54 protein-coding genes (1 of these 54 running past the window's edge) are annotated in these 55,635 nt (G+C 67.5%); 25 read left to right on the top strand and 29 right to left on the bottom strand.

Features of this window, described 5'->3' with window-relative positions:
* The first annotated feature begins 26 nt into the window (after positions 1–26).
* The 5 genes from KIT25_06230 to KIT25_06210 all read left to right on the top strand — a co-directional run bounded on the left by KIT25_06230 (position 27) and on the right by KIT25_06210 (position 4,212).
* Complete coding sequence (locus tag KIT25_06230) at positions 27–941, top strand: DMT family transporter (GenBank protein ID UYN96526.1); 915 nt, start codon at positions 27–29, stop codon at positions 939–941.
* On the top strand, positions 938–1,708 hold the full coding sequence (locus KIT25_06225) for a glucose 1-dehydrogenase (GenBank protein ID UYN96525.1): 771 nt from the start codon (positions 938–940) through the stop codon (positions 1,706–1,708). The genes KIT25_06230 and KIT25_06225 overlap by 4 nt, the downstream gene beginning before the upstream one ends.
* A gap of 13 nt (positions 1,709–1,721) precedes the next feature.
* Entirely contained in the window at positions 1,722–2,516 is a 795-nt protein-coding gene (gene pcaD, locus KIT25_06220; GenBank protein ID UYN96524.1) for a 3-oxoadipate enol-lactonase, read from the top strand.
* Positions 2,517–2,519: 3 nt separating this feature from the next.
* A complete protein-coding gene (locus KIT25_06215; protein UYN96523.1) occupies positions 2,520–3,686 on the top strand; it encodes an acyl-CoA/acyl-ACP dehydrogenase in 1,167 nt (388 codons plus the stop codon).
* Positions 3,687–3,777: 91 nt separating this feature from the next.
* Positions 3,778–4,212, top strand: coding sequence for a hypothetical protein (locus KIT25_06210; GenBank protein UYN96522.1), 435 nt, complete (start codon positions 3,778–3,780; stop codon positions 4,210–4,212).
* A 16-nt stretch (positions 4,213–4,228) separates the two neighbouring features.
* Here the strand turns inward: KIT25_06210 and KIT25_06205 are convergent, their stop codons facing one another.
* Both KIT25_06205 and KIT25_06200 read right to left on the bottom strand, forming a co-directional pair.
* Positions 4,229–4,753, bottom strand: coding sequence for an SRPBCC family protein (locus tag KIT25_06205; GenBank protein ID UYN96521.1), 525 nt, complete (start codon positions 4,751–4,753; stop codon positions 4,229–4,231).
* The gene (locus KIT25_06200) at positions 4,750–5,088 is read right to left on the bottom strand and encodes a winged helix-turn-helix transcriptional regulator (protein UYN96520.1); all 339 of its coding nucleotides are present in this window, start codon (positions 5,086–5,088) and stop codon (positions 4,750–4,752) included. Before KIT25_06200 ends, KIT25_06205 begins: the two co-directional genes overlap by 4 nt.
* Before the next feature lie 93 nt (positions 5,089–5,181).
* Here KIT25_06200 and KIT25_06195 point away from each other — a divergent pair, with 93 nt between their 5' ends.
* Positions 5,182–5,493 carry a hypothetical protein gene (locus KIT25_06195; protein ID UYN96519.1) on the top strand — a complete coding sequence of 104 codons (312 nt, stop codon included), beginning with the start codon at positions 5,182–5,184 and terminating at the stop codon, positions 5,491–5,493.
* Positions 5,494–5,531: 38 nt separating this feature from the next.
* Complete coding sequence (locus KIT25_06190; GenBank protein UYN96518.1) at positions 5,532–6,653, top strand: alpha/beta hydrolase; 1,122 nt, start codon at positions 5,532–5,534, stop codon at positions 6,651–6,653.
* Here KIT25_06190 and KIT25_06185 read toward each other — a convergent pair.
* The 6 genes from KIT25_06185 to KIT25_06160 all read right to left on the bottom strand — a co-directional run bounded on the left by KIT25_06185 (position 6,650) and on the right by KIT25_06160 (position 12,340).
* Positions 6,650–7,873, bottom strand: a complete 1,224-nt coding sequence (locus KIT25_06185) for a Tm-1-like ATP-binding domain-containing protein (GenBank protein UYN96517.1) — start codon at positions 7,871–7,873, stop codon at positions 6,650–6,652. The two genes, KIT25_06190 and KIT25_06185, sit on opposite strands and share 4 nt — an antisense overlap.
* Before the next feature lie 13 nt (positions 7,874–7,886).
* Positions 7,887–8,333, bottom strand: a complete 447-nt coding sequence (locus KIT25_06180) for an SRPBCC family protein (protein UYN96516.1) — start codon at positions 8,331–8,333, stop codon at positions 7,887–7,889.
* The gene (locus KIT25_06175; protein ID UYN96515.1) at positions 8,333–9,187 is read right to left on the bottom strand and encodes a phosphoenolpyruvate hydrolase family protein; all 855 of its coding nucleotides are present in this window, start codon (positions 9,185–9,187) and stop codon (positions 8,333–8,335) included. Before KIT25_06175 ends, KIT25_06180 begins: the two co-directional genes overlap by 1 nt.
* Positions 9,174–10,055 (bottom strand): branched-chain amino acid ABC transporter permease, encoded by an 882-nt coding sequence (locus KIT25_06170; protein UYN97846.1) that lies wholly within the window; start codon positions 10,053–10,055, stop codon positions 9,174–9,176. The genes KIT25_06175 and KIT25_06170 overlap by 14 nt, the downstream gene beginning before the upstream one ends.
* A 98-nt stretch (positions 10,056–10,153) precedes the next feature.
* Positions 10,154–11,041, bottom strand: a complete 888-nt coding sequence (locus KIT25_06165; GenBank protein ID UYN96514.1) for a branched-chain amino acid ABC transporter permease — start codon at positions 11,039–11,041, stop codon at positions 10,154–10,156.
* Between the two features lie 84 nt (positions 11,042–11,125).
* Entirely contained in the window at positions 11,126–12,340 is a 1,215-nt protein-coding gene (locus KIT25_06160) for an ABC transporter substrate-binding protein (protein UYN97845.1), read from the bottom strand.
* Positions 12,341–12,503: 163 nt separating this feature from the next.
* Between KIT25_06160 and KIT25_06155 the strand changes: the two genes are divergently transcribed.
* Positions 12,504–13,262 (top strand): AraC family transcriptional regulator, encoded by a 759-nt coding sequence (locus KIT25_06155; protein ID UYN97844.1) that lies wholly within the window; start codon positions 12,504–12,506, stop codon positions 13,260–13,262.
* Here the strand turns inward: KIT25_06155 and KIT25_06150 are convergent, their stop codons facing one another.
* The 4 genes from KIT25_06150 to KIT25_06135 all read right to left on the bottom strand — a co-directional run bounded on the left by KIT25_06150 (position 13,263) and on the right by KIT25_06135 (position 16,537).
* A complete protein-coding gene (locus KIT25_06150; protein ID UYN96513.1) occupies positions 13,263–13,967 on the bottom strand; it encodes an ABC transporter ATP-binding protein in 705 nt (234 codons plus the stop codon).
* On the bottom strand, positions 13,960–14,715 hold the full coding sequence (locus tag KIT25_06145) for an ABC transporter ATP-binding protein (protein UYN96512.1): 756 nt from the start codon (positions 14,713–14,715) through the stop codon (positions 13,960–13,962). The genes KIT25_06150 and KIT25_06145 overlap by 8 nt, the downstream gene beginning before the upstream one ends.
* Before the next feature lie 136 nt (positions 14,716–14,851).
* Positions 14,852–15,649 carry a dienelactone hydrolase family protein gene (locus KIT25_06140; GenBank protein UYN96511.1) on the bottom strand — a complete coding sequence of 266 codons (798 nt, stop codon included), beginning with the start codon at positions 15,647–15,649 and terminating at the stop codon, positions 14,852–14,854.
* Positions 15,650–16,537 (bottom strand): LysR family transcriptional regulator, encoded by an 888-nt coding sequence (locus KIT25_06135; protein UYN96510.1) that lies wholly within the window; start codon positions 16,535–16,537, stop codon positions 15,650–15,652.
* A gap of 74 nt (positions 16,538–16,611) precedes the next feature.
* On the opposite strand from KIT25_06135, the gene KIT25_06130 reads away from it, so the two are divergent.
* Genes KIT25_06130 through KIT25_06120 form a run of 3 tightly spaced genes read left to right on the top strand, consistent with a single transcriptional unit; the run spans position 16,612 to position 20,056 of the window.
* Complete coding sequence (locus KIT25_06130) at positions 16,612–18,417, top strand: acyl-CoA dehydrogenase family protein (protein UYN96509.1); 1,806 nt, start codon at positions 16,612–16,614, stop codon at positions 18,415–18,417.
* Between the two features lie 43 nt (positions 18,418–18,460).
* On the top strand, positions 18,461–18,721 hold the full coding sequence (locus tag KIT25_06125; protein UYN96508.1) for a hypothetical protein: 261 nt from the start codon (positions 18,461–18,463) through the stop codon (positions 18,719–18,721).
* A 57-nt stretch (positions 18,722–18,778) separates the two neighbouring features.
* The gene (locus tag KIT25_06120) at positions 18,779–20,056 is read left to right on the top strand and encodes an amidohydrolase/deacetylase family metallohydrolase (GenBank protein ID UYN96507.1); all 1,278 of its coding nucleotides are present in this window, start codon (positions 18,779–18,781) and stop codon (positions 20,054–20,056) included.
* Positions 20,057–20,129: 73 nt separating this feature from the next.
* Here KIT25_06120 and KIT25_06115 read toward each other — a convergent pair whose 3' ends face one another.
* Complete coding sequence (locus KIT25_06115; GenBank protein UYN96506.1) at positions 20,130–21,077, bottom strand: dienelactone hydrolase family protein; 948 nt, start codon at positions 21,075–21,077, stop codon at positions 20,130–20,132.
* Positions 21,078–21,198: 121 nt separating this feature from the next.
* On the opposite strand from KIT25_06115, the gene KIT25_06110 reads away from it, so the two are divergent.
* On the top strand, positions 21,199–22,695 hold the full coding sequence (locus KIT25_06110) for a CoA-acylating methylmalonate-semialdehyde dehydrogenase (GenBank protein ID UYN96505.1): 1,497 nt from the start codon (positions 21,199–21,201) through the stop codon (positions 22,693–22,695).
* Here KIT25_06110 and KIT25_06105 read toward each other — a convergent pair.
* Genes KIT25_06105 through KIT25_06095 form a run of 3 tightly spaced genes read right to left on the bottom strand, consistent with a single transcriptional unit; the run spans position 22,692 to position 25,032 of the window.
* Positions 22,692–24,326 carry a GMC family oxidoreductase N-terminal domain-containing protein gene (locus tag KIT25_06105; GenBank protein UYN96504.1) on the bottom strand — a complete coding sequence of 545 codons (1,635 nt, stop codon included), beginning with the start codon at positions 24,324–24,326 and terminating at the stop codon, positions 22,692–22,694. The two genes, KIT25_06110 and KIT25_06105, sit on opposite strands and share 4 nt — an antisense overlap.
* A 32-nt stretch (positions 24,327–24,358) precedes the next feature.
* Complete coding sequence (locus KIT25_06100; GenBank protein UYN96503.1) at positions 24,359–24,736, bottom strand: helix-turn-helix domain-containing protein; 378 nt, start codon at positions 24,734–24,736, stop codon at positions 24,359–24,361.
* Positions 24,733–25,032: a type II toxin-antitoxin system HigB family toxin gene (locus KIT25_06095; GenBank protein UYN96502.1), complete on the bottom strand. Its 300-nt coding sequence runs from the start codon at positions 25,030–25,032 to the stop codon at positions 24,733–24,735. Before KIT25_06095 ends, KIT25_06100 begins: the two co-directional genes overlap by 4 nt.
* A gap of 119 nt (positions 25,033–25,151) precedes the next feature.
* Here KIT25_06095 and KIT25_06090 point away from each other — a divergent pair, with 119 nt between their 5' ends.
* Positions 25,152–26,294 (top strand): amidohydrolase, encoded by a 1,143-nt coding sequence (locus tag KIT25_06090; GenBank protein ID UYN96501.1) that lies wholly within the window; start codon positions 25,152–25,154, stop codon positions 26,292–26,294.
* Here the strand turns inward: KIT25_06090 and KIT25_06085 are convergent.
* The 4 genes from KIT25_06085 to KIT25_06070 all read right to left on the bottom strand — a co-directional run bounded on the left by KIT25_06085 (position 26,287) and on the right by KIT25_06070 (position 29,129).
* On the bottom strand, positions 26,287–26,610 hold the full coding sequence (locus tag KIT25_06085) for a hypothetical protein (protein ID UYN96500.1): 324 nt from the start codon (positions 26,608–26,610) through the stop codon (positions 26,287–26,289). The two genes, KIT25_06090 and KIT25_06085, sit on opposite strands and share 8 nt — an antisense overlap.
* 189 nt (positions 26,611–26,799) lie before the next feature.
* Positions 26,800–27,039: an Lrp/AsnC family transcriptional regulator gene (locus KIT25_06080; GenBank protein ID UYN96499.1), complete on the bottom strand. Its 240-nt coding sequence runs from the start codon at positions 27,037–27,039 to the stop codon at positions 26,800–26,802.
* Between the two features lie 27 nt (positions 27,040–27,066).
* A complete protein-coding gene (locus KIT25_06075; GenBank protein UYN96498.1) occupies positions 27,067–28,533 on the bottom strand; it encodes a DEAD/DEAH box helicase in 1,467 nt (488 codons plus the stop codon).
* 284 nt (positions 28,534–28,817) lie between these two features.
* Positions 28,818–29,129, bottom strand: a complete 312-nt coding sequence (locus KIT25_06070; GenBank protein UYN96497.1) for a cupin domain-containing protein — start codon at positions 29,127–29,129, stop codon at positions 28,818–28,820.
* A gap of 92 nt (positions 29,130–29,221) precedes the next feature.
* Between KIT25_06070 and KIT25_06065 the strand changes: the two genes are divergently transcribed.
* Both KIT25_06065 and KIT25_06060 read left to right on the top strand, forming a co-directional pair.
* Positions 29,222–30,637: an MATE family efflux transporter gene (locus KIT25_06065; GenBank protein UYN96496.1), complete on the top strand. Its 1,416-nt coding sequence runs from the start codon at positions 29,222–29,224 to the stop codon at positions 30,635–30,637.
* A complete protein-coding gene (locus tag KIT25_06060; GenBank protein ID UYN96495.1) occupies positions 30,591–31,274 on the top strand; it encodes a class I SAM-dependent methyltransferase in 684 nt (227 codons plus the stop codon). The genes KIT25_06065 and KIT25_06060 overlap by 47 nt, the downstream gene beginning before the upstream one ends.
* A gap of 4 nt (positions 31,275–31,278) precedes the next feature.
* Here the strand turns inward: KIT25_06060 and KIT25_06055 are convergent, their stop codons facing one another.
* Positions 31,279–32,943, bottom strand: a complete 1,665-nt coding sequence (locus tag KIT25_06055) for a porin family protein (protein ID UYN96494.1) — start codon at positions 32,941–32,943, stop codon at positions 31,279–31,281.
* 8 nt (positions 32,944–32,951) lie between these two features.
* Positions 32,952–36,455 (bottom strand): FAD-dependent oxidoreductase, encoded by a 3,504-nt coding sequence (locus tag KIT25_06050; GenBank protein UYN96493.1) that lies wholly within the window; start codon positions 36,453–36,455, stop codon positions 32,952–32,954.
* Between the two features lie 145 nt (positions 36,456–36,600).
* On the opposite strand from KIT25_06050, the gene KIT25_06045 reads away from it, so the two are divergent.
* Both KIT25_06045 and KIT25_06040 read left to right on the top strand, forming a co-directional pair.
* On the top strand, positions 36,601–37,626 hold the full coding sequence (locus tag KIT25_06045) for a COX15/CtaA family protein (protein UYN96492.1): 1,026 nt from the start codon (positions 36,601–36,603) through the stop codon (positions 37,624–37,626).
* Positions 37,623–39,089: an SEL1-like repeat protein gene (locus KIT25_06040; protein ID UYN96491.1), complete on the top strand. Its 1,467-nt coding sequence runs from the start codon at positions 37,623–37,625 to the stop codon at positions 39,087–39,089. The genes KIT25_06045 and KIT25_06040 overlap by 4 nt, the downstream gene beginning before the upstream one ends.
* Here the strand turns inward: KIT25_06040 and KIT25_06035 are convergent.
* From KIT25_06035 to KIT25_06025, 3 genes are read right to left on the bottom strand one after another with little or no spacing between them, the layout of a single operon-like run.
* Complete coding sequence (locus KIT25_06035) at positions 39,046–39,921, bottom strand: 4-(cytidine 5'-diphospho)-2-C-methyl-D-erythritol kinase (GenBank protein UYN96490.1); 876 nt, start codon at positions 39,919–39,921, stop codon at positions 39,046–39,048. The two genes, KIT25_06040 and KIT25_06035, sit on opposite strands and share 44 nt — an antisense overlap.
* A gap of 11 nt (positions 39,922–39,932) precedes the next feature.
* A complete protein-coding gene (locus tag KIT25_06030) occupies positions 39,933–41,672 on the bottom strand; it encodes a tetratricopeptide repeat protein (protein UYN96489.1) in 1,740 nt (579 codons plus the stop codon).
* 5 nt (positions 41,673–41,677) lie between these two features.
* A complete protein-coding gene (locus KIT25_06025) occupies positions 41,678–43,333 on the bottom strand; it encodes an electron transfer flavoprotein-ubiquinone oxidoreductase (protein UYN97843.1) in 1,656 nt (551 codons plus the stop codon).
* Between the two features lie 119 nt (positions 43,334–43,452).
* Between KIT25_06025 and KIT25_06020 the strand changes: the two genes are divergently transcribed.
* Both KIT25_06020 and KIT25_06015 read left to right on the top strand, forming a co-directional pair.
* Positions 43,453–44,475 (top strand): alpha/beta fold hydrolase, encoded by a 1,023-nt coding sequence (locus KIT25_06020; protein UYN96488.1) that lies wholly within the window; start codon positions 43,453–43,455, stop codon positions 44,473–44,475.
* Entirely contained in the window at positions 44,475–45,323 is an 849-nt protein-coding gene (locus KIT25_06015; GenBank protein ID UYN96487.1) for a uracil-DNA glycosylase, read from the top strand. The genes KIT25_06020 and KIT25_06015 overlap by 1 nt, the downstream gene beginning before the upstream one ends.
* Here the strand turns inward: KIT25_06015 and KIT25_06010 are convergent.
* The 4 genes from KIT25_06010 to aceB form a co-directional block, all read right to left on the bottom strand.
* Positions 45,307–45,738: a GNAT family N-acetyltransferase gene (locus tag KIT25_06010; GenBank protein ID UYN96486.1), complete on the bottom strand. Its 432-nt coding sequence runs from the start codon at positions 45,736–45,738 to the stop codon at positions 45,307–45,309. The genes KIT25_06015 and KIT25_06010 overlap by 17 nt on opposite strands.
* Positions 45,731–46,708 carry a 2-dehydropantoate 2-reductase gene (locus KIT25_06005; protein UYN96485.1) on the bottom strand — a complete coding sequence of 326 codons (978 nt, stop codon included), beginning with the start codon at positions 46,706–46,708 and terminating at the stop codon, positions 45,731–45,733. Before KIT25_06005 ends, KIT25_06010 begins: the two co-directional genes overlap by 8 nt.
* Before the next feature lie 88 nt (positions 46,709–46,796).
* A complete protein-coding gene (locus tag KIT25_06000; GenBank protein UYN96484.1) occupies positions 46,797–48,329 on the bottom strand; it encodes an AMP-binding protein in 1,533 nt (510 codons plus the stop codon).
* Positions 48,330–48,453: 124 nt separating this feature from the next.
* On the bottom strand, positions 48,454–50,076 hold the full coding sequence (gene aceB, locus KIT25_05995; GenBank protein UYN96483.1) for a malate synthase A: 1,623 nt from the start codon (positions 50,074–50,076) through the stop codon (positions 48,454–48,456).
* 322 nt (positions 50,077–50,398) lie between these two features.
* On the opposite strand from aceB, the gene KIT25_05990 reads away from it, so the two are divergent.
* The 6 genes from KIT25_05990 to KIT25_05965 form a co-directional block, all read left to right on the top strand.
* Positions 50,399–50,710, top strand: a complete 312-nt coding sequence (locus KIT25_05990) for a helix-turn-helix transcriptional regulator (protein UYN96482.1) — start codon at positions 50,399–50,401, stop codon at positions 50,708–50,710.
* Complete coding sequence (locus tag KIT25_05985) at positions 50,703–51,986, top strand: type II toxin-antitoxin system HipA family toxin (GenBank protein UYN96481.1); 1,284 nt, start codon at positions 50,703–50,705, stop codon at positions 51,984–51,986. Before KIT25_05990 ends, KIT25_05985 begins: the two co-directional genes overlap by 8 nt.
* Positions 51,987–52,375: 389 nt before the next feature.
* The gene (locus KIT25_05980; protein ID UYN96480.1) at positions 52,376–53,656 is read left to right on the top strand and encodes an acyl-CoA dehydrogenase family protein; all 1,281 of its coding nucleotides are present in this window, start codon (positions 52,376–52,378) and stop codon (positions 53,654–53,656) included.
* 139 nt (positions 53,657–53,795) lie between these two features.
* Entirely contained in the window at positions 53,796–54,980 is a 1,185-nt protein-coding gene (locus tag KIT25_05975; protein UYN96479.1) for a urate hydroxylase PuuD, read from the top strand.
* A gap of 5 nt (positions 54,981–54,985) precedes the next feature.
* On the top strand, positions 54,986–55,405 hold the full coding sequence (locus tag KIT25_05970) for a hypothetical protein (GenBank protein ID UYN96478.1): 420 nt from the start codon (positions 54,986–54,988) through the stop codon (positions 55,403–55,405).
* Positions 55,402–55,635, top strand: partial view of a hypothetical protein gene (locus tag KIT25_05965; protein UYN96477.1) — the 5' portion only. Its footprint extends 153 nt past the window's final position; the window shows 234 of its 387 coding nt (coding positions 1–234); the start codon lies at positions 55,402–55,404; its stop codon lies off the right edge, out of view. The genes KIT25_05970 and KIT25_05965 overlap by 4 nt, the downstream gene beginning before the upstream one ends.

Here is a 55,635-nt window from a genome sequence, read left to right as displayed (position 1 = left end):
GCCGCCCGTAGGCATGCCGGGCGGCCATGGCCGCGCCCGCCATCGATTCGCCCGATGCCCTCTCCCGGCTGATTCCGTCGCGCGTCGCCCGTGGCTTCGTGCTCGCCGTCATCTCCGGAGTCTTCTTCACTTTCCTGAACGGCTCGGTGAAGGAATTGGCGAGCGAGATGCCGCCGCTCTTCGTCGCCTGGGGCCGCTGGGTCGCCGGCATCGCGCTGATCGCACCCTACATGCTGTGGCGCGCCGGACTCGCCGGCATGGGCACGCGGGACCTGAAGCTGCATTGCTTCCGCGGCCTCTTCCACACGACGGGCTACGGTCTGTGGTACGAGGCGGTCGTCTGGCTGCCGCTCGCCACCATCGCCGCCCTCGGCTTCACGGGTCCGATCTTCGTCACGCTGGGCGCCGTGATCTTCCTGCGCGAAACGGTGCACGGCAGGCGCTGGGCCGCCGTCGCCGTCGGCTTCCTCGGCATGCTGGTCATCGTGCGGCCGGGCATGGTCGACGTGAATCCCGGCATGCTGATGATGCTGGCGGCGGTGCCGCTGATCGCCGGCTCCAACCTGGTGGCCAAGGTCGTCGCGGGCCGGGACAGGCCCGAGGTCGTCGTGCTTTGGCAGAGCATCGTCGGCGCCATCTGCTTCACGCCGCTCGGCATCTGGTTCTGGCAGACTCCGACCTGGGCGCAGCTCGGCCTGTTCGTCTCGGCCGGTTTCTTCGGCACCATGGGTTACTTCTTCATCACCTGGGCCTACCGGCTGCTCGACATTTCCGCCCTGCAGCCGATCACCTTCCTGGCCATCGTCTGGGCCGCCTTGATGGACGTCGCCGTCTGGGGCAAGACCTCGGACATCTGGACCTTCGTCGGCGCAGCGATCATCGTGGCCGCTACGAGCTACATCGCTCACCGAGAGGCGAGACTGGGAGGACGCAAGACATGACGGATCGCCTGCTGGGCAAGGTCGCCCTGATCACCGGCGGCGCGTCGGGGCTGGGCGCCAACGCCGCCATGCTGATGGCGCAGGAAGGCGCCAGGGTGATGGTCGCCGACATCGCCGAACCACGCGGCAAGGCCGTGGCCGACAAGCTGGGCGGTGCCGGCCACTTCGTGAAGCTCGATGTCACCAGCGAGGACAATTGGAAGGCCGCGATCGACGAGACCGTCACGAAGTTCGGCGCCCTGCACGTGCTGGTGAACTCGGCCGGCATCGGCCTCAGCAAGACCGTCGAGGAAATCCAGCTCGAGGAGTGGCGCAAGGTGCATGCCATCGACCTCGACGGCGTGTTCCTCGGCTGCAAGCACGGAGTCGCCGAGATCAAGAAGCACACCAGGCGGCTTGGCGGTTCCATCATCAACATCTCGTCGATCTCCGGCATCATCGCCGGCGCCAACATGGCGGCCTACAACTCGGCCAAGGCGGGCGTGCGGCTCTTGAGCAAGTCGGTGGCGCTGCATTGCGCCAAGTCGGGCTACAACATCCGCTGCAACTCGGTGCACCCGACCTTCATCGACACGCCGATCCTCGACAAATACCGCGATCGCTTCGGCAACGACGTGATGCAGCAGAAACTCGGGAAACAGGTACCGATCGGCCGCCTCGGCCGGCCGGAGGAAGTCGGCTGGGCGCTGGTCTTCCTCGCCTCGGACGAATCGAGCTTCATGACCGGCTCGGAAGTCGTGATCGACGGCGGCATCAGCGCCATGTGAAGAGGAGGAAGTCATGCTGCTTTCATTGAACGGCCGTCGCGTCTATTTCGATCTTGCCGGGCCGCAGAACGCGCCGACGGTGTGTTTCACCCATTCGCTGAATTCCGACGGCGGCATGTGGGTCGAGCAGATGGTCCCCTTGCTCGCCGCGGGCTATCGCGTGTTGCGGCTCGACATGCGCGGCCATGGCGGCAGCGCGCCGGTCGCGGGCGACTACACGATGGATCAGCTGGCGGCCGACGTGAAAGGCGCGCTCGACGTGCTCGGCATCCAGAAGGTGCACTTCATCGGGCTCAGCATCGGCGGCATGATCGGCCAGGGCTTCGCCCTCGCCCATCCCGGCTATCTCGCCTCTCTCTGTCTCTGCGATACGCAGCCCAGCACGCCGCCGGGTTCGGCCGGCACCTGGGACGAGCGCAAGAAGGTCGTGCGCGAGAAAGGTCTCGCCGCGCTCGCGGACTCGACCATGCAGCGCTGGTTCACCGACGAATTCAAGCAGGTCAATCCGGTGCGCTGGCGCGAGATCCGCGACACCATCAGCGGCACCACGCCCGAGGGTTCCGCCGGCTGCATGTCGGCGATCCAGAACTTCGACTTCATCGACCGCCTGCCCACCATCAAGGTCCCCACGCTGGTGATCTGCGGCGACCAGGACGAGGGCACCCCGCCGGACCGCAACAAGCTGATCGCTGCGAAGATTCCGGGCGGCCGCTACGAGGAGATCGCCCGCGCCCGCCATCTGCCCAATGTCGAGCGCCCGGATCAGTTCAACCGCATCATGATGCAGTGGCTGGGATCGAACAGGTAGACCATGGATTTCGCCTTTTCCGAGGATCAACTCGCCATCAAGGACAGCGTCGCCAAGCTCTGCGCGCAGTTCGGCGACAAGTACTGGCTGAAGAAGGACAAGGAGGGCGGCTTCCCGAACGACTTCTACAAGGCCATGGCCGACGCGGGGTGGCTCGGCATCGCCATGCCCGAGGAGTATGGCGGCGCGGGCCTCGGCATCACCGAGGCGGCCCTGCTGATGCAGACAGTCGCGGAATCGGGCGCCGCCCTGCAGGGCGCCTCGGCGATCCATCTCAACATCTTCGGCCCCAACCCGATCGTGGTGTTCGGCACCGAGGAGCAGAAGAAGCGCATCCTGCCCGACATCATCAAGGGCAAGATCAAGGGCTGCTTCGCCGTCACCGAGCCCGACGCGGGCCTCAACACCACGGCGCTCGACACCAAGGCCGAGCGCGACGGCAACGGCTACATCGTGCATGGCAAGAAGACCTTCACGACCACGGCCTCGGTCGCCGACAAGATGCTGCTGATCGCGCGCACCACGCCGAAGGAGCAGTGCAAACGGCCGACCGACGGCCTGTCGCTCTTCTACACCGACTTCGACCGCTCCAGGATCGAGGTCACCGAGATCGACAAGATGGGCCGCAAGGCGATCGACACCAACCAGGTCTTCATCGACGGGCTCAAGGTGCCGCTGGAGGACCGCATCGGCGAGGAGGGCAAGGGATTCCACTACCTGCTGCATGGCCTCAATCCCGAGCGTGTCCTGATCGCCGCCGAGGCGATCGGTATCGGCCGCGCCGCGCTCGCCCGCGCCACGCAGTACGCCAAGGAGCGTATCGTGTTCGGACGGCCGATCGGCAAGAACCAGGCGATCCAGCATCCTCTGGCCGAGAGCTGGATGCAGCTCGAGGCGGCCAACCTGCTCGCCTTCAAGGCGGCCTGGCTCTACGACAATGGCAAGGAGTGCGGTGCCGAGGCAAACTCGGCCAAGTACCTCGGCGCCCGCGCCGCCTACGACGCCTGCGAGCGCGCCATCCTGACCCACGGCGGCTACGGCTACGCCAAGGAGTTCCACGTCGAGCGCTTCCTGCGCGAAGTCATGATCGCCAGGATCGCGCCGGTCAGCGAGCAGTTGATCCTCTGCTACGTCGCCGAACGGGTACTGGGCCTGCCCAAGAGCTACTAGCGGGATCGGCGATTCACGGTGCCTGCGGAAAGCACGGCAGATCCCGGAATGTAGGCAACCGTAACGACCGGCAGGGCGTTCCCTTGGCATCATGGGCACGTTCTCGCTCCGCTCCGCCATCAATCCCCATCGCCTGCTGGTGGCGGCGGCGTTGTGCTGCGGCTTCACGCTGGCGATGACGGCGGTCGCGCTTTCCTATTCGCCCGGCCCGGCCCAAGAGAAAGCCGAACGAGAGTGCGCCAAGCATGGGCTCGGGCCGCAGTCGCCGGCATGGGAGCTCTGCCTCGCCCATGTGACGCGCGCCTTCGAATGGGAAGAACGTGCGCTCGCCCAGCAGCTCGCGCGCGCCAGCGGAGACGCCGCCGCGAACTGCCTGGATCTCGGCCTGCCACCGCAAGGCGCGCCTTTCCGCGCCTGTCTCAGCCGCGAAATCGAGGCGCAGAGCCAGCTCCAGGTCCTGGGCGACAGCACGGTCGGCGACAACGTTGCCGAGCACCCCAGCGAACGGCTCAGCCTGCAACAGTAGCGGTCAACTGCAGAGGTCAGCGCGGCACGCGCTCCTCATACGTCCCGTCGATCTCGCGGAACAGATCCCAGAAGGCGCGTGGCGTGCGCCCATTGGCACGCTCGACCAGGATCGCGAGATGGGTGTGCCAGCCACCAAGCACATCGACCTGCTCCCCGCGGCCGGACAGGCGACGGTGCGTCAGCACCAGCAGGACCCTGTCGCCCTTTGGCTCGAGGTCGAACACGACCTCCGACGAGCCCCATAGAAAGGCCAATCGCCGTGGCGGATCGAACGCCGTGACCTCGCCTTCACTGTCGTGCCCCGTGGCATCCATCTCCTTGTAGCGTTCCGGCGGCAGCGCCGCGTGGGGCGACAGTTCCGAATGCTTGAAGCGCAGCTTGACCTTGCCGCCGACCCGCCTCTCCATCGGTCCGGACGCGAACCATTCGCCCCGCTTGCGCGAATCGACCAGGAACTCCCAGACCATCTCGATCGGGCCAGGCAACAGGCGCTCGAAGCGCACCTCGGTGGGCGACAATGTCGCGCCAAACTCGCTCATTTGCGCCTCCTCTTGCCGGCATGACGAAGGAGCGCGCGCTCGAGATCGTCGAGCCGCTGCGCCCAGAAGTGTTCGTAGTAGGCCAGCCAACGATCGGCCTGCGCGAGCGGACCGGCCTCGAGACGGCAATGGTGCGAGCGGCCCTCGATGCGCCGGCTGAGCAGTCCGGCACCTTCGAGCACCTTCACGTGCTTGGCTGCGGCGGCAAACGACATGTCGAACGGCTCGGCCAATTCGCCGACCGTGCGCTCGCCGTTGGCCAACCGGCGGAGCATGGCGCGTCGGGTCGGATCGGACAGGGCCGCGAAGACACGGTCGAGCTGTAATTCAACCATAAAGTTGAATATAGACGGACAATCCAGAATTTCAACCGTCTAGTTTAATGACGGCGCGCAGCAACCATTTCGGCCGTGCGGCGTTCCCCCGCGATGAAACTCGCCGTTGTCGTCCTGGTCCTGCTGCTTGTGGCCCCGCGCGCATGGGCACTGAACGAGGATTCGCAAGGCGAAGCCGCTCGTCTTTGTGTCGAGCAGGGCCTCGAGCGCAGCTCGCCTGGCTTCAGTGCGTGCGTGGCCGACACGGCGCGGGCGCTGGGGAGCGGCAATCCGGCGACGGCCCGACAACAGGCGCGTGCCGCCGTGGACGCCGACCGGGTCTGCCGGTCCTATGGCATCGCTCAGGACACGTTGAACTTCCGCCAATGCCTTGCAAACGAACTCGAACGGGCCGCCGCTCGATAGCTTGCGCAACGGCGGGCTTTGCGGCCTGATCGTCGATCATGACCGCCCTGCCTTCGTCGACCCTTCCCGCCGGCGTGCGCGCCCGGATCGTCACCGACACCAACGGCCTCGACATGCACCTGCTCGAGGCGGGCCATGAAGAGCCCGGACGGCCGGTCGTGCTGCTCCTGCATGGCTTTCCGGAGATCGCCTACAGCTGGCGCAAGGTGATGCCGGCGCTGGCCGCGGCCGGATACCGTGTGCTGGCGCCGGACCAGCGCGGCTACGGCCGCACGACCGGCTGGGATCCCGACTACGACGGCGACCTTGCCTCCTACCGATTCCTCAACCTGGTGCGCGATGTGATGTGCCTGCTGAAGGCTCTCGATGTCGCCCAAGTCGCGGCCGTGGTCGGGCACGATTTCGGTGCCACCGTCGCGGGATACGCAGCCTTGCTGCGTCCCGACATCTTCCGCTCGCTCGTGTTGATGAGCGCGCCTTTTGCGGGAGCGCCACCACTCGCGGCCAGTCCGAGGGGCGGAGACATCCATGCCGCACTGGCGGCCCTGCCGCGGCCGCGCAAACACTATCAATGGTACTACTCCACGCGCGAGGCGAACGCGAACATGTGGCGTGCACCGCAAGGCGTGCACGACTTCCTGCGTGCCTACTACCACCACAAGAGCGCCGACTGGAAAGCCAACACACCCTTTCCGTTGAAGGGCTGGACGGCTGATGAGTTGGCGAAGATGCCCACCTACTACATCATGGATCTGGCGGAAGGCATGGCCGAGACGGTGGCCAGGGAAATGCCAAGCCGGGCGGAGATCGCAAACAACAAGTGGCTCCCCGACTCGGAGCTGCGCATCTACAGCGAGGAGTACGACCGCACCGGCTTCCAGGGCGGCTTGCAATGGTATCGCATCCGCACCTCCGGGCTGTTCGATGCCGAGCTCGAGTTGCTGTCGGGTCGCACGATCGACCAGCCCGCCACCTTCATGGCCGGTGCCAGTGACTGGGGCATACACCAGTCACCCGGCGCGATCGAGCGCATGGCGAACCAGACCTGCACCCGCATGACGGGCGTTCATCTCATCGACGGCGCCGGCCATTGGGTCCAGCAGGAACGGCCCGACGAGGTGAACCGGCTGTTGCTCGCATTCCTGGGCGCGGTCGCCTAGGCGCGGACCCGTCGATCGTCCTTGGCGACCAAGTCGCGGACCTGACGCTCGACAACCCCGGCAAAAGCCGCGTCATTGATGTGATGAGGCACCCGGATCAACCGATGGGTCTCGCTCGCGGCGAAGTGCCTCTCGAAGGCCTCGAAGAGCGCCGTATTGGCCGCGGGATCGTGGAATTTCTGACCCGGCGCGTCCAGCATCGAGACGCCGCCCTCGGGAAGGAGCAGCCGTACCGGCCCCTTCGAGGCATTGAGCTTCGCCGAGATCCACGCCGCGATCGCTCGCAGCTCCGTCGCCGTCGTACGCATCAGCGTTATGTTCGCGTTGTGTGAATGCAGCAGGCGCCCACGGTATCGCTCCGGCACCGTATCGACCGAGCCGAAGTTCACCATGTCCAGCGCCCCACAGGAGCCGACCCATGGAATGCCGGTTCTCGCCACGACATCGAAGCGTTCCGGGCCCGCCGTGCAGATGCCGCCGCACAGATGGTCCGCCGCCTCGGTCGTCGTCAGGTCGACCATGCCCTGGAGCAGCCCGGCGGCGACCATCGCCTCGAATGCGCGGCCGCCGGAGCCGTTGGCATGGAACACCTGACACTCGTAGTCGGCCGAAAGCCGTGCCGTGAGCTGCTGGATGCACGGCGTGGTGACGCCGAACATGCTGAAGCCGAGCGCCGGGCGGGCGTCGGGAACCGCCGGGACCCGGCGCGTCATCATGCCGGCCAGGGCATGCGCGGCGTTGGCCAGGATGACGCGGGAAAGCCGGTTGAGGCCGGCGATGTCCGTCACCGGAAACATCATCGTCACGTCGTGGACGCCGACGAACGGGCCGACGTCGCCCGCCGCCATTGTCGAGACCAGCATCTTCGGCACGCCGATCGGCAACGATCGCATCGACGGCGCAATGATCGTCGTTCCACCCGACCCACCGAGCCCGAGCATGCCGCCGACATCGTCACGCGACCCGATGAACGCCTTCAACGCCAACGTCATCGCACTCACTGCAATGCCGCGATCTCCCGTGCCGAGCACGGCGCGTGCGCCTTCCGGATGGAACCCGGCCACCGTGGCCGAGGAAATATCGGCATCGTCGGCCGACACCCGCGTGCCAACATCCACCGTGACGACGCGTAGCCCGGCGACGCGCAAGAGGTCGGCGACGTATCGCAGCTCCTCCGCCTTCGTATCGTAGGTCCCGACGACATAGGCGGCGCTCGACATGGCCCGACCCTGACTAGGCGCGCCCGCCAGCTCGGGCCACCTTGACGGCGCCCTCGAAGGCGAGACGGAAAGTGTCGCTGACCGTCTGATGCACGCTCGCGGCATCGCCATCGGCCACGTCGTATTCCGCCCACCACTCGCCGAAGGTCCTGTTGCCCTCGGTGACAGGCTTCAACCTCATCTCGGCGACATAGTTCTTCACCGGCAAGGTGGCCTCGAGAATGCGATAGGCACAAACGTGCTCCCTATCGGACAGCGTGAGCAACTCCTCGCGGATGTGACCGCCTTCGTGCGTGTGGAAATTGCGCACGCAGCCCACCTGATCGGAGGGCTTGCCGCCCTCGATCTCGCTCTTCGAGAAGAACGGGTGGTAGACCGGAAGTGCGTTGAAGTCGCGAAGGACCGCCCAGGCCTGCCCTAGGGGAATGTCCATCACGGCGCTTATGTAGACGCGTGCCATCACCTCTTCCCTCCCTGGCTTCGTGTCGATGTCAGGCTCTTGAATGCCCTGATTTGCTGGACGATTGCGGTTTCCACCGGCAGGCGCTCGACGCTGCTGGCTCCGTAGAAACCGTTGCAGTGCTCGCTGTTTTGCAGCACGTAGTCGACGTCGTCGGGCGACGAGATCGGCCCGCCATGCGCGATGATGATGACATCCTTGCGCACGCGACGTGCCGCCTCCGCCCACTCGTCGATCAGGCGCACCGACTCATCGAGCGACTTCGCGGTGCTGGCGCCGATCGTACCGCCGACGGTCACGCCCATATGAGGCACGACCAGGTCCGCGCCGGCCAGGGCCATCTCCCTCGCTTCGTCGGCCGAGAACACGTAAGGCGTCGTCAACAGGTCGAGCTCGTGGGCCTGCCGGATCATGTCGATCTCGCTCGCGAAGTTGATGCCGGTTTCCTCGAGGCTCACGCGGAACGTGCCGTCGATGATGCCGATGGTGGGAAAGTTCTGAACCCCGGAGAAGCCGAGTTCCTTCAGCTCGCGCAGCAACTTCGGCATGATGACGAATGGATCGGTGCCGTTGACGCCGGCGATGACGGGGGTCTTCTTGCACACCGGCAGCACCTCCAGTGCCATCTCCTTCACGATGTCGTTGGCATTGCCGTACGCGAGCAGACCGGCGGAGGAGGCTCGCCCCGCCATGCGATACCGCCCGGAGTTGTAGACGACGATGAGGTCGATGCCACCGGCCTCTTCGCACTTCGCGGAGATGCCAGTACCGGCGCCACCGCCGACGATCGGCTCGCCCCGGCGGATCATGTCCTGGAACCGCTCGACAATGACCTTGCGTTCAAATCTTGGCATCGATGCCTTCCTTGGGACTGGCGTGCGCTACGCGACGCTGTGACAGAAATTCCGCTAGCTCCCCGACGACACCGCGGCGGAACATGAGCACGCAAGCAATGAAGATCAGGCCGACCGCGATCGTTACCCAGGCGCCCAGAGCGTCCAGATAGTGATGCAGGGCCGAGACGAGGACGGCACCCAATGCCGGCCCGAACACGGAGCTCATGCCGCCGAGCAGCGTCATCAGGATGACGTCGCCGGACATGTGCCAGTGCACGTCGGTAAGCGCGGCAAGCTGAAAGACGATGCACTTGAGCGAACCGGCCAGGCCGGACAGTGCCGCCGAGAGAGCAAAGACCATGATCTTGTAGCGATCGACCGCATAGCCCAGCGACCGCGCCCGAGGTTCGTGTTCGCGGATGGCGCGCAACACCTCGCCGAACGGCGAATTGACGATCCGGTTGACCAGCCACAGGCCGCCGCCTGCACAGGCGAGGACGAGAAAGTAGAGATTGAAGTCGTCGCGCAGGTCGACGAGGCCGAACAACCGGCCGCGCGGTATCGGCTGCATGCCGTCCTCGGCGCCGGTGAACGGCGCCTGCAGGAAGGTGAAATAGACGAGCTGAGCCAGCGCCAGGGTGATCATCGCAAGGTATATGCCCTGCCGTCGGATCGCGAGCGCTCCAAACACGGCGCCCAGAGCGCCGGCGAGAAGCATGCCGGCGGCGATGCCGATCTCCGGCGTCAACCCCATGTCGCGGACGGCGTAGCCGGTGGCGTAGGCAGCCGACCCGAAGAACGCCGCGTGGCCGAACGAGACGATCCCGGTGTGACCGAGCAGGAGGTTGAAGGCGCAGGCGAACAGCGCGAAGCACAGCACCTTCATCACGAACACGGGGTAGACGAGGTGGGGAACGAACGGCACGGCGAGCAAGGCCGCGACGATGGCGGCGACCAGCCAGCCGCGCTTCGCATCCCACACGGTCACGTCTCCTCGCGACCGAACAGGCCGGCCGGGCGCACCAGCAGCACCAGCGCCATGACCAGGAACACCACGGTCGTCGACCCTTCCGAGTAGAAGACCTTGGTCAGGCCCTCGACGATACCGAGGCCGAGTCCCGTGATTGCCGATCCGAGGAGCGAGCCCAGCCCGCCGATCACGACGATCGCGAAGACCACGATGACGAGGTCCGAACCCATGGACGGGTTGACGTGCTGGATCGGCGCGGCGAGTACCCCTGCGAATCCGGCGAGCGCCACGCCGGCACCGTAGGTCAGGGTCAGCAGGATCGGCACGTTGATGCCGAAGGCCTGGGTCAGCTCAGACTTCTCCGTTGCTGCACGCAGATGGGCGCCGATGCGCGTCTTCTCGATGACGATCCAGGTCACCGCACAGGCGACGACGGCGATCGCAATGACGAATGCCCGGTAGATCGGCAGGACCATGAAGCCGAGGTTCCATGCGCCGCGCAATTCGGGCGGCGTGGGATATGCCTGGCCGGAGGACCCGAAGGCGACGCGGAATCCGCCCTCGAGGACCAGAACGAGGCCGAATGTCAGGAGAAGACCGTAGAGTGGATCGAGCCGGTAGATGCGCCGCAGTGCGAAGCGCTCGAACAGGATGCCGAGGATGCCGACAACGAGAGGGGCGATGACGAGCGCCGGCCAATAGCCGATGCCGAGATAGCGGCCGGCCATGAAGGCCACGAAGGCCCCCGCCATGAAAAACGCGCCGTGCGCGAAGTTCACGATGCGCAGCAGCCCGAAGATGATCGCGAGGCCGAGACTCAGAACGGCGTAGAACGAGCCGTTGACCAGGCCGAGCATGATCTGGCCGAGCAATGCCTGAAGCGGAACGCCGAAGATTTCCATCGACCCTGATGAACCCCGCCCCACCTGACTAGCAAAGTCGAGGGCGTGGCCGCCACCGTGGCCGGCACGCCCTCGCCTCCGCCGTCAGTTCTTCGGAACCAGATAGCACTTGCTCTCGGACAGGGGCTGGAAGGCTTGCGCCGCGGGAATCGTCGACACGGGCTTCAGGTAGTCCCACGGCTTCTTGGATTCGGCGGGGGTCTTCACCTGCCAGAGGTACATGTCATGGACGAAGCGGCCGTCGACGCGCACCTTGCCTTCCTTGGTGAACATGTCGCTTACGGTCATCTCCCGCATCTTGGCCGAGACCTTGTCGGGATCGTCCGTGCCGGCCGCCTTGACCGCGTTCAGGTAGAACATGGTCGACGAATAGTCCGCGGCCTGGGCCATGTTCGGCATCTTGCCGACGCGATCGAAGAAGCGCTGCGCGAACTTGCGCGTCTCGTCGTTCATGTCCCAGTACCAGGCATTGGTCAGCATCAGGCCCTGTGCCGCCGGAAGGCCGAGTGCATGAACGTCCTCGATCCACAGCAGCAGTGCCGCCAGCTTCTGGTTCTTCGTCGCGCCGAACTCGGCCGCCGCGCGGATGGCGTTGACCGCATCGGCACCCGTCGAGGCGATGCCGATGATCTCGGCCTTGGAGGCCTGAGCCTGAAGGATGTACGAGGAGAAGTCGGTCGTGCCGAGCGGATGACGCGCGGCGCCGACCACCCGCCCCTTGTTGTCCCGCACCACATTGGACACCTGCTGCTCGAGGCCGATGCCGAAGGCGAAGTCGACGGTCAGGAAGAACCAGGTCTTGCCGCCCGCATCCACGACCGCCTTGCCGGTGCCGTGCGCCAACGAATAGGCGTCGTAGGCGTAATGGATCGCGTAGGGCGAGCACAGTTCGTTGGTGATGCCCATGTTCGAGGCGCCATTGACGATGATGTGCCGCTTCTTCTCCTTGGCCACGGCGGCAACCGCGCGGGCAACGCCGGAGTTCGCCAGATCGTTGATCATGTCGACACCACCGGTGTCGAACCATTCGCGCGCCTTGGCGGCACCGACGTCCGCCTTGTTGAGGTGATCGGCAAAGACGACGTCGATCTTCTTGCCGTGAACGGTGCCGCCGAAATCCTCGACCGCCATCTTCACGGCTTCGACGGCACCCTTGCCGGAGAGGTCGCTGTAGATGCCCGACATGTCGGCAAGCACGCCGATGCGCACGACATCGCCCGATATCTGAGCCGATGCCCCGGTGGCACCGAAGGCCAGGGAAAAGGCGGCCGCTACAGAAATTCCGAATGCTTTCGTCATATGCTCCTCCCGCAAAGAGCCTGTGTCGGCTATTATTGATTTCCACACTACCCGAGCGCCGAAGGACCTATCCATGGCTGTCTCGCACGCGGAACTATCCGAAACCCACATCGTCGGGCGAAGCACGCACCAGATCGTCATACGCGCCGAGGATTGCAGCGCGCTGGCCAAGCGACAGATCTCGCATGTCGGCGTCGGCGATGCCGCCGTTCCCTACCGCATCGTCCGAACGCATCTCAGCGGCACCTACGTGCATGCGAGCCTGGGCGGCGAGGGACGAATCCTTCTCGATGGTCGTTGGCGCCCGCATCGCGCCGGCATGGTGTCCCTGGCGCCGGCTCACGTTCTGCATGCCTTTCACGCCATACCGTCACGGCGCTGGCAGTACTGCTGGGTGCGCTACATGCCTCTCTCGCCACGTTCGGCAATCGGCTTCATCGCCCCGGTGATGGCGCGCTTCGACGGCGAGCCGCTGCGACACGCCATCCTCGGACTGCATCGCGAGGTGCAAGCGCAAGGCAACTCGGGGTCGGCAACGCTTTGGATCGACTTGATCGAGCACTACATCTCGCGCTTTGCCGAACCGCTGCAGCGTGAGGGGCGGCTTCGCGTCGTGTGGGAGGAGGTCCAGACCGACCTGGCGCGGCCGTGGACTGCGGCTTCACTTGCGCGACTCGCCGGAATCAGCGGCGAGCATCTGCGACGGCTCTGCCAGGCCAGCCTGGGCCGCAGCCCGATGCAGCAACTGACCTACCTGCGCGTCCAACACGCCGCGCACCGGCTGGCGACGACCGACGCGAAGATCGAGGACGTCGCGCAACAGGTCGGCTACCAGAACCCATTCGCGTTCTCCAATGCGTTCAAGCGCATGACGGGGTTCCGGCCCTCACGCTTCCAGGTCCGCAAAACGACGGTGCGGTAGTCAGACGCCCAGAAGCCCGGTCACGCGATCGAATTCGGACTTCAGCCGCGCGTTGTCCAAAGCCTCGACGACGCGGCCGCGCTCCATGACGTAGTGGCGGTCGGCGATCGTCGTTGCGAAGCGGACGTTCTGTTCGACCATGAGGATGGTCAACCCGTCGCGCTTCAGCCGCCGGATGATCTCTCCGATCTGCTCAACCACGACCGGCGCCAGGCCCTCCGTCGGCTCGTCCAACAGCAGCAGCGGCGCTCCTGTGCGGAGGATCCGCCCGATGGCGAGCATCTGCTGCTCTCCGCCTGAGAGCTTGGTCCCCGGGCTGCGGAGACGCTCGCGCAAGTTCGGAAACAGGTCGAGAACGCTTTCCATGCTCAAGCCGCCGGGCCGCACCTTGGGCGGAAGCTGCAGGTTCTCGGCGACGTCGAGCGTGGCATAGACGCCCCGATCCTCGGGACAGTAGGCGATACCGAGGCGAGCGACTTCATGCGGCTCGATGCCAACGGTCTCGGCTCCCTCGAACCGTATCGACCCGGTCCGCTGCGGCACCAACCCCATGATCGACTTCAACGTAGTCGACTTCCCGGCGCCATTGCGACCGATCAACGTGACCAGCTCCCCGGCATCGACCGACAGGTCCACGCCATGAAGGACATGGCTCTGGCCGTACCAGGCATGAAGGTTCCGGATATCGAGGATCGTGTCAGGCATGGCCGCCGCCTCCAATGTAGGCCGCGATCACGCGCGCGTCCTTCGACACCGTGGCATAGTCGCCCTGGGCGAGAACTTCACCGCGGGAAAGCACGGTGATCTCGTCGCACAGATCGGCGACGACACCGAGGTTGTGCTCGACCATGAGCACGGTGCGCCCCTGCGCAACCTCCCGGATCAGCCTCGTGACACGGCCGACGTCCTCATGGCCCATGCCCGCCGTGGGCTCATCGAGCAGCATGACCTCCGGATCGAGCGCCAACGTCGTGGCGAGTTCCAGCGCCCGCTTGCGGCCGTAGGGCAGCTCCGACGCCCTGCTTTCGGCCACTTCGGACAGACCAACCGAGTCGATCAGTTCCAGCGCGCGCGCGTCGAGACCGCGCAACACCGCCTTGTGGCGCCAGAAATCATAGGACGAGCCCCGGCGCCGCTGCACGGCCAGCCGAACGTTCTCGAGTACGGTCAAATTCAGAAAAACCGCGGAAATCTGGAACGATCGCACCATTCCGAGGCGAGCCACCGCATCGGGCTTGAGGGTCGTGATGTCGTTGCCGTTCAATCGAATCGTCCCGGCCGAGGGCTCGAGGAACTTGGTCAACAAGTTGAAGCACGTCGTCTTTCCGGCGCCGTTCGGCCCGATGAGAGCATGGATCGAGCCGCGACGGAGAGACAACGAGACGTTCGAGACCGCGGCGAATCCGCTGAAATGCTTGGTCAGACCTTCGGCTTCGAGGATGTTGTCGGCCACGCTTCCTCCGCTTGTGGGCGCCGGCGAAGCTCGCCGACTCCCAAGACGTCGCCCGCACTACTAGTCCGTCCTCGGGCAATCGCCAAGAGCGTAGCGCGTCTGCGACGATGCTGCGCCGACCCATCGCGCGCCGCATCTACTTCAGGAACTTCGCGAAGAAGGCCTTGGTGCGCGCCTCGGCGTCGGGACCGGCGACGGGGTCGTAGGCCAGGCGATAGGTCCTGCCGCTGGCGACCGTGACGGTGCGCTCCGGCAACTTGCTGTCGAAGCTGTGCCGGGCATCCGGGTAGTAGACGGCCTCGACGAGATCAGGCTGGCTGAAACCGGCCGCTTGCAGACGGCGGCAGCGCTCGGCCGGCGTCCAGTCGTCCTTGTCTCCGATCAGGATGAGAAGCGGCAACGCGACGTCGCGGTCGAACTGCTCGCTGCAGGTCGGATAGTAGGCGACGGCCGCCTTGAGGCCGCGCGCGGCGAGACCGTAGCTCGCTTGCACCGCGCGCACCGCCGCTCCGCCGCCATGGCTGTGTCCGATCAGGCCGATGCGGCCGGGCGTGACGAACGGCTGCGCCTTGAGGAAGTCGAGTGCGCCCGCGATGTCGGGCGCCCGCATGGAACTGCTCACCACGCCGCCCCGGCCGCAGACGTTCTTCTCGCCGCGCGGGCCGAAGCTGTCCGGCGCCACCACGACATAGCCCCAGCCCGTCAGAAGCCTGCCCCAGAACTCCGTGTGTCGGCTCATGCCCGCGCAGCTGTGCGCCAGGATCACCGCCGGAAACGGTCCGTCGCCCGGCGGCCGCGCCAGCCAACCGGTGATCTCCGGACCGGCTGCCGCACTTCCCACGGCGACGCTGGGGAAACGCACCGGCTGTCCCTGTGCCGCCGCCTCCCCGGCGACCGAAAGAAGCACGGCGACGAGTGCAACCGACCGCAACATCTAGGAACGTCCCTCCGCGTCGAGAGTGGAACATAGCCAGTCGGCAAAGGCCACGAGCGAGGGATCATCGGCGACGCGGTTCTCGTACTGCAGCGTGAAGTGCCGGCGCGTCGGGCGACGCGCGCGATGGGCGAGTGCCACTCGGCCATTGGCAAGGTCGGGGCCAAGCAGGCCTTCGATGGCGATGGCAACGCCGAGATCGGCGGCCACCGCCTCGAGCGTCTGGCTGGCGCTCTCGAAAGTGCTGCCGCCACGCACGGGCACGGACGCGAACCCCGCATGGTCGAGCCAGCGCCGCCAATCCTCCGCGCGCGGCCTCGTGTGCAGCAGCGGCACGCGCGCGAAGTCGACCGGGCCCCTCCTGAGACGCTTGGGTGCGGCAACCGCCACGGTGACGATCGGCATCAATGGACGCACCACGAGGCCCGACTGCCGGCCGGTGCCCGAGACGGCGATCACGGCGTCGAACCTGCTGGGCAGCATGTCGAGCGGGTTGGTGCTGGCATGAAGATCGATCTCGAGCGCGGGATGCGCCCGGCGCAGCTTCGGCAGCACCGGCAGAAGGGCGCGCGACAGGAAGTGGCCGTAGACCCCGACCGACAAGCGCCGGTGCTGGCGCAGCCGCACGCCGGTTGCCGCCTCCTCGAGCCTGTCCAGCGCTTCGCGCGCACCCTCCGCAAGGGAACGACCGACCGACGTCAGCTCGAGGCCCGTCGCGCGGCGCACGAACAGCGGGGTGCCGAGGTTGTCCTCGAGCGCGCGCACGTGCCGACTGACGGCGCCCGGCGTGACGTTCAGCTCGCGCGCGGCATGGCTGATGGACAGATGGCGTGCCGCCGCCTCGAAAGCCCTGACGGCGTGCAGCGGCGGCAGGCGGCGGGATGGCATGGTTTGAGTTTAACTCAAACTAAAAGGCCATCAAATCGTTTGCGAGTGCGGCAAACTCCAAGCACTTTCCAGCCATGAACGACCTTACGCCCTTCGCGGCGCCTGCCGCCGCCACCGCCTCGCTCGCCGGACGCGCCGCCGTCGCGCGCCGCTCACGGCATCTCGCGCCCGACTGCAGCGGGCTCAACTTCTACGAGATCGACCGCAGCCTGCGCGACCTGCTCGGGCTCTACATGGAAGCACCACTGCTGGCGCACCTCGATCCGCATCTCGATCGCCTGGGCAGCCTGGCCGGCGGCCGGCTGAACGACCTGGCCGATCTCGCCGACAAGCATCCGCCCAGACTGCACCACCGCGATCGCTTCGGCCGCGACGAGGAGTGGATCGAGGTCCATCCGGCCTATGACGAGATCCGCCGTATCGCCTTCGCCGAGTTCGGCATGCACGCCATGACGCACCGGCCGGGGGTGCTGGGCTGGCACGACAGGATGACGCCGCTCGCCAAGCAGGCCTTCTTCTATCTCTTCTCGCAGGCCGAGTTCGGCGTTCTGTGCCCGGTCAACCTGACCGACTGCACCTCCGACTTGCTCGAGCGCTACGGCAGCGACGAGCTGAAGGCCCGCTACCTCGATCGCATGTGGACCCAGGACATGGACCGCCTGCTCTACGGCGCGCAGTTCATGACCGAGAAGGTCGGCGGCTCCGACGCCGGCGCCGCGGAGCTCGCGGCGGTGCGCGACGGCGACCGCTGGCGGCTCTACGGCGAGAAGTGGTTCTGCTCCAACGCCGACGGCGACGTCGCCGTGCTGCTGGCACGACCCGAGGGCGCACCGGCCGGCGGGCGGGGCCTCGGCCTGTTCCTGATGCCGCGCACGCTTCCCGACGGCACGCGCAACAGCTATCGGATCGTCCGGCTGAAGGACAAACTCGGCAGCAAGTCGATGCCGAGCGGCGAGATCGTGTTCGATGGCGCCGTCGCCTGGCACCTCGGCGAACTCGATCGGGGCCTCAAGCAGATGCTGGAGATGGTCAACCCGAGCCGCGTCTCGCACCTGACGCGCGCCGCCGGCATGATGCGCCGCTGCCTCAACGAGGCTATGCAGGTGGCGCGCCATCGCAACGCCTTCGGCAAGCGTGTAATCGACCATCCGCTGATGCGCCGCCAGTTGCTCAAGATGCTGATCAAGACCGAGCAGTCGCTGTCGGCACTGATGTTGACCACGACGGCGATGGCGCGGCCCGACGATCCGGTCGCCGCCAAGGTCGTGCGCATCCTGACGCCGATCGGCAAGTACCGCGCCTCGCGCGACAACATCGCGGTCGCGACGGCGGCCATGGAGGCGCGCGGCGGCAACGGCTACATCGAGGACTGGCCGAACGCACGGCTGGTGCGCGACGCCCATCTCGGCGTGATCTGGGACGGCACCTCGAGCGTCAATGCGCTCGACGTCATCCAGCGCGCCGTCGGCAAGGAGCGCGCGCACCGGCAGCTCGGGGAGACCCTGTCGGAGCGGCTGGCCGAGGCGCGCGGCCTGCCCGGCCAGTTCCGCACGCGGCTCGAGGGCACGCTGGCCCAGGCCCTGCGCTTCGCCGAGGACGTGGCCGACTCGCCGGAGAAGGAACGCTTCAGCCGCGTGGCGGCGAGCGCCCTTTATCACGTGACCACGGCCGTGCTGATGGCCAACGAGGGCGCGCGACTCGGTGCCGCCGGGGGCGACGCGCGGCGCATGCTGATGGCGCGCTTCGTTCTGGAGCACCGCCTGTCCGACCGGCCCAGGCTCAGCGTCGACGGGGGCGCCTGGGAGGAACCGGCGATCGCGGCCCTGCTCGGCGACGCGCCGGTGCCGCTCGAACGCGCGGAGGCGTTGCTGGTCGCCTAGCCCCCATTGACCCTTGGCGACAATCCGTTAGGGATAGGCCTCCATGGCCATCCAGTACTTCGCCAAGGTCACGGCAGCTGACCACGAAACCTTCCAGCGCATCGTGAAGCACTATCCGTTGTCTTCCTATGCCGACTGGCACCTCAAGGAGACCGCCCGCGCCGCCGAATGGCGCGGCCGGCGCCATTCCGTACAGTTCGTGAAGATCACGCCCAAGGAATTCACGGACCATTGCGAGCGCACCGGCGCGCCGCGCGACATCGTGACGTTCAAGGCGCTGGTCTGCGCCAAGGGCGGCGGATGACGCCCGGCGGCTGACCGCCTCCGACCGGGCTGGCACGAACCTTGCGGCGCGGGCGCCATGAACGGCGCCCCCTACGATCTCCTGCTGCGCGGCGGCCACGTGATCGATCCCGGGTCGGGCCGCGACGGCCCGTTCGACGTCGCGGTCAAGGACGGCCGCGTCGCCGCCGTCGAATCGAACCTTCTGCCGGCTGTTGCACGCGAGACGATCGACGTGCGCGGCCGCCTCGTCATTCCGGGCATGATCGACACCCATGCCCATGTCTACACCTATGTCTCCGGGCGCTTCGGGCTGCCGGCCGACCTGGTCGGCGTCGAGAGCGGCGTCACGACTCTGGTCGATCAGGGCGGCTCCTCCTGCATGACCTTTCCCGGCTTTCGCAAGTTCATCGCCGAACCGTCGGCCAGCCGCGTGCTCGCCTTCCTGTCGGCCTATGTCGTGGGCGGGCTGGAGGGCCACTACTATCCCAATCTCTACGGGCCGGACGGCGTCGACGTCGATGCGACGGTGAAGGCCGCGTGCGCCAACCGCGATCTCGTGCGCGGCATCAAGGCCCATGCCGAACTGGGCGGCTTCGCGCGCTGGGGCATCGAGGTGATGGAGAAGGCCGCGGAGATCGGCCGCCAGGCCGGCTTGCCGGTCTATATCCATTTTGGCCAGCTCTGGGCGTTGCCGGAGGGCGGCGGCAACGGCGTCGATCCCGACGAGATCCTGCCGGCGATCGTCAGGCTGATGCGGCCGGGCGATATCCTGGCCCACCCCTTCACGCGCCACCCCGGCGGCTTCATCGACAAGAGCGGAAAGGTGCATCCACTGGTCCGCGAGGCCGTGGCGCGCGGATTGAAGATCGACGTCGGCCACGGCAGCCACTTCTCCTTCCGCATGGCGCGCGCGGCGCTCGAGGCGGGCGTTATGCCCGACACGCTGGGCGCCGACATGCACGGCTACAACACCACGGTGCCGCCGCCGCCCGGTACGCCCGCGGCCCATCCCGATCCCGAGGAAGCGCATCCCTTCGCGAGTTCGGCACGCTTCTCGCTGACCTACGCCATGACCGAGTTGCTGGCACTCGGCCTCACGCTGCCGCAGATCGTGCCGATGGTGACGAGCAACGCCGCCGCGATGGTCGGCCTGGAGGGCGAACTCGGCACGCTGCAGCCGGGCATTGTCGCCGACATCTCGGTGCTGGCGGACGACCGCGGCCGCTTCCGCCTCACCGACGCCGAGGGCACCGAGGTAACGACCGACCGCATGCTGCGGCCCCTGTTCTGCCTCCGCGCCGGCAAGCGCTTCGACGCCGACGCGCCGATCCTGCCGCAGGCGGTGGCGGCTTAGGGTCCTTCCATATCCTCTGGGCATCCATCCTTTGACGGCGCTTGGAAAGCGGTGGAGAGATCCTGGTCGTCGCTCACCAGCCACGCGCAACGAGCCATTTACCGACGAGATCCAGCACGTCGCCGACCGCCTCGTGCGTACCGCCGACATGTGCGCCTTTCCTGCCGCAAACCTTGAAGACGTCGCTTACGGCAACCTCCTTCTTCCCGCTCATGGAAACGCCCTTGCGATCCGATGTGGTGAAAACGATCGGATCGTCGGCGCAACCATTCAGAGTGATGATCTGGGAGTCGTAGCGGTCCATCCCGGTGCTGAAGCCGTGGTTGGCGCCTTTGACGAGATGAAATTCGACGGCCTTCCCTTCGGCCTTGGCGCGCTGGAACAGGGCAACGCAGGGGGCCGGCACCGTATAGTCGTCCTTCTCGCCCATGACGGACAAGAAGTGGGGGACCGTATCCTGCATGAAGCCGGTCACCTGCAAGCTGCAGTCCGGTGCCAGCGCGACGGCGGCGCCGAAATTCGGCGCGCGCTCGAAGCCGGCCCAAGTGTACCACCCCGCGCTGGCCAGAAAGACGGCAGAAAGGCCGCCCTTGCTGTGGCCCATGACGGCTATCTTGCCCGGCTTCACCCTCGCATCGCCCTTCAGACGCTCGAACACCTTGAGCGCATCACTGTTCATGTCGGCCGTCGTCACCTTCATCTGGTCGTAGATGGTGTTGCCGACGCCGCGCGGCGTGTAGGTGTCGAGCACGACGGTCGCCAGGTTCAGCTTGGCAAAGGCGTCCGGCGTCCTGCTCAGGAAGATGTCGTTGGCACCGGCACTGCTGTTGAGGACCAGGACGGTTCCATGCGGACCGGGGGTGGAGGGAATGTGCATCTCCGGTCGCAGGGTCACGGATTGGCCGCGCCACGCGGTGTCGATCTCGAGACGCTCCCGTTTGGCTTGCGCCTGGCACACGGCCGAACCGCAACTCAAGGCGACGAAGACGGCGATCGCGGGAAGACGGTGCATCGTCATCACGGCAGGTGCCTCCCCCAATACCCCCACTGACGGCCACGCTACCGCGAAGCGAGTGGGTGCGGCAACGAACCTTCCGGCGTCGCGAGGCCGGTGCTAGAACGCGGCCAAAGCGGAGGAAGACATGGCCAGCAGTATCGGGCACTTCATCGCCGGCAAGAGGGTCGCGGGCCAGAGCGGACGCTCGGGCGACGTCACCAATCCGGCGACCGGCGAGGTGACGGCCAAGGTCGCCTTCGCCAGCGAGGCCGAGATCGACGAGGCCGTGCAGATCGCGAGGAAAGCGCAGGCTGCCTGGGGCGCCCTGCCGCCGCTGCGCCGCCAGCGCGTGATGTTCAACCTCAAGGCCCTGATCGAGAAGCGCACCGACGACCTGGCGCGGCTGATCTCGCTCGAGCACGGCAAGACCTTCGACGACGCCAAGGGCGAGGTCGGCCGCGGGCTGGAGGTCGTCGAGTTCGCCTGCGGCATCGCCCATCACATGAAGGGCGACTTCACCGAGCAGGTCGCAACGGATATGGATTCCTGGTCGATCCGCCAGCCGCTCGGCGTGGTGGCCGGCATCACGCCGTTCAACTTCCCGATCATGATCCCGTGCTGGATGGGCGCGATGGCGGTCGCCACCGGCAACGCCTTCGTGCTCAAGCCGTCGGAGAAGGACCCGAGCACGCCGATGCTGCTGGCCGAGCTCTATGCCGAGGCGGGTGCCCCCGACGGCATCTTCCAGGTGATGAACGGCGACAAGGTCGCGGTCGACGCGCTGCTCCGGCACCCCGACGTGCCGGCGATCTCCTTCGTCGGCTCGACGGCGATCGGCGAGTACGTCTATCACACCGGCACCGCCATGAATAAGCGCGTGCAGGCGCTGTGCGGCGCCAAGAACCACATGGTGGTGATGCCCGACGCCGATCTCGACCAGGCGACCGACGCGCTGATGGGCGCGGCCTACGGCGCCGCCGGCGAGCGCTGCATGGCCATCTCGGTGGCGGTCGCGGTCGGCGACGTCGGTGACCGGCTGATCGACAAGCTGGCGCCACGCGTGCAGGCGCTGAAGGTCGGCCCCGGTCTCGATCCGCAGTCGGAGATGGGCCCGCTGGTGACGCGCCAGCACCGCGAAAAAGTGCTGGGCTATGTCGAAACAGGCGTGAAGGAAGGCGCCCGGCTGGTGGTCGACGGCCGCGGGCTCAAGCTGCAGGGCTACGAGAACGGCAACTTCATGGGCGGCTGCCTGTTCGACGACGTCAAGCCGAACATGACGATCTACAAGGACGAGATCTTCGGACCGGTGCTCTCCGTCGTGCGCGCCCGGACCTTCGACGAGGCGGTGGGGCTGGTGAACGACCACGCCTACGGCAACGGCACGGCGATCTTCACCCGCGACGGCGACGCCGCGCGGGCCTTCGCCAGCAACGTCAGGATCGGCATGGTCGGCATCAACGTGCCGATCCCGGTGCCTGTGGCCTATCACTCCTTCGGCGGCTGGAAGGCCTCGATCTTCGGCGATCACGGCATCTACGGCATGGAAGGCGTGCGCTTCTACACCAAGCTGAAGACCGTGACGGCGCGCTGGCCGACCGGCATCCGCGCGGGCGCCGAATTCGCCTTCAAGGCGCGCAGCTAGCGCCGGGCGTCGGCCTTCATCATCTCGGCCGCCTTGTCGGCGATCATGATGGTGGGCGTGTTGGTGTTGCCGGAGGTGATGGTCGGCATCACCGAAGCGTCGACCACGCGCAGCCGCTCGAGTCCGAAGACGCGCAGCCGCTCGTCGACCACGGCCAGGGGATCGGACGGCAGGCCCATCTTGGCCGTGCCGATGGGATGGAAGATGGTGGTTCCGATGTCGCCCGCCGCCCTGGCGAGGGAGGCCTCGTCGTCGCCGACGGCCGGTCCCGGCAGGTATTCCTCGGGTGCGTAGGGCTGCATTGCCGGCTGCTTCATCAGCCGGCGCGTCACGCGGATCGCGTCCGCCGCGACCCGGCGGTCTTCCGGCGTGGAAAGATAGTTCGGCGCGATGACCGGCTTGGCCGCGGGATCGGCCGAACGCAGGCGGATCGTGCCGCGCGAGGTCGGGCGCAGGTTGCAGGCGCTCACCGTGACGGCCGGGAAGCGGTGCAGCGGCTCGCCGAAGCGATCGAGCGAGAGCGGCTGGACGTGGAACTCGATGTTCGCCCGCTCGTGGTCGGGCGACGACATGGTGAAGATGCCGAGCTGGGACGGCGCCATGGCGAGCGGCCCGCTCTGGAACAGAGCGTACTCGAGCCCGATCATCGCGCGGCCGATCAGCGAATGATAGGTCGTGTTGAGCGTCTTGGCGCCCGCCACCCTGAAGATGGCGCGTTGTTGCAGATGGTCCTGCAGGTTGCGGCCGACGCCCGGCCGGTCGAGAACCACCGGCACGCCGTGCTCGGCCAGCCACTCCGACGGTCCGACGCCGGAGAGCTGCAGCAGGACCGGCGAGTTCACCGCCCCGGCCGAGAGCACGACCTCGCCGCTCGCCCGGGCGTCGAGTGTCCGGCCGTTCTGCCGGAAGCGCACGCCGACGGCCCGCTTGCCTTCGAACAGCACCTTCTCGACCAGCACGCCCGTCTCGAGCCGGAGATTGGGCCGGTTCAGCACCGGCTTGAGGAACGCCTTGGCCGTCGACACGCGCAGCCCGCGCTTCTGGTTGACGTGGAAGTAGCCGACGCCGTTGTTGTCGCCGGTGTTGAAGTTGACGGTCGACGGGATGCCCATCTCGTTGGCCGCCTTCGCCACGGCATCGAGCACGTCCCAGGCAACGCGCATCTTCTCGACCCGCCACTCGCCCGAGCCGCCGTGATGTTCGGTGTCGCCGAGGAAATGGCCGTCGAGCCGCCTGAACACCGGCAGCACGTCGTCCCAGCCCCACCCCGTCAGGCCGAGCTGGCGCCAGTGGTCGTAATCCTGCGCCTGGCCGCGCATCGAGATCATGCCGTTGATCGCCGAGCAGCCGCCGATCACCTTGCCGCGCGGATAGTTGAGCGCGCGGCCGTTGAGGCCCGGCTCCTTCTCGGTCTGGAAGAGCCAGTCGGCGCGCGGATTGCCCATCGCGTAGAGGTAGCCGACGGGGATGTGGAACCAGATCCAGTTGTCCCTGCCGCCGGCCTCGAGCAGCAGCACGCGCTTGCCGGAATCGACGGAGAGCCGGTTGGCCAGTACGCAGCCGGCCGAGCCGGCGCCGACCACGATGTAGTCGTAGTCGCCTTCGAGCCGGGCGACGGTGTCGTTTGTCATTGCTGCTTCCTCAACACCCGTACCGCGGTCGGCTATGCCGCTTGCCGGTCGAGCGGGCCAACGAGGGCATCGACCGGTATCGACCACGCGCCGGCGATGCGGCGGATCATCGGCAAGGTCAGTTCGCGTTTGCCGCTCAACACCTCGGACGCACGCGAGCGCGACCCGAGCAGCCGGGCCAGATCGGCCTGCGTATAGCCGGCAATCTCCATGCGATAGCGAATCGCATCGATGGGCCGTGGCAGACCCACCGGCCAGCGCCTGCGCTCATAGGCTTCGATGAGCGTCGCCAGAATATCGAACGTATCGGCTTCCGGCGTGCCGCGCCGCGGTGGCCTGTCGAAGTACCGCTCGATCGTCCGCAGGGCCGCATTGTAGTCGGCCTCGGTGCGAATCGGCTTGAGTTTCATCGTACAGTCTCCGCGTCTATCCGGTCGTACTCCGCGTGCGTGCCGACAAACTTCACCAGCACACGCCGATAGGCGTAGGCGACGTGAACGATCAGGCGGTACTCGTTGCCGCCGAAATCGAACACGACGCGATTGTCTCCGACGAAGTCGACTGTCGCTCCGAACTGCCGCTTGACGTCGGCCGGGCCCTTCCAGTCCAACTGACTCGCCAACGCATACCATGCCCGGATCGGCCCCTCGGCCTGCGGATGTTTCTCCCAGAACCGCCGCAAGGTTCTGAGGGCGATCACCTGCATGTATTCGCCTAGCATGTTCCCGAAATGGGAACAAGACGCATCCGCTCTCCTGACGAAACCCGACCCTTGCCCGCAGCCACCGCCGGCGCGCACTATTTGCCCAGCTAGGGAGCGACGCCATGCAATACAAGCGCATTTCGGCCGACTGCCACCTCGATCTCCCCTGGATGCCGCCCGACCTGTTCACCTCGATGGCGCCGCGCGACATGAAGGAGCGCATGCCTTACGTCGTCGACACCGCCGACGGGCCGAAATGGACGGCCAGGAACGGCGCCAATTTCGGCTTCAAGAACGGCGTCGGCCCGGCCGGCGCCAAATATGTGCCAGGCAAGCACCATCGCGTCGACGTCATGGCCGAGACCGGGCTCTACGAGGATGGCGCCAAGGACATCCGCCGCGTCTCCGATCCCCACCTGCGCATCAAGGATCTCGACCGCGACGGCGTCGACGCCGAGGTGATCTACGGCATCCTCGGCGCCGCCGGGCGGCTCAATGACAAGGACGCCGCCAACGAGATGCTGCGCATCTACAACGACTGGCTCAAGGATTTCTGCAGCCACTATCCCGACCGGCACATCGGCCTCGCCTGCCTGCCCTACGGCGACATCGACGCCGCCGTGAAGGAGATCTACCGCGTCGCCAAGATGGGCATTCGCGGCCTCGAGCTCTCCTGCTCCTGGGACATGGAGCCGATGTGGCATCCGATGTGGGAGCCCCTGTGGAAGGCCGTCAACGACGTGCAGCTGCCGCTGCACTTCCACACTTTCCCGCAGGTGCCGCCCGACATGATCGAGAAGCACCCCGGCCGCGTCGGCCGCTCGGTGTTCTTCTCGGTGGTGTCGAGCTTCCAGATGAACCTCGTCAACATCCTCGCCGCCGTGATCGCCGCCAACGTGCTGGAGCGCTATCCGCACGTGCGCATCGCCTTCGGCGAATCGGGCTGCGGCTGGATCCCCTACGCGCTCGACCGGATGGACTTCGAATGGGAGGACCGTTTCACCGATCTCGGACTCAAGATGAAGCCGTCCGACTACTGGCGTCGCCAGTGCAAGGCGACGTTCCAGTACGACCGCATCGGCGCCAAGCTGATCGACGACATGGGCGCCGAGAGCCTGATGTGGGGCTCCGACTACCCGCACGGCGACGGTGTGTGGCCACACTCGGACAAGTACATCAAGGAGCAGTTCGCCGAGGTCTCGCCCGAGGTGACGCGCATGATCACCTGCACCAACGCCGGCAAGTTCTACGGCCTGATCAACTGACGGCCAGGAGGTCGCCCTTCGACACGGTGTGCTGAAGGGCGAAGACTTCGCCGGACGGCGCGTGGCGGTCGCGCGCCTCTCGCGCCTCGTCGATCGACCGGAAGAAGGCGACCAGCGCCCGCTCGATCAGCCGGTCGGGCGCGAAGCGCAGCTCCTTCTCCGCAGTGTGGGCCTGGCCGACGCCGGGCTCGCCGCGCAGCAAGTCGAGACGAGCGGGCCCGAGCGCGGCAAGAACATCGAAGGCCGAGACGTCGCCGCGCACCGTGAGCGCCGCGGCGCCGATGCCGCAGCCCAGCCGCCGCTCGACCGAGCACACGGTGCGCCAGGTGTCGCGGGCGTCGCCTTGCCAATCAGCTCCCAGATCTTGAAGGGGAACTTGACCACGACGACGCCGAGCACGACCACCAGCCCGATATGGAGCGGCGCCTGCAGCCAGCGGCTGCCCATGATGACGCGTTCGACAAATGCTCGAAGCGGCGCACCGGGGGCTCCGGAGGTGCCACGGTCAGCTGAAGGCCTTGAAGGTGATGAGGGTGAAGGTGTCCTTCACGCCGGGCAGGGTCTGGATCTTGCTGGTGACGAAGTGGCCGATGTCGGTCTTGGCGTCGAGGTAGCACTTCATCAGGAGATCGTACTGGCCGGAGGTCGAATAGACCTCCGAGACCTGCTCGATGTTCACCGCCTCGTCGGCGACCTCGTAGGCCTTGCCGAGCTGGCATTTCACCATGATGAAGATCGTCTGCATCTTCCCGCCTCTCGCGCGGGGCGCAGTCTAGCGCGGGGGACGGGCGAGGAAAGCCGGGACATGGTCGCCCAGCCCCATCGGCGCGCGCTCGTCGCGCTCGCGTTGCGGCGGCCGCTCGGGCCGGCGCTCGCGCCGTGGCGCCTCCGGCCGCGGTTCGTGTGCTCGCGGCTCATGTGCCCGTGGCTCGTGTTCCCGCGGCTCGTGTTCCCGTGCTTCGGACCTTGGCCGGGCCTCGCGACGCTCCTGCGGCTCCGCCTTGGGCCGGCGTTCGCGGCGCTCGCGCGGGGCATCGCCCGCCGGCTTGGCACCGCGCGATCCGCGCCCTCGGCCACGGCCGCGACGGCGGCCGTCGCCGGCCTCCAGCTCCGCGGTGTCCAGCCCCGGCACCTCGATGCGCGGGATCGTCGTGCCGATCAGCTTCTCGATCGCCTCGATCAGGCCGCCATCCGACGGCGAGGCCAGGGTGAAGGAATGGCCGGTCTTGCCGGCGCGGCCGGTGCGGCCGATGCGATGGACATAGTCTTCCGGCGAAAACGGCACGTCGAAATTGAAGACGTGACTCATGTCGACGATGTCGAGGCCGCGCGCGGCGACGTCGGAAGCGACCAGGATCTGAATCTCGCCCAGCTTGAACTTCTCGAGCGTCTCCATGCGGGCGGGCTGGCTCATGTCGCCATGCAGCGCGCCGGCGTTGAAGCCGTGTTTCTTAAGCGATCCCTGCAGCACCGCGACGTCGCGTTTGCGGTTGCAGAAGACGATGGCGTTCTTGACGTCCTGGCTCTTGATCAGCCGGCGCAGCGCCTCGCGCTTTTCCGGCTCCGGCACGATCGCGAGGCCCTGGACGATGTTGGTGCCGGCCGAAGCCGGCGGCGACACCGTGACTTCCTTCGGGTTGCTGAGGAAGCGATCGGCCAGGCGCTTGATCTCGGGCGGCATGGTCGCCGAAAAGAACAGCGTTTGCCGCATCGGCGAAAGAAGGCCGACGATACGCTCGACATCGGGAATGAATCCCATGTCGAGCATTCGATCGGCTTCGTCGATCACCAGCACCTTGACGTCGTTCAGCAGGATGCCGCCGCGCTCGAAATGATCGAGCAGCCGGCCCGGCGTGGCGATCAACACGTCGACGCCGCGCTCGAGCGCGCGTTCCTGGTCCTCGAAACTCACGCCGCCGATCAGCAGCGCCATGTTCAGCTTGTGGTACTTGCCGTAGATCTCGAAATTCTCGGCCACCTGGGCGGCCAGTTCGCGCGTCGGCTCGAGGATAAGCGATCGCGGCATGCGCGCCTTGGCGCGACCCTCGGCCAGGATGTCGATCATGGGCAGGACGAAGGAGGCGGTCTTGCCGGTGCCCGTCTGGGCGCATCCGAGGATGTCCCGGCCCATCAGCACGATGGGGATGGCCTTCTCCTGGATCGGGGTGGGCGTCGTGTAGCCCTTCTCGGCAACCGCCTGCAGCACCGGGGCTCCCAGCCCCAAACTCTCAAAACTCATTCAAATTCCGTTACTTGGCCCATTTATCCGCTGGGCCGTGGAGCGGTCTCACCGAGACCCAGGAATGGGCCGGACCGCTGGCTGCGCTCATATGAGGCCTGGCCTCTGCCAAGTCAATGCAGGCGACCTGCGCGAGCACGTCGCGGCCACCGCACAAATAGTCCGGTTCCGGACCTGAATCGTCATGCCAAAATTGCCAAAATTGCCAAAATTCCTCGCCGAAGCGCCATGGCGCTCGTATGGCATGGCTGGGCGACGATGTACAGTAAATTATACAGCGGCCGTCACTTCGGCGGAGGAGGCGTCTTCAGCTCGATCTCCACGAACACGAACTCGAAATCGTTGGGATTGATGACGTCGTGCTCCACGCCGGTCTGGCGGGTGTAGGAGACGCCGGCGCGCAGCGGGGCCGGCACCGTCGTCCTGCCGTCGAAAATGTGCAATTCCCCCGATGTGACCGGCACCACCACATAGTCGTGGTTATGGCGGTGCCAGCCGGTATGGGCGCCGGGTGGAAAGCGCCATTCGGTGACGACGACCCGGTCGTTCTCGACCTGGACAGTGGGTTTGGCGAGGGGGCGGGCCGGCTCGGACATGTGCCAAACCTAATGGGTACCCACCATCTTTGTCAGGTGACGAAGGGCGGCAACCGGATTATGTGCATATGCACTTAGATCCCGGAGTCGCCTTGTCCCACCCCCTGCTGACGGCGCCGATCGGCGCGAGTCTGTGGAAACTCGCCGGCCCGACCACCGCCGTGATGGTCGCCCAGACCTTCGTCGCGATCGCCGAGACCTACTTCTTCGGCCAACTCGGCACAGGCGCGCTCGCCGGCTTCGCCCTCGTCTTCCCCCTCATGATGCTGATGACCATGATGGCGGCGGGCGGCATGGGCGGCGGCGTCGCAGCCGCCATGGCTCGTGCGCTGGGTGGCGGGCGGATCGAGGACGCCCGAGCGCTGGTGCTCCATGCGCTGCTGCTGGGCGCGCTGCTGGCGATCGCCTTCACCCTGCTGGCCTGGACCCTCGGCCCAAGCCTCTATGCCCTGCTCGGCGGATCGGGCGCGGCGCTCGAGGCCGCCGTTGCCTACAGCGACGTGCTGTTCGCCGGCGCCATCGCGATCTGGGCCAACTTCTTCCTGTCGGCGCTGATGCGTGGGGCGGGCGATGCCGCCACGCCCGGCCGATACATGCTGATCTTCTCGCTGCTGCAGATTCCGCTGTCCGGCGTGCTGGCGCTCGGTGTCGGCGGCTGGCCGGGGCTCGGCATGGCGGGACCCGCCGTCTCCTCCGTCGCGACCTCGGCCGTGTCGGCGCTCCTGCAGGCGCGCGCCATCTGGCGCGGCAAGCTCGGCTTCATCCCCGGAATGGCGGGAGTGGGCCTGCAGGGCCGCCTGTTCTGGGAGATCCTGCGCGTCGGTCTGATCGCCTCCTTCTCGGCGGTGACGGCCAACCTGACGGCGATGCTGGTGACGGGTCTGGTCGGACGCTTCGGTGTCGCCGCGCTGGCAGGCTACGGCATCGGTGTGCGGCTGGAATTCATGCTGGTACCGCTCGCCTTCGGCATCGGCTCGGGCCTGACCACCCTGGTCGGGGTCGCCGCCGGCGCCGACGACTGGCGCCGCGCGGTGCGCGCCGCCTGGATCGGCAGCCTGATCGCGGCCGGCGCGATCGGCGCCTTCGGCTGGACCGTGGCACTGCTGCCGGAGGGATGGGCGCGGCTCTTCACCGACGATCCCGCCGTGGTTGCCGCGACCGTCGGCTACATCACGCACGTCGCGCCGTTCTACTTCCTGTTCGGGCTCGGCATGACCTTGTCCTTCGCGAGCCAAGGCGCGGGCCGCATGAAGGCGCCGTTCTTCGCCGGGATCGCCCGGTTGATCGTCGCGACCGTGGGCGGCTGGGTCGCTGTCGAACTGCTCGGCTGGGGCCTGACCGGCGTGTTCGCGGCCATCGCGGTTGGCATGATCGCGTTCGGCGTATTGATCGCGGGACCGCTGCTGTTGAAACCTTGGCGCGGCAAAGGTGTTAAGCTTCCCTCGGCACCCGGAGGAAGCGATGCAGCGGCCGTCGACGATCGCCACCTGGAACCGCAACCCCGCTGACGAGGAAGCGATGGGCGCGGCGCACGCGCCCATCTGGCGGCGGATGATCGACGTCTCCGTGCCGGGCGACCTCGGCGCCTCGAGCGTGCTCGACTATGGCTGCAACCAGGGCGGCTTCCTGCGCCTGCTCTTCGATCGCAACCCCTTCAAGGCGGCGGTCGGCATCGACATCGCCCGCGAGTCGGTGGCCCGCGCCGAGCTGCTGAAGGGCCAGCGGCCGATCGACTACCGGGTCACGGATCGGGCCGCCTCGCTCGGCCGCACCTTCGATTTCGCCTTCAGCCACGAGGTCGTCTATCTGCTGCCGGATCTCGCAACGCATGCCGCCGACATGCGGGCCGCGCTGCGCCCGGGCGGCGCCTACGTGGCGGCCATGGGCTGCCACACTGATTCGTCGATGTGGCCGCACTGGCGCAAGCTGATCGCCGAGACGTCGTCGATCCCGATCCACGACCATTCGCTCGAGGACGTGGCGCGGGCCTTCGCGGGCGCCGGCTTCGGCGTGTCGGTGCGCCCGCTCGATCTCGACGCCTTCATGCCGGTCACGATCGGCAGCGCCTACTTCCCGCGGATCGTCGACCAGCTCCGCTACTACAGCGCCGACAAGGTGCTGTTCCGGTTCGTGCGCGGGCCGTAGCCCCTCACCGCCCCGAATTGAAGCGATATGACGCCTGCACGAAGACGCCGTAGCGGTCGGCGCTGAGGTTCATGAAGTTGCCTTGGTTGTCGGTCTGGTAGGCCGTGGTGGTCCACATCGACCAGTAGCGACCGCCGATGCCGATATCGAAGGAGTCGGTAGCGCGCCACGAGATCATGATCTCCGCCTGCACGCCGTTGCCGGTTCCCCGCACCGGGAAGTAGAGGGTGCGCAGCCGGTGGATGTCGAGCCCGTCGACCAACACGTAGGGCAGATACGCGATGTCGGCGCCGATCCGCACCCGCTTGGCGATTTCAACGTCGGCGGAGGCACCGACGCGCAGCGACTGCCAGGTGTCGATCTCGCTGATCGCGTTGGTGTCGGAGCCGATATTGGGGAAGCACACCCCCGATCCGGGCGCCACCATCTGCGCGCAGCCCAGGGTATTGAGCACGTACTGGTAGCGGTTGTAGCCGACGAACAGGCCGACCCTGTGATCGCGCCCGCGCAGGACATTGTAGCCGAGGTCGGCGGTGAAATAGTTGAACGAGCCGTTGATGCCCGAACGCGTGATCTCGTAGCCGGTCGGCTCGCTGGCCAGGTCGTTCCCCAGCCCCCAATCCTCGTCGTACATGGTGCCCGCCGAAATGCCGCCGCCGCCGACGAAGCCCTTCACGAACACGCCGAAGGGCGAATCGAGCCGGGCGAACAGCTCGCCCGAATGCCCCTCCATGTTGTTGTAGGGCAGGCGCGAGACCAGCGACGAGGTCGCCGGCCCGTTGGCGCTCTGGAAGTTGCCCCAGCTGTACCAGTAGCGCGCGCCGCCCTCGAATTCCCAGTCCGGCAGCCAGGACGGCGACGGGGTGATGGCTGCGGGCTCGGCCGTCGCGGCGCCGACGCCCCAGCGATAGTTGAGGCCCAGGCGCACGACGTGCAGGCTCTGCGCCATGCCGGCGGTGCCGCCCGGCGGCACGGTGGTGACCGCGCCGGCCGAGGTGACGTTGATGCTCTGCGGCACCGGCACCCTCATGCCGTCGAAGCGCAGATAGTCGTAGCCCAGGCTCGCCGACCAGCGCGGCGACAGGGCGTGCTCGAGGCCCACGCCCACCGTCCAGCCCCAGGCGCTTGTCGACTGTCTCGCCGGGTCGCCCTCGACGTTGGGATCGCCGGTCAGGGCAAAGCCCGTGAGATTGGCGTTGTTGGGGATGACCGAGACGTCGCTGCGCATCCACGCGACACCAGCCTTGCCGTAGACCATCGTGCGGCCGCGCGGCTCGGTGACGTAGCCCAGGCGGCCGGTCAGGGTGGCGACCTCGCGCGGGAAGAGCTGGCAGTTGGAGCCGACGAAGGTGCTGGTGGTCTGCAGGCAGGTGTTCTGCGCCTGCGAGGACAGCACGCTGGCGCTGGCCTCGACGCCGGCCAGCCACTGCGGCGCAAACTGGTGGTTGTAACCGAGCTGAAGGCCGGCGAGGAAGCCGGGGGTCGTCACGCTGTCGCCGAAGATCGGCGGGCCGTCGGGATTGGAGAAGGTCGCGGTGCCGGTCGCGCCGCCGACATGGGCGCCGAGATAGAAGCCGGTCCAGTCGATGCCGCCGTTCGCCAGCGCGGCAGGCACGCTCGACGTCAGCCCGATGAACGCCAAACACGAAGCCAGGTGACGGGTACGCATGCTGCAATCTAGGAGCGGGCCCCGATCCTGCGCAACGACCGATCGATCCAAAGTGCGGCGATCTTCTCCTGCGCGCCGTTCTGGCGCAGCCGCTGGCGCAGGCAGGAGAAATCGACGCGGTCGAGCTCCTGGTCCTGGTTGAAGCAGGAGAAGACGACGCTCTCCTTGCCGGTGACCGGATCCCTGTGGAGCTGCAGGCACTGGGCGCAGATCTCCTTCATCATGCATTGCATGGGCGAGTTGATGGAGCCGAGCGCGCGGTGATCGGGCTTGAGATACGGCTTCAGCACGCCGTGCCGGGCCAGCCGCACCGCGTTCATCATGCCGTCCGAGCCGATGGCGATGATGCGGTCGGCATCCCTGAACGGGATCGGCTGCTCGCCGAGTTCGCCCGCCGCATAGCGGCGCATCGCCTCGACGATGTTGGCGACCAGCGCCTTGTCCTGCGGCCGGTCGGGCGAGAAGCCGGGCGCTTCGTCGCACGCCCACACCACGACATCGGCCGCGGCCTCGATTTCCTCGACCTTGTAGCGATCGGAAGGTTTCTTGTAGCCGGCGAAGTAGAGCACCCTGCTGCCGGCCCTGCGGAAGGCCTGGCCGATCGAGAACAGCACGGCGTTGCCGAGACCGCCGCCCGCCAGCACCACCGTCTCGCCCGGCTCGATTTCGGTCGGCGTGCCGGTCGGGCCCATGACGATCACCGGCTCGCCGGGCTCGAGCAGCGCGCACAGATCGGACGAGCCGCCCATCTCGAGCGTGATGAGCGACAGCAGGCCCTTCTCCTTGTCGACCCAGGCGCCGGTCAGCGCCAGGCCCTCCATGGTGAGGAGCGTGCCGTCGACCCGGTGCGAGCGCGCCTCGTAGTTCTGCAGCCGGTAGAACTGACCGGGCTCGAAGTTGCGCGCCGCGGCATGCGCCTCGACCACGACCTCGACGATGGTCGGCGTCAATCGCTCGACCCGCACCACCTTGGCGCGCCACAGGTCGTTGGCCTCGGCCAGGATCTCGCGCGACGTCCGACGGGGCGCCGGCAGCGCCGCCATGGCGCGCGTCAGCACGGGGTAGCCCTGCTTGGCGCCGCCCATCGCCTTCACCACGTTGCCGGCGAAGGAGGGATGCAGGTCGCCGAAGAACGACATCGTGCGGCCGTCGCCGTGGCGATACATCAGCACGCGCACCTCGGCGGGCTTGGCGACGCGCTCGGGCTCGACGACGCGGCCCTGCTCGTCGATGGCGCGGAAATACTTGCCCTCGATGACGGCGTGCGCGGCATCCTCGCGCGCCAGCACCGTGTTGGGCTGGGTGCCCGCCGCGACCAGGATGGTGCGCGCCGGCAGGGTCGCCTCGACCCTGGCGCCGCCCTGCTCGCCCGCGACCTCGAGCGCGCAGGCGTGGCCGTGCCGGTCGATCGAGACGGCGATCGGCGACAGGCCTTCTGCGAAACGAATATCCTCTTCGAGCGCCTTCAGCACTTCCTCGTGGTTCAGGGTATAGGACGGCGAATCGATCAGCCGGCGGCGATAGGCGATGGTGACGCCGCCCCAGCCGTTGACCAGGCCGGCGATGTCGGGCGCGCGGCCCTCGCGCGCGGCGCGCTTGCGCTCCTCCCGGATCTCTCTTGCGTGCGCGATGAACTCGCCGGCGATCTCGCGCTCTTCCTCGTTCATCGCCGCCAGCACTGCGGCCTCGCCCCGCTCGGCGCTGAGCGTCTCATGGCGCGACAGGAACTTCTCGACCTGCAGCGGATAGTAGGCGAGCGATTCGGTCGCCGCGTCGATCGCGGTCAGGCCGCCGCCGATGACCACCACGGGCAGGCGGATCTGCAGGTTGGCGATCGAATCCTTCTTGGCCGCGCCGGTGAGCTGCAAGGCCATCAGGAAGTCCGATGCCGCACGGACACCGCGGGCGAGGCCGTTGGGCAGGTCGAGCACGGTCGGCTTGCCGGCGCCGGCACAGAGCGCGACGTGGTCGAAGCCCATCTCGAAGGCGCCTTCGGCGGTGACCGTGCCGCCGAAGCGCACGCCGCCGAACATGGAGAATTGCGTGCGGCGCTCGAGCAGCAGCCGCACCAGCTTCAGGTAGTTCTTGTCCCAGCGCACCGTGATGCCGTATTCGGCGACGCCGCCGAATCCCGCCATCGCGCGCTCGCCCAGATCCTCGCGCAGGGCGGCGATGTCCTCGACCGGCGCGAACCGCACGCGCGCGCCGTCGGCCAGCACGCCCGATTGCTCCGGCGGCAGCGGCTCGATCTTCAGGCCGTCGATGCCGACCACGGCGTGGCCGTCGTTCATCAGGTGATGGGCGAGGTTGAAGCCGGCGGGTCCGAGCCCGACCACCAGCACGGTGCGGCCCGTCGCCGGACGCGGGATCGGCCGGCGGAGGTTCAGCGGGTTCCAGCGCGTCAGCAGCGAATAGATCTCGAAACCCCAGGGCAGGCCGAGCACGTCCTTCAGGGTGCGCGTCTCGATCTGCGGGATGTCGACCGGCTCCTGCTTCTGGTAGATGCAGGCCTTCATGCAGTCGTTGCAGATGCGATGGCCGGTCGCCGCCAGCAGCGGGTTGTCGACCGCGGCGATGGCGAGCGCGCCGATGGAGAAGCCCTCGCTCTTCAGCAGGTTCATCTCCGAGATCTTCTCCTCGAGCGGGCAGCCCGCGAGCGTCACGCCGAACGGCGATTTCTGGAACACCCCCGTCTTGCGATCCTTGAGGCCCCGCGAGCAGCTGTCCTTGCCCTGGTTGTGGCACCAGATGCAGTACCAGGTGTGGTCGAGCGAGCGCACGAGGTCGAAGCCCTGGTCGGTGAGGGCGAAACCCTCGCGATGGCGCAGCATCGGCCGCGGCAGTTTCAGGCGCGTCACGCCATCGACGACTTCCGTCTCGATCGGCACCAGGCGCTCGAAGTCGAGCTTGTGCGGCACCTTGAACAGCGGCCCGTCGCGATGGCGCTTCCTTCCCTCGGGATGGTGCAATGCCCAGGCGGCGTAGCGCGTCAGCGCCTCTATCTCGGGCGTCGATGCCTCGACCTTGAATTCCGCGCCGAGCCGCGCGCGCACTTCCAGCGCGAAGGCCAGCTCCCATGCCTCGAGCCCGTCGGCACGCTTCGCGGCGACGGCAAGCGCCGCCGTCACCGCCTCGCCGTCGAGCGACGCCGCCGCATCGGGCTTGATCGCGCGCGTGACGTAGCGTTGCACGAACAGGCGCTTGCAGTCGTAGAGCGGCGCCAGCGCGGCGTGCCGGGCGCGCAGCGCGGCGGCCTGCCGCGAGACGCCGAACAGGGCGGCGACGAAATCCTCCAACGGACGCGCGACCTCGATCAGCAGGTTGGATTCGTCCTTGACCGCAAGCTCGTCGGGTGCAGCGCGCGCCGCCACGAGCCGCGCATGGGCCTCGACATCGGCGTCCTTCAGCCACGCCACGAACGCCGCGTCGAGCCGCGCGAGACCGTCGCGGTCGTAGAGGTCTTCGAAGCTCAGCCCGTGAGCGAGCGAGGGGCCGAGCGCGGGCGCGTTCATCGTCGAAATATCCGTGCGGCGAGGGGTGATTTGTTCGTAGGCGAACCGATTAACGGGGCGGTGCGGCGAGCGCAAGGTGCGCCGCCGCCTTCGCGACATTTAGGCTGATGACGGCGCGGGCGGCTTCACGCATGGTCGGGCACTCATGCAAGCCCCCGCTTCCGTGCGCAACTGGCTGATCGTCGTGGCCGGCATGATTTTTTTCATGATCGTGCTGGGCGCACTCACCCGACTCACCGAATCGGGCCTGTCGATGGTCGAGTGGCGGCCGGTGACGGGCTGGCTGCCGCCAATCGGCGAGGCGGCGTGGCAGGCGGAGCTGCAGAAGTATCTTTCCTCGCCGCAGGGAAGGCTGGTCAATCGCCACTTCACGGTGGCCGAGTTCCAGCAGATTTTTTGGCTGGAGTATCTGCATCGCCTGTGGGGACGGTTGATCGGGCTGGCGTTCGCCGTTCCGCTCGCCTGGTTCTGGTGGCGCCGCAAGCTGCCGCGGGCGCTGAAGCCGCGGCTGATCGTCCTGCTGCTGCTGGGCGGCCTGCAGGGCGCGATCGGCTGGGCGATGGTGGCGTCTGGCCTGGTCGACCGCCCGGCGGTCAGCCACTATCGCCTGGCCGCGCATCTCGGCCTCGCCGTGGCGCTCTATGCCTACACAGTATGGCTGATCCTCGAGACGTCGCCGTCACCGTCGCCGGCGCGACGTGACGATCCCGTCGCGCGCCGCTGGTCCACGGCACTGATCGCGGCGTTGTTCGTCGTGCTCGTCTGGGGCGCCTTCGTCGCCGGGCTGCGCGCCGGCGCCGCGCACAACACCTTCCCGACCATGTCGGGCCACTGGCTGCCGCCCGGGCTGCTCGAGCTCTCGCCCGCCTGGATCAATCCTTTCGAGAACGGCACCACCGTGCAGTTCGTGCATCGCTGGCTCGCCAAGCTGCTGGTGCTCGGCGTGCTGGCGATGGCGTGGCGCGCGCCGCGCGCCGACACCTTGACGGCCGCGGCGCTGGCGCTGCTCCAGCTCGGCCTCGGCATCGCCACCGTCCTGAGCGGCGTCGGCATCGCGGTCGCCACCGCACATCAGGCCGGCGCCGTGCTGCTGCTGACGGCGCTGGTCGTCGTACGCCATCGCGCAACGGCTTCTCGACGGCAGCCCATCGGGGTTATGCTCGCCCGATGATGAGGTCAGTCTGGCGCAACCTCCTGATTGCCGCCGTGGCGACAGCGTCGCCGGCGGCGCTTGGCGCCGACCCTCAATCGTCTGCCGCGCCGGACAGGACGCAGGGCCAGCCGGCGGACGATATCTCCCAGATGCCACTCGACGAGCTGCGGCGGCGGGCCAACACCAACGAGCTTCCCGCCATGGAGGAAATGGGTCGGCGCCTGATCCAGGGAATGACCGCTCCCAAGGACCCGCAGGCCGGCGCCGGCTGGCTGCTGCGCGCGGCCGAGCTCGGCTCGCCGAGCGCCGCCTTCAGCGTCGGCGTGATGTACGAGCGCGGCTTCGTCGTCGAACGCGATTCGACGCGTGCGGTGGAATGGTATCGCCGGGCCGTCGACGGCAACGTGCCGTCGGCCAAGCACAACCTCGCCCTCATGCTGCGCGACGGCAAGGGCACGCCGCGCGATGCCAAGGCCGCGGCCGAACTGCTGCGCTCGGCCGCCAAGCAGGGCATGGCGGCATCGATGTTCACCCTGGGCGACATGTACGAGCGCGGCGACGCGGGGGCCAAGGACGCCACGGCCGCGCTCGCCTGGTTCTCAATCGCCGCCGAGTTCGACCGCCAGGCCAACGGCGGCCAGGAGACGCCGCTGGTGAAGAGCGCCGACCAGCGGTCGCAGACGCTGCAGCGCATCCTGACGCCGACCGAGCTGCTGCAGGCGCAGGACGTCGCCCAGCAGGAATTCAAGGCGATCGTCGAGGCCTTGTCGCCGCCCAAGCCGACGAAGCCCGTCGCCGCCGCCGAGCCGCCCACGACAACGCCGGCGGCGGAGCCCGCGCCGACGCCCCCACCTTCACCCCCGTCCACGCCCCCACTGGACGACGAGGCTCTGGGCTGGCCGAAGACCTCGGCCGAGCAGATCCGCGCGGTCCAGCAGGCGCTGGTCGACATGAAGCTGCTGGGCGGCAAGCCGGACGGCGTGCTGGGCCCGCGCACGCGCACCGCCATCCGCGACTTCCAGGGCAATGCCGGAATGCGCGAGACGGGCGAACCGAGCCGCGAACTCTTCCTGGCGCTCAAGGTGGCGCAACGCGGCATCGTCGAGCACTCGGCTCTGCCGACTCCGCCCAAGGCCGATCCGCCACCACCGGAGCCGCCGAAGGAAGCGGCCAAGGCCGCAATCGACGAACCGAAGGCGCCGACCGAACCGCCGACGACGACGTCGGACGACATCGCCCGCACCGATCGCGATGTCTGGCCGAAGACCCGCGCCGACCAGATCCGGGCGATCCAGCGGCTGCTGACCGAGCTGCGCTACTACGATGCGGCCCTGACCGGCCAGCTCGGCAAGCTGACACGCGCGGCGATCCTCGACTACCAGCGCACGAGGGGCCTCAAGCAGACGGGAGAGCCGAGCGAGGCGCTCTTCGAGTCCCTCAAGGAAATGCGTGGTCTGATGACGCCGAAGCCCAACCAGTGACGGCGCGCCACCAGCCGGCCGGCAGGACGGCCGCCACACGCTCGGCTGCCGCGCGGTCGTCGCACAATGCGAAGCAGGTCGCGCCGCTGCCACTCATCGCGGCGTAGCGCACCCCGCCGCTGCCGCGCAGCAGGTCCAGCACCGCGCCGATTTCGGGGCGCAACGAGATCGCGGCGGCGGCCAGATCGTTGCCGCGTGCCGCGAGATCCTCGACCAGGTCGGCCAGGTCGCGCCATGTCCGGTCGACGGGCCGCACCGGCGAGAACGGCCCGCGCCGCGCGGCGAACACCTCGGCGGTGGGCAGCGCCACGCCGGGGTTGACCAGCAGCATCGAGCACGGCGGCAGCTCCGTCGCCGGCTCGAGCCGCTCGCCGATGCCGGAGGCGATGGCGGCGCGGCCGGCGAGGCACATCGGCACGTCGGCGCCGAGCGACGCCGCGAGGTCGAACAGTTCCTCGACCGGCAGCGCGACCCGCCACAGGTCGGCCAGCGCCCGCAGCGCCGCCGCCGCGTCGGCCGAGCCGCCGGCCAGCCCGGCCGCGACCGGTATGCGCTTGGTCAGGGCGAGCGCGGCGCGCGGTGCGACGCCGGCCCGCGCCGCCAGCGCGCGGGCCGCCGCGAGAACGAGATTGTCGGTCTCACCCGCCAGCACGCCGGCCGTCGGGCCGGTCAGAACGAGCGACAGGTCGGCAGCCGGCCGTGCCTCGACGGTGTCGGCGAGATCGCAGAAGGCCACCAGCGAATGCAGGAGGTGATAGCCGTCGCCGCGGCGACCGACGACGTTGAGCCAGAGATTGACCTTGGCGTGCGCGCGCCTGGTGGCGGCATCCATCGCGCCGCCCGTCAGCCGCCCTGCTTCTTGTCGGCCGGCTTCTCGTAGACCGTCGGCTTGTCGTTGCCGGGGTTGAGCCCGTTGGCGAGCTTGTCGCTGATCACCGGAATGCGGTCCTTCTCCGGCTTCTGGTTGAGGGCGCGCTCCCACTGGAAGCGCGCCTCGCGACGGCGGCCGACATGCCAGTAGGCGTCGCCCAGATGCTCGATGATGGTGGCGTCGTCGCTCTTCTGCTCGCTGGCGCGCTCGAGCCACTCGACCGCCTTGTCGTACTGGCCGAGCCGGTAGTAGGCCCAGCCGACGGAATCGGTGATGGCGCCGTCGTCGGGCAGCAGCTCGGTGGCCTGCTGCAGCATCTTCATGCCCTGCTCGAGGTTGATGCCCTGGTCGATCCAGCTGTAGCCGAGATAGTTCAGCACGTAGGGCTGCTTGGGCGAGAGCTCGAGCGCCTTCTTCATGTCGGCCTCGGCCTTGGGCCACCGCTTGGTGCGCTCGTAGGCGATGCCTCGACTGAAGAACATCGACCAGTGGCGCTCCTCGACGTGGCGCAGGCGCGAGATCGCCACGTCGTAGGCGTCGACCGCCTCGGCGAAGCGCTCCTTGGTGCGCAGCAGGTCGGCGAGGGTGAGCGCCGCGTCGATCCGCTCGGGCTTCTCCGCCATCAGGCCGCGCAGCCGCGCGATCGCCTGGTCGAGCCGGTCCTCCTTGGCATCGAGTGCGGCGGTGCGCAGCCGGCTCTGCCAATAGAGCGGCGAGGCTTTGCCGATCTTGCCCAGCGCGGCCACCGCCTTGGGCACGTTCTGGAACTGCTCGTGGATGCCCGAGATCATCGTCCAAGCATAATCGTGGTCGGGCTTCAGCTCGATGGCGAGCTGCTGGAAGATCAGCGCCAGGTCGGAGCGTTGGCCGCGCGGATCGGCGCCCAGGATGCCGCCGATGTCGAACAGGATGTCGGCGACCCCGGAGGCGGCCGACGGCGGCCTGGAGGCCGGCGCCGCGATCAACCCGTCCATGACCACCGAGTCGCTGTACTTTTCGCCGAAGGTCTTGAGCAGCGTGCGTGCATCGTCGGCCTTGCCGAGACGACGCAGGCCCTCGGCGGCGGAGACGGTGGTGCGCAGGCCGCCGGGATCGAGTTCCAGGGCGCGCCGATACTTGGTCTCGGCGGCGGCCTTGTCCCCCGCCATCTCGTCGACTTGCGCCTCGACGATCAGCGCCGGCGCCTCGGCGCGGCCGCCGCCGGTGGGATGAAGCTTGGCGAGATACTCGCGTGCAGCGACGAAGTCCTTCTGTCCGGCCTTCAGCCAGGCCGACACGTACTCGCGCAGCGGGCCGAGCTGGTTTTCGCCGCCGATGCGGCCGAGTTGCTGCTCCGCCGCGGCATGCTCGCCGCGCTTGATGTGCTGGATCGCCAGCACCAGGTTGGCGAAGCCGTCGGCCGGCCGCGACACCAGGACTGTCGGCGCGAGCTGGGCGGCGCCGGCAAATCGGCCGGCGTAGAGACGCAGACGGAACGCGGCATAGACCAGCTCGGGATCGTTCGGCGCCTGCGACAGCACCTGGTCGATCTGGTCGGCGCCGGCATCGTAGTCGTGATCCTGCTCGGCGACGCGCGCGGCGAGATAGTGGCCGCTGAGCGACGTCGCTGCCGCGACCTGCTGGCGGCCGCGCTGGGCCTGCTGCGCCTCCGCCGCCGAGGGCAGGCCGGCGAGCATCGCAACGGCGACGAATGCAAGGGAGATCTGTCGCATGCGTCTCACATGTTGGGATAGTTGGGGCCGCCGCCGCCCTCCGGCACCGTCCAGTCGATGTTCTGCGCCGGATCCTTGATGTCGCACGTCTTGCAGTGGACGCAATTCTGCGCGTTGATCTGGAAGCGCGGCTGGCCGTTGTCGGCGGTCACGACCTCGTAAACGCCGGCCGGACAGTAGCGTTGCGCCGGCTCCGCATAGAGCGGCAGGTTGACCGCGATCGGGATCGACGGGTCGCGCAGCTTGAGATGGACCGGCTGGTCCTCCTCGTGATTGGTGCTCGATAGGAACACCGACGAGAGCTTGTCGAAGCTCAGCACGCCGTCCGGCTTGGGATACTGGATGGGCTGGAACTCGCTCGCCGGCCGCAGGCATTCGTGGTCGGCCTTGTCGTGCCGCAAGGTCCAGGGCAGGCGCAGCCCGAGGTCGTGCATCCACATGTCGAAGCCGCCATAGATCGTGCCCATGACCGCGCCCCACTTCAGCGCCGGCTTCACGTTGCGCACCTTGTCGAGGTCCTTCCATACCCAGGAGGCCTTGAGCTTCACCGGATAGGCGATCAGCTCGTCGCCGCCCGTCTTGCCGCCGGCCAGCGCCTCGAACGCAGCCTCGGCCGCCAGCATGCCGCTCTTGACCGCGTTGTGGCTGCCCTTGATGCGCGGCACGTTGACGAAGCCCGCCGCGCAACCGATCAGCGCGCCGCCCGGGAAGACGAGCTTGGGCACCGACTGCACGCCGCCCTCGTTGATGGCGCGCGAGCCGTAGGCCAGCCGCTTGCCGCCCTTGAGGTACTTGGCGACGTCGGGATGGGTCTTGAAGCGCTGGAACTCGTCGAACGGCGAGAGGTAGGGATTCTCGTAGCTGAGATGCACCACGAAGCCGATGGCGACCAGGTTGTCGCCGAAATGGTACATGAAGGAGCCGCCCTGGCTGCCGGTCTCGCTGAGCGGCCAGCCCTGCGAGTGCACGACCAGTCCCTTGCGGAAGTTGGCGGGGTCGGCCTGCCACAGTTCCTTGAGGCCGATGCCGAACTTCTGCGGGTCGACGCCGGCGCGCAGCTCGAACTTGGCCATGAGCTGCTTGGACAACGACCCGCGCGCGCCCTCGGCGATCAGCGTGTACTTGGCGAGCAGCTCCATGCCGGGCGTGTAGCCGTCCTTGTGCTCGCCGTTCTTCGAGATGCCCATGTCGCCGGTCGCGACGCCGCGCACCGAGCCGTCCTCGTTGTAGAGCACCTCGGCCGCCGCGAAGCCGGGATAGATCTCGACGCCCAGCGCCTCGGCCTGCTGCGCCAGCCAGCGGCAGACCTCGCCGAGGCTGACGATGTAGTTGCCGTGGTTGTTCATCAGTCGCGGCATGAGGAAATTGGGAAAGCGGTACGACCCTGCCTTGGTCAGCCACAGGAACTGGTCGTCGCCGACCTCGGTCTCGATCGGCGCGCCCTTGTCCTTCCAGTCCGGGATGAGCTCGTTCAGTCCGATCGGATCGATCACCGCGCCCGACAGGATGTGGGCGCCGACCTCCGATCCCTTCTCGATCAGGCAGACCGAGACTTCGTGGTTGCGCTCGGCGGCGAGCTGCTTCAGCCGGATCGCCGCGGACAGTCCGGCCGGACCGCCGCCCACGATCACAACGTCGTATTCCATCGCCTCGCGTGCCATGCCGTTCTCGCTCTGCAGTTCCATTTTCCCGATGGACGCGCCGCCGGCCGGCGGCGATCCTGCAATTGTAGATAGCCTGTCGGGGGCGGGATCGCCACCCGGCGAACAAGGGAATTCCCGTGGCCGAGTTGACCGGAATCGACAGCAGAATCTTCTCCTCCCGCGACTTCCGCCTCGAAAGCGGGCAGGCACTGCCGGTCCTGGAACTCGCCTACGAAACCTACGGAACCTTGTCGCCGACGCGCGACAACGCGATCCTGCTCGTGCACGGCTACACGTCGAGCCACCATGCGGCGGGCCGCAACGCGCCAGGCAAGCAGGGCCGCGGAGTCGCGTCGGGCGCGCCGGGCTGGTTCGACGGCCTGATCGGGCCGGGCAAGGCGGTCGACACCGAGCGCTTTTTCGTCGTCTCGGTGAATGCGCTGGGCTCGGCGCACGGCAGCAGCGGCCCCAACTGCATCGACCCACGCACCGGACGTCCCTATGGGCCGACCTTTCCCGACATCACGCTGCGCGACATGGTGGCGAGCCAGAAGCTGCTGGTCGATTCGCTCGGGCTGCCGTCGCTGGTCGCGGTGATCGGCCCGTCGATGGGTGGCTTCCAGTCGTTCCAGTGGGCGGCCTCGCATCCCGGATTCATGAAGGCGGTCGTTCCCTCGGTCAGCGCGCCGCGCTCGCCCGGCGGCATGGAGCGGCTCGAGGCGCTGCAGAAAAGGCTGGCCGGCGACCCCAACTGGAACGACGGCTGGTACTACGACAACGGCGGCATCGCGGGCACACTCGAAGGCATCCGCTACGACACCTTGCTGGCCTACGGCCAGACCGCGAGCGTCGCCAAGGTGGCGGCGAAGGAATGGGCCAAGGTCTATGACGGCCATTCGCTGGTGACCCTGCGCAAGGCCATCAATTCCTTCGACATCACCGGCCAGTACGACCGGGTGACGGCGAAAATCCTCTACGTGCAATCCAAGACCGACAAGCTGTTCGACATCGCGCTCTGCCCCGGCTACGTGATCGACATGCGGCGCGCCGGCATCGACGTCACCTATGTCGAGCTGCCGTCCGACAAGGGCCATCTGGCGAGCCATGCCGATGCGCACATGTGGGCGCCGATCCTCGGAGACTTCCTGAAGAGCCTGTGATGGAAGCGCTCGAAACCCTGCGCTGGTACAAGCTCCACGGCATCGAGGAGGCGATCGGCGAGGAGCCGATCGATCGCTTCGCGGTGACGGCGGCGGCCGCACCGGCGGTCGCCGCGCCGGCTGCCGTGCCGGTCCGCCCCCTGCGTGCGCCGGCCTCCGCACCGGCTTCGGCGCCGGCGCCGGCTCCCGCACCGATCCGCGCGCCAGTGCCGCTCGAATCGCCGCAGCTCGTCGAGGATGCGCGCGTGCTGGCACGGCACTGCACGACCATCGAGGAACTGGAGGCCGCGGTCCGCGCCTTCGACGGCTGTGCGCTGAAGCGCACCGCCAAGAACACGGTGTTCGCCGACGGCGTGCCGGGCGCTCCGGTGATGATCGTCGGCGAGGCACCCGGCGGCGACGAGGACCGCATCGGCAAGCCCTTCGTCGGCGTCAGCGGCCAGCTCATGGACCGCATGTTCGAGGCGATCGGCATGAGCCGCGGGCACGATCTCTACATCACCAACATCCTGTTCTGGCGGCCGCCCGGCAATCGCACGCCGACCCTCGCCGAGCAGGCGATCTGCCTCGCCTTCACGCGCCGCCACATCGAGCTCGCCCGGCCGAAGCTGGTGGTGCTGGCGGGCGGCACCTCGGCCAAGGCGATCCTCGACACGACCGACGGCATCATGCGGCTGCGCGGCAAATGGGCGAGCCTGGCGCTCGACGACGGCAGCACCGTACCGGCGCTGCCCACCTTCCATCCCGCTTACCTGCTGCGCACGCCCGCCAGCAAGCGCCAGAGCTGGTGGGACCTGCTGGCCATCGACAGGAAGCTGCGCGAGCTCGGCGTCAGAGCTTCTTCCTGAGAAAGAACTTCTTGTGGCCCTTGGGGTAGTCGTCGAGCTCGCCGAACACCTCGTAGCCGCGCTTCTCGTAGAACGGCCGCGCCTGGAAGGTGTGCGTGTCGAGCGTCGCCGAATGGCAGCCGCGTTCGCGCGCATAGGCCTCGGCCTGGTCCATCAGGCGGCTGCCCCAGTCCTCTCCGCGCGCCGCCTCGTCGATCCACAGGATGCCGACATGCAGCCAGCCGCCCCAGATGCCGCCCAGCAACCCGCCCAGCACCTCGTGGCGCGAACTCGTGAGGAAGAGCTGCACCGGGTAGTAGGTCGACACGCCCGTCGCGCCGATGTTGAACATGTCGAGATGCTCGCGCACTTTCTGCGCGTCGCCGGTGTTGTGCGGGTCGAAGACGATCCTGAGGTCGGGTCGCGCGTCAGCCATGCGCGCGAGTGTCGGCGCGCTGGCGCACCAGCGCAAGCACCGCCCGGCCGATCGGCATGTCGACGCCAACCCATTCGCCCATCTCGACCACCGCGCCGAGCAACGCCTCGATCTCGAGCGGCCGGCCCTTCTCGAGATCCTGCAGCATCGAGGTCTTGTGCGCGCCGACCTCGGCCCCGCCGGCCAGCCGCTTGTCGACGGTGAGGGCGAACTTCACGCCGAGCTTCTCGGCCACCGCCTGGCCCTCGAGCATCAGCGCGCGGCAGACCGCATGCGTGCCGGGATCGGCCAGCACCCTGTCGAGCGTGGCGCCGGTCAGCGCGCTCACCGGATTGAAGGCCATGTTGCCCCACAGCTTCACCCACAGCTCGTCGCGGATGCGCGGCCGCACCGGCGCCTTGAGACCCGCCTTGATCAGCAGCTCCGAGAGCCTGGCCGCACGCTCGCTGCGGCTGCCGTCGGGCTCGCCGAGCGTGAAACGGTCGCCGTAGGTGTGCTCGATGACGCCCGGCTCCGCCACGTCGGCCGCCGGATAGACGATGCTGCCCAGCGTCTGCGCCGGCGGCAGCGCCCGCCACAGCACGCCGCCCGGATCGACCGCCTCGACCCGCCGGCCGTCGAAGTCGCCGCCCAGCCTGTAGGTGTACCACCAGGGCACGCCGTTGATCGCCGCGACGATGGTCGTGTCCGGGCCGATCAGCGGCCCGAGCTGCGGCAGGGCCGGCAGCAGCGAATGCGCCTTGAGCGTCAGGACCAGGTAATCCTGCGCGCCGACATCCTTCGGGTCGGTCTCGACGCGCGGCCGGGTGACGGTCTCCTGGCCTTCGCTGCGCAAGACCAGGCCCTTGCTGCGCATCGCCTCGTAGTGCGGGCCGCGCGCCACGACGGTGACGGGCGTTCCCGCCATTTCGAGCTTCGCCGCCATCAGCCCGCCGATCGCGCCCGCGCCGAAGACGCAGATCGAGGTCATGGGCAACACCTTTCATGACCCCTCCGTCGGCGTACGACGCCGACACCTCCGCTTCGTTGCACGAAGCGGAGGAAAGGAAGCGGCGTCTTCAAACCGTCGCCTCGCCGAGGCCGAGCTTGGCGGCCAGGCCGATGCGCTGCAGCTTGCCGGTGGCGCCCTTGGGGATCTCGGTCACGAACACGACCTTGCGCGGCACCTTGAAGTCGGCGGCGCGCGCCGCCACGAAGTCGCGCAGCTCGCGCTCGCTGCATTCGTAGCCGGCGCGCAGCACGACCACCGCGCCGACCTCCTCGCCGAGCTTGGCGTGCGGGATGGCGAAGGTGACGCACTGCTCGACCGAGGGATGGTCCATCAGGATGACGTCGATCTCGATCGGGCTGATCTTCTCGCCGCCGCGATTGATGATCTCCTTCAGGCGGCCGGTCAGGAACAGGAATCCGTCCTCGTCGAAGCGGCCCTGGTCGCCGGTGCGGAACCAGCCGTTGGCGAAGGCCTTGAGGTTGGCGTCGGGGTTGTTGTCGTAGCCCGCCGTGACGTTGGGGCCCTGGATCACCACCTCGCCGATCGCGCCCTGCGGCAGCAGGTTTCCCGCGTCGTCCATGATCGCGACCCTGGGTCCCGCCGGCAGCCCGACCGCGCCGGGCTTGCGCTTGCCGGGCGGCAGCGCGTTCGACGCCATCTGATGGCTCGCCTCGGTCATGCCGTAAGATTCGATCACCGGGCAGTCGAACGCCGCCTCGAGCTCGACCATGACCTGTGGCGGCAGCGACGACGACGACGAGCGGATGAAGCGCAGTCCGGCCTTCTTCGCCGCCTCGGCATTGCCGCGCAGGCGGCCGAGGATCGCCTGGTGCATGGTCGGCACCGCCGTGTACCAGCTCGGCTTCACCTCCTCGAGCCAGGCGAAGAAGCGCAGCGCGTTGAAGCCCGGCGTGCAGCTCACCGACGCGCCCGCGCCGAGCGACGACAGCACGGCGGCGATCAGGCCGTGGATGTGGAACAGCGGCATGATGTTGAGGCAGCGGTCGGACGGCGCGAGCGCGAGCGTGGCGCCGATGTGGCGCGCCGACGCGGCGAGATTGGCGGTCGACAGCGGCACGATCTTGGGCCGCGCCGTCGTGCCCGACGTGTGCAGCACCAGGGCGATGTCGCCGCCGTCGGACGGGCCGGGCCTGGCGGTCTTGCCCGCCTTCAACGCCGTGACGTCGAGCGTGAAGCTGCCGGCCGGCGCGTCCTGCGTCGGCACCAGTTCGACGATCGGCACGCCGAGCTTCTCGGCCACCGCGCGCACCGGACTGTCCATGCCGCGCTGCACGATGCAGCATCTGGGCTTGAGGTCGTCGAGGTAGAACTCGAACTCGTCGGCGCGATAGGCCGGGTTGAGCGGCGCCGAGGTCGGGCCCGACGCGACGGCGACGAACGACGAGGCCATCTCCGGCCCGTTCGGCACCACCATGGCGACGCGGTCGCCGCGACCGATGCCGACGCCGTTCAAGCTCGCCAGGGTCGTGTCGACCAGCGTCTTCAGCCCTTCGTAGGTGAGCCACGGCCGGCCCGGCGCGCCGATGGCGGGAGCGTCCGCCTTGCCGGCGGTGACGACGTCGTAGACCTTCTGGACCATTCTCGCTCTCTTCTCCTCCCCTTGCATAGCAAGGGGAGGTGTCGCCGTCATACGGCGACGGAGGGATCATGACCCCTCCGTCCGCTGCGCGGACACCTCCCCACTACGTGGGGAGGAAGGATGACTAAGCCGCCGCCTTCTTTTCGTCGGCGATGATGCGGTCGTAGGCCGGCAGCGTCAGGAACTCCTCGAAGCGCGGCTGCTCGACCAGGTCGATCATGAGCTGGGCGGCGTCCTCGTAGCGCCCCTTGGCATAGGCCGCCTCGCCCATCTGCGCCTTCACCTTGTCGTTCTCCTCGCGCACGATCTGGCGCACGAACTCCCGGGTGATCGGCCGGCCGTCGTCGAGCTTCTGGCCGTGCCGCACCCACTGCCAGACCTGCGCGCGGCTGATCTCGGCGGTGGCGGCATCCTCCATCAGGTTGAACAGCGGCACGCAGCCGATGCCGCGCAGCCACGCCTCGACATAGCCGATGCCGACCGCCACGTTCTGGCGCAGGCCGGCCTCGGTCTTGGGGCCCTCGGGCATCCTGATCAGGTCGGCCGCCGTGACGTGCACGTCCTGCCGCTTGCGCGCGATCTGGTTGGCTTCCTTCATGACGGCGTCGAACTCGGCCTTGGCGATGGCGACCAGGCCGGGATGCGCCACCCAGGTGCCGTCGTGGCCGTCGCCCGCCTCGCGCTTCTTGTCGGCGCGCACCCGCTCCATCGCCGCCTCGTTGGCGGCGGGATCGTTCTTGATCGGGATCTGCGCCGCCATGCCGCCCATCGCATGGACCTCGCGGCGATGGCAGGTCTTGATGACGAGCTGGCTGTAGGAGCGCAGGAAGTGCGCGGTCATGCCGACCGTGCCGCGGTCGGGCAGCACCGACCAGCTCTGCTCGCGGAACTTCTTGATGAATGAGAAGATGTAGTCCCAGCGGCCGCAATTGAGGCCGGCCGAATGGTCCCTGAGCTCCCACAGGATCTCGTCCATCTCGAAGGTGGCGAGGATGGTCTCGATCAGCACCGTGCCCTTGATCGACTTCTGCGGCACGCCGCACGCGTTCTGCGCATGCACGAACACGTCGTTCCACAGCCGGGCCTCGAGATGGCTCTCCATCTTCGGCAGGTAGAAGTACGGCCCGCTGCCGCGCGCCAGCAGCTCCTTGGCGTTGTGGAAGAAGTAGAGGCCGAAATCGAACAGCGAGCCCGACATCGGCTTGCCGTCGACGGTGACGTGCTTCTCCAGCAGATGCCAGCCGCGCGGCCGCACGAACAGCACGGCGGTCTTGTCGTTCAGCTTGTAGGCCTTCTGGGTCTGCGGATCGGTGTAGTCGATCTGGCGCCGCACCGCGTCCATCAGGTTGAACTGGCCCTCGACCATGTTGGCCCAGGTCGGCGTCGAGGCGTCCTCGAAATCGGCCATGAAGACGTTGGCGCCGCAGTTCAGCGCATTGATGATCATCTTGCGGTCGACCGGGCCGGTGATCTCGACCCGGCGATCGAGGATGTCCTTGGGCAGCGGCGCCACCGTCCAGTCGCTCTCGCGGATCTTCGCCGTCTCCTTCAGGAAGTCCGGCTTCTCGCCGGCGTCCAGCCGCTTCTGGCGCTCGACCCGCGCCGCCAGCAGCTCCTCGCGGCGGCCGTTGAAGCGGCGCTGCAGGTCGGCGACGAACTCGAGCGCCGGCCGGGTCAGCACCTTGTCGAAGCCGGGCTTGATCGCGCCGTCGATCGCCACGCCCGCCGGGAGGTCGAGAGTTGCCATGTCGTTTCCCCTGCCTGATGAAATTTCCGTTGGTTCAGCGGTTTAGCGCGCCCCGCCGCGGGCAGGCCAGCGCCAATTGCTGAATTCCGGTCCGCACTGAGCGGAACGGGAGCCGGGGATCGAGGGCCGCGGGTCAGAAAATTGCCGGCAGCGGACGGGCCGCCGCCAGGGCGTCTCCGTCCGCGACTCTGTTCATGATCGCAGACAACGCCGTCGTGTCTACGATCCTGGACATTGTCGTATTGTCTACGATCGAAGACATGCCTATACTGTCTACGATCATGGACATGAATGACCCGGTAACCTCCGGAGGTAATTCCCCGTGGAAGTGCGCACACCTGCAGACATCGTCAACTTGATCGTTCAGGCCCGGCGCACCCGGGGCCTCACCCAGGTCGAGCTCTCCCGACGGGCGGGAGTCAGCCGGGCCTGGTTGGCATCGGTCGAGGCCGGCAAGCCGAGAATGGATGCCGGCCTGATCCTTCGAACGCTTGCGGCGCTCGGCATACTCCTGACCGCCGAAGCAAACGTTCGACGAACCGGAAGGCGCAAGGCGACCAAAGCAAGGCACGCCACACCCGTCGACATCGACAAGATCGTCGAAGCGGCGAGGCGGCGTACGGCCCATGGCTGACCGGTCCGGAACCGACAGGCTCGTTGCGATCGCCGAGGACCGCATCCTCGGCGAAATCAGAACAACGAAGAACCGCTTGAGCCTGGTGTATGCCGGCAAATGGCAGAACGACCCCGATGCCTATCCGCTTTCGCTGTCCATGCCCCTGACTGCAACGGAATATGGCCATTCTCAAATCGAACCTTGGCTATGGGGATTGCTTCCCGACAACGAAGCGATCCTGAGCGGATGGGGGAGACGCTTTCACGTCTCGCCTCGCAATCCGTTCGCCCTTCTCTCCCATGTGGGCGAGGATTGCCCTGGTGCCATTCAACTCATTGCGCCGGACAAAGTGGACGGCATCCTGGAGCGGCCCGGTCAAATACAATGGTTGACCGAGGCCGAAATCGCACAACGCCTCAAGATACTGAAGCAAGATCCGTCGGCATGGCGTGCCGCGCACGACACCGGCCAGTTCAGTCTCGCAGGCGCTCAACCCAAGACCGCATTCATCCATCGGAACGGCCGTTGGGGCATTCCCTCGGGTCGGCTACCGACGACACATATATTCAAGCCGCCCAGCGACGCGTTCCCTGGTCATGCCGAGAACGAGCACGTGTGCCTCCGTCTCGCCGGCATGCTCGGCTTTCCGGTCGCCGAATCGCGGGTTCTCCAGTTCGAGAAGCAGATCGCCATCGTGGTGACACGGTACGATCGGGTCGAGGCGCGAAAGACCATACGGCGCGCCCATCAGGAGGACATGTGTCAGGCGCTCGCCTGCCCGCCGACGAGCAATTATCAGAACCAGGGAGGGCCGGGCGCGAAAGACATCATTGATTTCTTGAGGGTGCACTCGGGCAACCCCCAGGAAGACATCTGGACCTTCGTTCAAGCCCTGGGTTTCAACTGGCTGATCGGCGGAACGGACGCGCACGCCAAGAACTATTCGATGCTGATCGGCGCCGGCGGCAGGGCCCGACTCGCCCCGTTGTACGACATGGCAAGCATCCTCCCCTACGACTTCGATCGCCGGAAGCTGAAGCTCGCGATGAGTATCGGTCGCGAGTACCTCCTGGAGCACGTCGACTGGCGCAAATGGGCGAAGTTCAGCGAGCAGGTCCATTTGCCGGTCGACCTTCTCCATCAAAAGCTTCGCGATCTCGCTCTTCGACTTCCCGACGCGCTCTCGCAAATCGTGCGTTCCGCCCGAAAGGAGGGCCTCAGTGCCGCTGCGCTGGCCGGCATCACCAAGGCCCTGGAGGAAAGGGCGGCTCGATGCCTGAAGGAATTGTCGTGAGGCTTTTTCGGAGGTGGGATTTCCGCGCATGTCATGTCGCAAGGCAATGAACAAGACCACACTCGATATCCCATTGGATCGCTGGTCTAGTGGCAGCCAAAGAGTTCGTATCGCGGCGCTACCCTGAGGTAAGGACGCTCGATTGGATCACCTCATGGCAAGACTTGACCAACGGCGACCTGCTCCATGCCGTCTATGAGTGGGAGTTGATCCACTCAGCTGTACGAATGCTCCTGCAAGTGATTCAGCCCAATTCGACGCTGCCGACTACGAAGCCTAACTTGGCACAGGGGTGGAAACCCGACGACGGCTCCACCGATTCACCCGACCTCTCCCCCTAGCGGGCGAGATCAAGTCTGCTTAGGGTTGACCGAACCAGGAGGAACTCAATGAACGCCCCCGCCGCCGCCAGGCCGAAGGCCCGCCCGCCTCGCCCCGATCTCGACGCCGAGCTGAACAACCTCGCCATGTCGAAGGAGAGCCAGCCGCTGTTCGACGCGGTGAAGGCGCACATCGAGGAGAACGTGGCGCCGATCATCGAGCCGTTCTTCAAGCTCGGCGAAGGCCGCAAGGAGCGCTGGAGCTGGGCGCCGGGCCAGCTCGAATTGCTGGAGAAGGCCAAGGACAAGGCGAAGAAGGCCGGCCTCTGGAACTTCTTCCTGCCGACCTCGGAGATCGGCCGCGGGCTCACCAACCTCGACTACGCCTACATCGCCGCCGAGCTCGGCAAGTATCCGCTCGCCTCGGAGTCGCTCAACTGCTCGGCCCCCGACACCGGCAACATGGAGGTGCTGGAGCGGGTCGGCACGCCGGAGCAGAAGGAGAAGTGGCTGAAGCCGCTGCTCAACGGCGAGATCCGCTCGGCCTACGCCATGACCGAGCCCGGCGTCGCCTCGTCCGACGCCAAGAACATCGCCACCCGCGCCGAGCTCGACGGCGACGAATGGGTGATCAACGGCGAGAAGTACTACATCTCCGGCGCCGGCGATCCGCGCTGCAAGATCATGATCGTCATGGTCAAGACCAGCCCCGACGCCAGCCCGCAGTTCCAGCAGTCGCAGATCCTGGTGCCGATCGGCACGCCGGGGCTGGAGATCGTCGGACCGATGACCGTGTTCGGCCACGACCATGCGCCGCGCGGCCACATGCACCTGCGCTTCAAGAACTGCCGCGTGCCGGCCGCCAACATCCTGCTGGGCGAGGGCCGCGGCTTCGAGATCAGCCAGGTCCGGCTCGGCCCCGGCCGCATCCATCACTGCATGCGCTCGATCGGCGCCGCCGAGAAGGCGCTCGAGCTGATGGTCAAGCGCGGCGCCACGCGGACGGCCTTCGGCAAGCCGATCATCCAGCTCGGCAAGAACCTCGAGCTGGTGTCGCGCGCGCGGATCGAGATCGAGGCGATGCGGCTCATGGTGCTGAAGGCCGCCAAGGCGATGGACGTGCTCGGCAACCGCGAGGCGCGCGTCTGGGTCAGCATGGTCAAGGCGATGGTGCCGGAGAAGGTCTGCACCATCGTCGACCAGGCGATCCAGATCCACGGCGCGACGGGCATCTCGCAGTGGTCGCCCTTGTCGGAGATGTACGTCAACCAGCGCCACCTGCGCTTCGCCGACGGCCCCGACGAGGTCCATCACATGGTCGTCGGGCGGGCCGAGATCAGTAGGCACTGAGTCGCCCCCTCTCCCCGCCTCTCCCCCTCACGGGGGAGAGGAGAAAGACCTTTTCTCATGTTCCTCTCCCCCGCCAGGGGGAGAGGTTAGGAGAGGGGGTTGGAGACGATCCTCCAAAGAGGCTAAACACATCGCAGTGATGGACGCTGCGTTTCTCGCCGACTGGCTCAATCTCCTGCTGCGTTGGGCGCACACGATCACCGGCATCGCCTGGATCGGGGCGTCGTTCTACTTCATCTGGCTCGACAACCACCTGCACGAGCCGCTCGATCCGGCCGACCGGGAAAAGGGCATCGGCGGCGAGGTGTGGGCGGTGCATGGCGGCGGCTTCTACACCGCCAGGAAATTCACCCTGGCGCCGACGGCGCTGCCGCCCGTCCTGCACTGGTTCAAGTGGGAAGCCTACTCGACCCTGATCACCGGCTTCCTGCTGCTCGGCCTCGTCTACTACTGGGGCGCCGACATCGCACTGATCGACCCGGCCGTCGCCGACCTCGGCAAAGGGCAGGCGATCGTCCTCGGCCTCGCCTTTCTGGTCGTCGGCTGGCTGGTCTACGACGCGCTCTGCCGCTCGGCCTTCGGCAGCGACGACGCGGTGCTGGGCGGGCTGCTCTTCGGGTTCTGCGCCATCGCCGCCTGGGCGCTCTGCCATCTCTTCTCCGGCCGCGGCGCCTACCTGCATTTCGGCGCCATGCTCGGCACGATCATGGTGCTGAACGTCTATTTCGTGATCATCCCCGGCCAGAAGGAGCTGGTGCGCGCCAGGCAGGAAGGCCGCGCGCCCGATCCGAGGCACGGCGCGATGGGCCGCCAGCGCTCGGTCCACAACACCTATTTCACGCTGCCCGTGCTGTTCACCATGATCAGCAACCATTTCGCCGGCCTCTACGGCCACGAGTGGAACTGGGCGCTGCTCATCATGATCTCGCTGGCCGGCGCGCTGATCCGCGTCTGGTTCGTGCAGCGCCACAAGGGCAACGCCGATCCGCTGGTGCTGGCCGCCGGGCTGGTGATCCTCGCGCTGACCGCGATCCTCTCCCTGCCGCGGCCGGGCGGCGACGGCTCCGGACCCGCCGCCTTCGCCGACGTGGCGCCGATCATCCACGCGCGCTGCATCTCCTGCCACGCCGCGAAGCCCACGCAGGAGGGCATCGCCGCCGCGCCCAAGGGCGTGATCCTCGAGACCGAGCGGCAGATCCACGTCCGCGCCGCCACCATCAACCAGCAGGTCGCCACCAGGGTGATGCCGCCCGGCAACATGACGGAAATGACCGACGCCGAGCGCCGCACGATTGCGCGCTGGTTCAGGAGCGGCGCACAATAGGTCCCATGTACCAGGGCAGGCTTGGCCGCGCGCGCGGCCTGCCGTGGCGCCGCCTGCTCACGGCGGCGCTGGCGGCGGTCGCGATCCTCGTCTACTGGACCAAGCTCGCCGAGCACGGCGAGCCGTCCTTCGCGCGCGACGATCCGGGCTTCACCAGCGCGCGCAGCCTCGACGATCACTACGCCAAGCACGGCCACGAGTTCGGCCGGATCGGCCGCGACGAATATCTCGCCATGGCGCGCCGGCTGCGCGACGCGCCGGTCGGCGGGCCGATCCTCGAGGCGGTGCGCAAGGACGGCGTGATCACGCGCTACGACCGCGAGTCGCGCGCCTTCATCGCCTTCAACCGCGACCGCACCATCCGCACCTTCTTCCGGCCCAACGACGGCGAGCGCTACTGGCGGCGCCAGGCGGAGCGCGAATGAGCCCCCAGGCGACGCCGCCTCCGCCGCCGCCCGATGTCGGCGAGCTGCGCGAGCTGATCGACCAGTGGGCCGAGTTCGTCGGCGCGCTGGAGAGGGACGGCTACACCTTCGACCTCGACAACTGGCTGAACGATGTCGACGTGCGCGAGCTGATCCTCGAGGCGCTGCCGATGTTCGGCCGCGAGGAGATGGGCGATCATGCGCTCAAGCTCGATTCGGCCGACACGATC

Origin of the sequence: Enhydrobacter sp. (assembly GCA_025808875.1) — a bacterium.
Classification (GTDB): domain Bacteria; phylum Pseudomonadota; class Alphaproteobacteria; order Reyranellales; family Reyranellaceae; genus Reyranella.
Note: the sequence above shows the minus strand (reverse complement) of the source record. Positions and strands in the feature narration are given on the sequence as shown.

Bases quoted from the DNA above. Each gene is read 5' to 3' on its own strand.
- KIT25_06230 (UYN96526.1), top strand. From the start codon at position 27: ATGGCCGCGCCCGCCATCGATTCGCCCGATGCCCTCTCCCGGCTGATT.
- KIT25_06225 (UYN96525.1), top strand. From the start codon at position 938: ATGACGGATCGCCTGCTGGGCAAGGTCGCCCTGATCACCGGCGGCGCG.
- pcaD (UYN96524.1), top strand. From the start codon at position 1,722: ATGCTGCTTTCATTGAACGGCCGTCGCGTCTATTTCGATCTTGCCGGG.
- KIT25_06215 (UYN96523.1), top strand. From the start codon at position 2,520: ATGGATTTCGCCTTTTCCGAGGATCAACTCGCCATCAAGGACAGCGTC.
- KIT25_06210 (UYN96522.1), top strand. From the start codon at position 3,778: ATGGGCACGTTCTCGCTCCGCTCCGCCATCAATCCCCATCGCCTGCTG.
- KIT25_06205 (UYN96521.1), bottom strand. From the start codon at position 4,753: ATGAGCGAGTTTGGCGCGACATTGTCGCCCACCGAGGTGCGCTTCGAG.
- KIT25_06200 (UYN96520.1), bottom strand. From the start codon at position 5,088: ATGGTTGAATTACAGCTCGACCGTGTCTTCGCGGCCCTGTCCGATCCG.
- KIT25_06195 (UYN96519.1), top strand. From the start codon at position 5,182: ATGAAACTCGCCGTTGTCGTCCTGGTCCTGCTGCTTGTGGCCCCGCGC.
- KIT25_06190 (UYN96518.1), top strand. From the start codon at position 5,532: ATGACCGCCCTGCCTTCGTCGACCCTTCCCGCCGGCGTGCGCGCCCGG.
- KIT25_06185 (UYN96517.1), bottom strand. From the start codon at position 7,873: ATGTCGAGCGCCGCCTATGTCGTCGGGACCTACGATACGAAGGCGGAG.
- KIT25_06180 (UYN96516.1), bottom strand. From the start codon at position 8,333: ATGGCACGCGTCTACATAAGCGCCGTGATGGACATTCCCCTAGGGCAG.
- KIT25_06175 (UYN96515.1), bottom strand. From the start codon at position 9,187: ATGCCAAGATTTGAACGCAAGGTCATTGTCGAGCGGTTCCAGGACATG.
- KIT25_06170 (UYN97846.1), bottom strand. From the start codon at position 10,055: ATGAAGGTGCTGTGCTTCGCGCTGTTCGCCTGCGCCTTCAACCTCCTG.
- KIT25_06165 (UYN96514.1), bottom strand. From the start codon at position 11,041: ATGGAAATCTTCGGCGTTCCGCTTCAGGCATTGCTCGGCCAGATCATG.
- KIT25_06160 (UYN97845.1), bottom strand. From the start codon at position 12,340: ATGACGAAAGCATTCGGAATTTCTGTAGCGGCCGCCTTTTCCCTGGCC.
- KIT25_06150 (UYN96513.1), bottom strand. From the start codon at position 13,967: ATGCCTGACACGATCCTCGATATCCGGAACCTTCATGCCTGGTACGGC.
- KIT25_06140 (UYN96511.1), bottom strand. From the start codon at position 15,649: ATGTTGCGGTCGGTTGCACTCGTCGCCGTGCTTCTTTCGGTCGCCGGG.
- KIT25_06135 (UYN96510.1), bottom strand. From the start codon at position 16,537: ATGCCATCCCGCCGCCTGCCGCCGCTGCACGCCGTCAGGGCTTTCGAG.
- KIT25_06130 (UYN96509.1), top strand. From the start codon at position 16,612: ATGAACGACCTTACGCCCTTCGCGGCGCCTGCCGCCGCCACCGCCTCG.
- KIT25_06125 (UYN96508.1), top strand. From the start codon at position 18,461: ATGGCCATCCAGTACTTCGCCAAGGTCACGGCAGCTGACCACGAAACC.
- KIT25_06120 (UYN96507.1), top strand. From the start codon at position 18,779: ATGAACGGCGCCCCCTACGATCTCCTGCTGCGCGGCGGCCACGTGATC.
- KIT25_06110 (UYN96505.1), top strand. From the start codon at position 21,199: ATGGCCAGCAGTATCGGGCACTTCATCGCCGGCAAGAGGGTCGCGGGC.
- KIT25_06105 (UYN96504.1), bottom strand. From the start codon at position 24,326: ATGACAAACGACACCGTCGCCCGGCTCGAAGGCGACTACGACTACATC.
- KIT25_06100 (UYN96503.1), bottom strand. From the start codon at position 24,736: ATGAAACTCAAGCCGATTCGCACCGAGGCCGACTACAATGCGGCCCTG.
- KIT25_06095 (UYN96502.1), bottom strand. From the start codon at position 25,032: ATGCAGGTGATCGCCCTCAGAACCTTGCGGCGGTTCTGGGAGAAACAT.
- KIT25_06090 (UYN96501.1), top strand. From the start codon at position 25,152: ATGCAATACAAGCGCATTTCGGCCGACTGCCACCTCGATCTCCCCTGG.
- KIT25_06080 (UYN96499.1), bottom strand. From the start codon at position 27,039: ATGCAGACGATCTTCATCATGGTGAAATGCCAGCTCGGCAAGGCCTAC.
- KIT25_06075 (UYN96498.1), bottom strand. From the start codon at position 28,533: ATGAGTTTTGAGAGTTTGGGGCTGGGAGCCCCGGTGCTGCAGGCGGTT.
- KIT25_06070 (UYN96497.1), bottom strand. From the start codon at position 29,129: ATGTCCGAGCCGGCCCGCCCCCTCGCCAAACCCACTGTCCAGGTCGAG.
- KIT25_06060 (UYN96495.1), top strand. From the start codon at position 30,591: ATGCAGCGGCCGTCGACGATCGCCACCTGGAACCGCAACCCCGCTGAC.
- KIT25_06055 (UYN96494.1), bottom strand. From the start codon at position 32,943: ATGCGTACCCGTCACCTGGCTTCGTGTTTGGCGTTCATCGGGCTGACG.
- KIT25_06050 (UYN96493.1), bottom strand. From the start codon at position 36,455: ATGAACGCGCCCGCGCTCGGCCCCTCGCTCGCTCACGGGCTGAGCTTC.
- KIT25_06045 (UYN96492.1), top strand. From the start codon at position 36,601: ATGCAAGCCCCCGCTTCCGTGCGCAACTGGCTGATCGTCGTGGCCGGC.
- KIT25_06040 (UYN96491.1), top strand. From the start codon at position 37,623: ATGATGAGGTCAGTCTGGCGCAACCTCCTGATTGCCGCCGTGGCGACA.
- KIT25_06035 (UYN96490.1), bottom strand. From the start codon at position 39,921: ATGGATGCCGCCACCAGGCGCGCGCACGCCAAGGTCAATCTCTGGCTC.
- KIT25_06030 (UYN96489.1), bottom strand. From the start codon at position 41,672: ATGCGACAGATCTCCCTTGCATTCGTCGCCGTTGCGATGCTCGCCGGC.
- KIT25_06025 (UYN97843.1), bottom strand. From the start codon at position 43,333: ATGGCACGCGAGGCGATGGAATACGACGTTGTGATCGTGGGCGGCGGT.
- KIT25_06015 (UYN96487.1), top strand. From the start codon at position 44,475: ATGGAAGCGCTCGAAACCCTGCGCTGGTACAAGCTCCACGGCATCGAG.
- KIT25_06010 (UYN96486.1), bottom strand. From the start codon at position 45,738: ATGGCTGACGCGCGACCCGACCTCAGGATCGTCTTCGACCCGCACAAC.
- KIT25_06005 (UYN96485.1), bottom strand. From the start codon at position 46,708: ATGACCTCGATCTGCGTCTTCGGCGCGGGCGCGATCGGCGGGCTGATG.
- KIT25_06000 (UYN96484.1), bottom strand. From the start codon at position 48,329: ATGGTCCAGAAGGTCTACGACGTCGTCACCGCCGGCAAGGCGGACGCT.
- aceB (UYN96483.1), bottom strand. From the start codon at position 50,076: ATGGCAACTCTCGACCTCCCGGCGGGCGTGGCGATCGACGGCGCGATC.
- KIT25_05985 (UYN96481.1), top strand. From the start codon at position 50,703: ATGGCTGACCGGTCCGGAACCGACAGGCTCGTTGCGATCGCCGAGGAC.
- KIT25_05980 (UYN96480.1), top strand. From the start codon at position 52,376: ATGAACGCCCCCGCCGCCGCCAGGCCGAAGGCCCGCCCGCCTCGCCCC.
- KIT25_05975 (UYN96479.1), top strand. From the start codon at position 53,796: ATGGACGCTGCGTTTCTCGCCGACTGGCTCAATCTCCTGCTGCGTTGG.
- KIT25_05970 (UYN96478.1), top strand. From the start codon at position 54,986: ATGTACCAGGGCAGGCTTGGCCGCGCGCGCGGCCTGCCGTGGCGCCGC.